General features: G+C 42.3%; 48 protein-coding genes and 2 pseudogenes (1 of these 50 running past the window's edge). 35 read left to right on the top strand and 15 right to left on the bottom strand.

The features are described from left to right. A protein-coding gene (locus BN3283_RS02085) for an outer membrane protein assembly factor BamD (RefSeq protein ID WP_052634406.1) crosses the window boundary here: on the bottom strand, nt 1–524 show its 5' portion. The gene continues 352 nt to the left of window position 1, outside the view; the window shows 524 of its 876 coding nt (coding positions 1–524); its start codon is at nt 522–524; its stop codon lies off the left edge, out of view. Nucleotides 525–719: 195 nt separating this feature from the next. Here BN3283_RS02085 and BN3283_RS02080 point away from each other — a divergent pair, with 195 nt between their 5' ends. Beyond that, nucleotides 720–1,970 (top strand): aminotransferase class I/II-fold pyridoxal phosphate-dependent enzyme, encoded by a 1,251-nt coding sequence (locus tag BN3283_RS02080; protein WP_041502273.1) that lies wholly within the window; start codon nt 720–722, stop codon nt 1,968–1,970. Between the two features lie 35 nt (nt 1,971–2,005). Here BN3283_RS02080 and BN3283_RS02075 read toward each other — a convergent pair whose 3' ends face one another. The 3 genes from BN3283_RS02075 to BN3283_RS02065 all read right to left on the bottom strand — a co-directional run bounded on the left by BN3283_RS02075 (nt 2,006) and on the right by BN3283_RS02065 (nt 7,815). Further along, nucleotides 2,006–3,400, bottom strand: a complete 1,395-nt coding sequence (locus BN3283_RS02075) for a DUF5723 family protein (RefSeq protein WP_059025479.1) — start codon at nt 3,398–3,400, stop codon at nt 2,006–2,008. An 18-nt stretch (nt 3,401–3,418) separates the two neighbouring features. Next, on the bottom strand, nt 3,419–4,999 hold the full coding sequence (locus tag BN3283_RS02070; RefSeq protein WP_147625516.1) for a hypothetical protein: 1,581 nt from the start codon (nt 4,997–4,999) through the stop codon (nt 3,419–3,421). An 86-nt stretch (nt 5,000–5,085) separates the two neighbouring features. Further along, nucleotides 5,086–7,815, bottom strand: a complete 2,730-nt coding sequence (locus BN3283_RS02065) for a hypothetical protein (protein WP_070807439.1) — start codon at nt 7,813–7,815, stop codon at nt 5,086–5,088. Nucleotides 7,816–7,906: 91 nt separating this feature from the next. Between BN3283_RS02065 and hydE the strand changes: the two genes are divergently transcribed. Continuing rightward, nucleotides 7,907–8,959 carry a [FeFe] hydrogenase H-cluster radical SAM maturase HydE gene (gene hydE, locus BN3283_RS02060; RefSeq protein WP_082667047.1) on the top strand — a complete coding sequence of 351 codons (1,053 nt, stop codon included), beginning with the start codon at nt 7,907–7,909 and terminating at the stop codon, nt 8,957–8,959. Between the two features lie 8 nt (nt 8,960–8,967). Here hydE and BN3283_RS02055 read toward each other — a convergent pair whose 3' ends face one another. The 4 genes from BN3283_RS02055 to recF form a co-directional block, all read right to left on the bottom strand. After that, complete coding sequence (locus BN3283_RS02055; protein WP_041502277.1) at nt 8,968–9,627, bottom strand: LysE family translocator; 660 nt, start codon at nt 9,625–9,627, stop codon at nt 8,968–8,970. 13 nt (nt 9,628–9,640) lie between these two features. Then, complete coding sequence (locus BN3283_RS02050) at nt 9,641–11,437, bottom strand: bifunctional lysophospholipid acyltransferase family protein/GNAT family N-acetyltransferase (RefSeq protein ID WP_041502278.1); 1,797 nt, start codon at nt 11,435–11,437, stop codon at nt 9,641–9,643. Nucleotides 11,438–11,459: 22 nt separating this feature from the next. Next, nucleotides 11,460–11,750: a DciA family protein gene (locus tag BN3283_RS02045; protein WP_236684935.1), complete on the bottom strand. Its 291-nt coding sequence runs from the start codon at nt 11,748–11,750 to the stop codon at nt 11,460–11,462. A gap of 98 nt (nt 11,751–11,848) precedes the next feature. Further along, nucleotides 11,849–12,955 carry a DNA replication/repair protein RecF gene (recF, locus tag BN3283_RS02040; RefSeq protein ID WP_059025476.1) on the bottom strand — a complete coding sequence of 369 codons (1,107 nt, stop codon included), beginning with the start codon at nt 12,953–12,955 and terminating at the stop codon, nt 11,849–11,851. A gap of 191 nt (nt 12,956–13,146) precedes the next feature. Here recF and BN3283_RS02035 point away from each other — a divergent pair, with 191 nt between their 5' ends. Beyond that, nucleotides 13,147–13,833 carry a tetratricopeptide repeat protein gene (locus BN3283_RS02035; protein WP_041502281.1) on the top strand — a complete coding sequence of 229 codons (687 nt, stop codon included), beginning with the start codon at nt 13,147–13,149 and terminating at the stop codon, nt 13,831–13,833. 70 nt (nt 13,834–13,903) lie between these two features. On the opposite strand, the gene pyk is transcribed toward BN3283_RS02035, so the two are convergent. Both pyk and aroQ read right to left on the bottom strand, forming a co-directional pair. Then, nucleotides 13,904–15,304 (bottom strand): pyruvate kinase, encoded by a 1,401-nt coding sequence (gene pyk, locus BN3283_RS02030; protein WP_059025475.1) that lies wholly within the window; start codon nt 15,302–15,304, stop codon nt 13,904–13,906. A gap of 113 nt (nt 15,305–15,417) precedes the next feature. Continuing rightward, entirely contained in the window at nt 15,418–15,831 is a 414-nt protein-coding gene (gene aroQ / locus BN3283_RS02025; RefSeq protein WP_041502283.1) for a type II 3-dehydroquinate dehydratase, read from the bottom strand. A 262-nt stretch (nt 15,832–16,093) separates the two neighbouring features. Here aroQ and xerD point away from each other — a divergent pair, with 262 nt between their 5' ends. Together xerD and BN3283_RS02015 are read left to right on the top strand one after the other, a co-directional pair. Then, nucleotides 16,094–17,008: a site-specific tyrosine recombinase XerD gene (gene xerD / locus BN3283_RS02020; RefSeq protein WP_041504847.1), complete on the top strand. Its 915-nt coding sequence runs from the start codon at nt 16,094–16,096 to the stop codon at nt 17,006–17,008. Between the two features lie 61 nt (nt 17,009–17,069). Then, complete coding sequence (locus tag BN3283_RS02015; protein WP_059025474.1) at nt 17,070–17,633, top strand: hypothetical protein; 564 nt, start codon at nt 17,070–17,072, stop codon at nt 17,631–17,633. Here the strand turns inward: BN3283_RS02015 and miaA are convergent, their stop codons facing one another. Further along, nucleotides 17,634–18,551, bottom strand: a complete 918-nt coding sequence (gene miaA, locus BN3283_RS02010) for a tRNA (adenosine(37)-N6)-dimethylallyltransferase MiaA (protein WP_041502285.1) — start codon at nt 18,549–18,551, stop codon at nt 17,634–17,636. 167 nt (nt 18,552–18,718) lie between these two features. Between miaA and BN3283_RS02005 the strand changes: the two genes are divergently transcribed. After that, the gene (locus BN3283_RS02005; protein ID WP_041502286.1) at nt 18,719–19,240 is read left to right on the top strand and encodes a GNAT family N-acetyltransferase; all 522 of its coding nucleotides are present in this window, start codon (nt 18,719–18,721) and stop codon (nt 19,238–19,240) included. A 107-nt stretch (nt 19,241–19,347) separates the two neighbouring features. Beyond that, on the top strand, nt 19,348–21,321 hold the full coding sequence (locus tag BN3283_RS02000; RefSeq protein ID WP_235375030.1) for a hypothetical protein: 1,974 nt from the start codon (nt 19,348–19,350) through the stop codon (nt 21,319–21,321). Between the two features lie 32 nt (nt 21,322–21,353). Here BN3283_RS02000 and BN3283_RS01995 read toward each other — a convergent pair whose 3' ends face one another. From BN3283_RS01995 to ligA, 3 genes and pseudogenes are all read right to left on the bottom strand, one after another. Then, nucleotides 21,354–23,855, bottom strand: a complete 2,502-nt coding sequence (locus tag BN3283_RS01995) for an ATP-dependent Clp protease ATP-binding subunit (protein ID WP_041502288.1) — start codon at nt 23,853–23,855, stop codon at nt 21,354–21,356. A 78-nt stretch (nt 23,856–23,933) separates the two neighbouring features. Then, nucleotides 23,934–24,680, bottom strand: a pseudogene (locus BN3283_RS14800) (helix-hairpin-helix domain-containing protein); the annotation flags it as partial. A 54-nt stretch (nt 24,681–24,734) separates the two neighbouring features. After that, nucleotides 24,735–26,456: pseudogene (gene ligA, locus BN3283_RS01990) on the bottom strand (NAD-dependent DNA ligase LigA); the annotation flags it as partial. Between the two features lie 206 nt (nt 26,457–26,662). Here ligA and BN3283_RS01985 point away from each other — a divergent pair. The 12 genes from BN3283_RS01985 (at nt 26,663) to nuoE (ending at nt 39,008) form a co-directional block, all read left to right on the top strand. After that, nucleotides 26,663–29,662, top strand: coding sequence for a hypothetical protein (locus BN3283_RS01985; protein ID WP_059025472.1), 3,000 nt, complete (start codon nt 26,663–26,665; stop codon nt 29,660–29,662). 80 nt (nt 29,663–29,742) lie between these two features. Next, the gene (locus BN3283_RS01980) at nt 29,743–30,087 is read left to right on the top strand and encodes a DRTGG domain-containing protein (RefSeq protein WP_041502290.1); all 345 of its coding nucleotides are present in this window, start codon (nt 29,743–29,745) and stop codon (nt 30,085–30,087) included. Between the two features lie 9 nt (nt 30,088–30,096). Then, the gene (locus BN3283_RS01975; protein WP_041502291.1) at nt 30,097–30,513 is read left to right on the top strand and encodes an ATP-binding protein; all 417 of its coding nucleotides are present in this window, start codon (nt 30,097–30,099) and stop codon (nt 30,511–30,513) included. 21 nt (nt 30,514–30,534) lie between these two features. Then, a complete protein-coding gene (locus BN3283_RS01970; protein ID WP_059025471.1) occupies nt 30,535–31,878 on the top strand; it encodes a [Fe-Fe] hydrogenase large subunit C-terminal domain-containing protein in 1,344 nt (447 codons plus the stop codon). Between the two features lie 18 nt (nt 31,879–31,896). Then, entirely contained in the window at nt 31,897–32,232 is a 336-nt protein-coding gene (locus tag BN3283_RS01965) for a DRTGG domain-containing protein (protein ID WP_041502293.1), read from the top strand. 5 nt (nt 32,233–32,237) lie between these two features. Continuing rightward, nucleotides 32,238–32,951 carry a PHP domain-containing protein gene (locus tag BN3283_RS01960; protein WP_059025470.1) on the top strand — a complete coding sequence of 238 codons (714 nt, stop codon included), beginning with the start codon at nt 32,238–32,240 and terminating at the stop codon, nt 32,949–32,951. 280 nt (nt 32,952–33,231) lie between these two features. Then, the gene (locus tag BN3283_RS01955) at nt 33,232–33,624 is read left to right on the top strand and encodes a response regulator (RefSeq protein ID WP_059025469.1); all 393 of its coding nucleotides are present in this window, start codon (nt 33,232–33,234) and stop codon (nt 33,622–33,624) included. Nucleotides 33,625–33,863: 239 nt separating this feature from the next. Then, nucleotides 33,864–34,421 carry an ATP-binding protein gene (locus BN3283_RS01950; protein ID WP_059025520.1) on the top strand — a complete coding sequence of 186 codons (558 nt, stop codon included), beginning with the start codon at nt 33,864–33,866 and terminating at the stop codon, nt 34,419–34,421. A 9-nt stretch (nt 34,422–34,430) separates the two neighbouring features. Further along, nucleotides 34,431–34,820, top strand: a complete 390-nt coding sequence (locus BN3283_RS01945; RefSeq protein ID WP_041502296.1) for a (2Fe-2S) ferredoxin domain-containing protein — start codon at nt 34,431–34,433, stop codon at nt 34,818–34,820. A gap of 74 nt (nt 34,821–34,894) precedes the next feature. Next, nucleotides 34,895–36,685: an NADH-quinone oxidoreductase subunit NuoF gene (locus BN3283_RS01940; protein WP_041504810.1), complete on the top strand. Its 1,791-nt coding sequence runs from the start codon at nt 34,895–34,897 to the stop codon at nt 36,683–36,685. Nucleotides 36,686–36,747: 62 nt separating this feature from the next. Beyond that, nucleotides 36,748–38,520, top strand: a complete 1,773-nt coding sequence (locus BN3283_RS01935; protein WP_041502298.1) for an NADH-dependent [FeFe] hydrogenase, group A6 — start codon at nt 36,748–36,750, stop codon at nt 38,518–38,520. 11 nt (nt 38,521–38,531) lie between these two features. Continuing rightward, entirely contained in the window at nt 38,532–39,008 is a 477-nt protein-coding gene (gene nuoE, locus BN3283_RS01930; protein WP_059025468.1) for an NADH-quinone oxidoreductase subunit NuoE, read from the top strand. 34 nt (nt 39,009–39,042) lie between these two features. Here the strand turns inward: nuoE and BN3283_RS01925 are convergent, their stop codons facing one another. Then, nucleotides 39,043–40,170 carry a hybrid sensor histidine kinase/response regulator gene (locus tag BN3283_RS01925; protein WP_059025467.1) on the bottom strand — a complete coding sequence of 376 codons (1,128 nt, stop codon included), beginning with the start codon at nt 40,168–40,170 and terminating at the stop codon, nt 39,043–39,045. A gap of 256 nt (nt 40,171–40,426) precedes the next feature. Here BN3283_RS01925 and BN3283_RS01920 point away from each other — a divergent pair, with 256 nt between their 5' ends. The 16 genes from BN3283_RS01920 to BN3283_RS01845 are packed head-to-tail and all read left to right on the top strand — an operon-like array spanning nt 40,427 to nt 57,534. Continuing rightward, the gene (locus tag BN3283_RS01920) at nt 40,427–40,792 is read left to right on the top strand and encodes a response regulator (protein ID WP_041502301.1); all 366 of its coding nucleotides are present in this window, start codon (nt 40,427–40,429) and stop codon (nt 40,790–40,792) included. A gap of 4 nt (nt 40,793–40,796) precedes the next feature. After that, entirely contained in the window at nt 40,797–41,948 is a 1,152-nt protein-coding gene (locus tag BN3283_RS01915) for a sugar transferase (protein WP_059025466.1), read from the top strand. 16 nt (nt 41,949–41,964) lie between these two features. After that, on the top strand, nt 41,965–42,699 hold the full coding sequence (locus BN3283_RS01910) for a TolC family protein (RefSeq protein ID WP_059025465.1): 735 nt from the start codon (nt 41,965–41,967) through the stop codon (nt 42,697–42,699). Between the two features lie 7 nt (nt 42,700–42,706). Then, nucleotides 42,707–44,887 carry a GumC family protein gene (locus BN3283_RS01905; RefSeq protein WP_059025464.1) on the top strand — a complete coding sequence of 727 codons (2,181 nt, stop codon included), beginning with the start codon at nt 42,707–42,709 and terminating at the stop codon, nt 44,885–44,887. A gap of 1 nt (nt 44,888) precedes the next feature. Then, nucleotides 44,889–46,361, top strand: coding sequence for an O-antigen ligase family protein (locus BN3283_RS01900; protein WP_059025463.1), 1,473 nt, complete (start codon nt 44,889–44,891; stop codon nt 46,359–46,361). Then, on the top strand, nt 46,345–47,241 hold the full coding sequence (locus BN3283_RS14415; protein ID WP_059025462.1) for a glycosyltransferase family 2 protein: 897 nt from the start codon (nt 46,345–46,347) through the stop codon (nt 47,239–47,241). The genes BN3283_RS01900 and BN3283_RS14415 overlap by 17 nt, the downstream gene beginning before the upstream one ends. Before the next feature lie 3 nt (nt 47,242–47,244). After that, nucleotides 47,245–48,408 (top strand): glycosyltransferase family 2 protein, encoded by a 1,164-nt coding sequence (locus BN3283_RS14410; protein WP_059025461.1) that lies wholly within the window; start codon nt 47,245–47,247, stop codon nt 48,406–48,408. Between the two features lie 34 nt (nt 48,409–48,442). Further along, entirely contained in the window at nt 48,443–49,561 is a 1,119-nt protein-coding gene (locus BN3283_RS01885) for a glycosyltransferase family 4 protein (protein ID WP_059025460.1), read from the top strand. Next, the gene (locus BN3283_RS01880) at nt 49,558–50,385 is read left to right on the top strand and encodes a hypothetical protein (protein ID WP_059025459.1); all 828 of its coding nucleotides are present in this window, start codon (nt 49,558–49,560) and stop codon (nt 50,383–50,385) included. The genes BN3283_RS01885 and BN3283_RS01880 overlap by 4 nt, the downstream gene beginning before the upstream one ends. Nucleotides 50,386–50,390: 5 nt before the next feature. Beyond that, on the top strand, nt 50,391–51,092 hold the full coding sequence (locus BN3283_RS01875; protein ID WP_041502308.1) for an OmpA family protein: 702 nt from the start codon (nt 50,391–50,393) through the stop codon (nt 51,090–51,092). Nucleotides 51,093–51,103: 11 nt separating this feature from the next. Further along, nucleotides 51,104–51,730, top strand: a complete 627-nt coding sequence (locus tag BN3283_RS01870) for an acyltransferase (RefSeq protein WP_059025458.1) — start codon at nt 51,104–51,106, stop codon at nt 51,728–51,730. A 22-nt stretch (nt 51,731–51,752) separates the two neighbouring features. Next, nucleotides 51,753–53,234 (top strand): oligosaccharide flippase family protein, encoded by a 1,482-nt coding sequence (locus BN3283_RS01865; RefSeq protein ID WP_059025457.1) that lies wholly within the window; start codon nt 51,753–51,755, stop codon nt 53,232–53,234. Then, a complete protein-coding gene (locus tag BN3283_RS01860; protein ID WP_082667042.1) occupies nt 53,227–54,453 on the top strand; it encodes a Coenzyme F420 hydrogenase/dehydrogenase, beta subunit C-terminal domain in 1,227 nt (408 codons plus the stop codon). The genes BN3283_RS01865 and BN3283_RS01860 overlap by 8 nt, the downstream gene beginning before the upstream one ends. After that, nucleotides 54,450–55,547: a polysaccharide pyruvyl transferase family protein gene (locus BN3283_RS01855; RefSeq protein WP_059025455.1), complete on the top strand. Its 1,098-nt coding sequence runs from the start codon at nt 54,450–54,452 to the stop codon at nt 55,545–55,547. The genes BN3283_RS01860 and BN3283_RS01855 overlap by 4 nt, the downstream gene beginning before the upstream one ends. Nucleotides 55,548–55,556: 9 nt before the next feature. Further along, entirely contained in the window at nt 55,557–56,483 is a 927-nt protein-coding gene (locus BN3283_RS01850) for a glycosyltransferase (protein ID WP_059025454.1), read from the top strand. Nucleotides 56,484–56,487: 4 nt separating this feature from the next. Further along, nucleotides 56,488–57,534: a glycosyltransferase family 2 protein gene (locus BN3283_RS01845; RefSeq protein ID WP_059025453.1), complete on the top strand. Its 1,047-nt coding sequence runs from the start codon at nt 56,488–56,490 to the stop codon at nt 57,532–57,534. The last annotated feature ends 137 nt before the right edge of the window (nt 57,535–57,671 follow it).

Below are 57,671 nucleotides of genomic sequence, written 5' to 3'. Positions count from 1 at the left end.
AAATAATAGTTTTCCGCTCCCAAATAAGCTTTGTAAGAGAGTTTATCTCTCATGTCATCCATGTATTTATTTATTAACTCCTTACGCGTAGAATTAGGATAACGACTCAGGTACAGTTGGAAATTACTCATGGCCTTTTCCGTTGTCGTCTGATCCAAACGCACTCTCGGCGAAGCCAAATAATTACAATATCCCATCATATACAGACACTCTTCCATGTAGGAACTTTCCGGAAACATCGCCACAAACTGCTTAAACAGTTCGGCCGCATTTTCGTAATCTTTCTGGTTATAGGTACAAAAAGCCCGGTAATATGCTATGGTTTGGGCTCTTGCGGTTCCCGCGAAGACAGTCCGAATACCGTCAAACAAATTCAAAGCCCTTGTATAATCTCCTTTATTATAATATTCCACCGCCTTTTTATACATAAGAGAATAATCCCCACTCTTCAAAAGTTTTTGGTACTCCCCACAGGAACTCATTAGTACGATAACAAGCAGAAAACCTAAAAAATTCTTCATCATAAGCGCTGTTTTTGCATCACGCAAAGATAATCTATAAATATCAATATGCAATAAGTTCATCCACATTTCTTTTTGAAAAAACAGAGTAAAAGACAAAAACAACTTTTCAAAAAGAAATCCTCCATTATAAGAATTTTTAGTTACCTTTGCTTCGTATTTGTATCAAAAATTTAAGAATTTCAAAATATTATCGACGTGGACATTTTTGAAAGAGTAAAAAATCAGAAAGGAAATATTGGACAATATGCCAAGCAAGCTCATGGCTATTTTTCATTTCCGAAATTAGAAGGAGAAATCGGTCCCAGGATGAAATTCCGCGGGAAAGAAATGTTAAACTGGAGTTTAAATAATTATATCGGTCTCGCTAACGATCCTGAAGTAAGAAAAGCGGATGCCGAAGCTGCGGCAAAATACGGCATGGCTTATCCTATGGGAGCCCGCATGATGAGTGGACAAACTTCCCGTCATGAATATTTGGAATCCCAATTAGCCGACTTCGTAGGCAAACCGGATGCATTTTTATTGAATTTCGGGTATCAGGGTATGGTCTCTATTATTGACGCTATGACTTGCCGTCATGACTGTATCGTTTACGATGCCGAAGACCATGCCTGCATTATGGACGGCCTGCGTTTATCTCCGGCAAAACGTTATGTATACCAACATAACGATATGGAGAGTCTGCGTAAACAACTCGAACGGGCTACCAAATGGGTAGAAGGAACCGGAGGGGGTATTCTCGTCATAACGGAAGGTCTTTTCGGAATGGCCGGAGACTTGGGAAAATTAGACGAGATCGTGGCCATGAAAAAAGATTTCAATTTCCGGCTGTTGGTCGATGACGCACACGGTTTCGGGACGATGGGACCGAACGGTGCGGGAACCGGAGATCATTTCGGGGTAATGGACCAAATAGACCTCTACTTTGCGACCTTCGCCAAAGCGATGGCAGGCATCGGGGCTTTTATTGCCTGTGAAGAAGATATATGCATGTACCTGAGATACAATATGCGTTCCCAAACGTTTGCCAAATCCTTACCCATGCCCATGGTGGAAGGAGCCATCAAAAGGCTGGAGTTGCTGAGAAGCAAGCCGGAATTAAGAGAAAAATTGTGGACGATCGTCCGGGCTTTACAGAGCGGATTGAAAGCAGACGGTTTAAACATCGGCAAAACGAACTCTCCGGTTACTCCCGTTTACCTATCCGGTAGTGTTGCCGAAGGAACTCAAGTAGCCATGGATTTAAGAGAAAATTACAATCTTTTCTGTTCTATCGTGGTTTATCCGGTGATTCCCAAAGGACAATTGCTACTTCGCCTGATTCCAACTGCCATGCATACGATGGAGGATGTGGAATATACGGTACAAGCCTTTAAAGCCGTGGCCAAAAAATTAGCCAACGGAGAATACAATAAAGAGACGGTGGTCGATGCCAACGCTCTATAAAAAAAGCCCGCCAAACAGGCGGGCTTTTTTTTACTTCATCTTCTCTGGTAATGTCCGAAAAGCAGATTAAAGCCGAATCGCGCACTCGCCGTCCGAGTACTCGTATAATTGGCCGCCAAGACATTATCCGTCACCACGAAAAACTGGAACGGACCGAATTTAGCCGTTAATGCCGCTCCCACATTAGCAAAATCTCCATTTATCATAGAATAAGATACCGAAGCGCCGATATTCCGAATCGGGCGTAAATTAGCGGACAAGGTTATCGCGGGAAAGAAACGTCCATCCATGACCGAGGCTTTTAAGAGACCACCGAAATTAACCCACTCTTTCAACTGATAAGTTGCACCCGCGTATATTTTCGCGTTCAGCATCGTAGTATAGGCCGCCTGCTTATCCGTTAACCGGAAACGATTTTCCAATGAATCGGTCATCTCCTCAAAGGCATCGCCGAAATCCTTATAATTCGGATCATCCTTATTAAGACTATTGGAAAGATCGGCCCCTGTCCAATCAAAACTTGTGTTTTGTTTGAAATTATAAGTATTCTCTTCCCAACGGATAAAACCTAAATCCAACACACTCGCATACAGGGTCAGCTTGTCCAGCAATTTATACTGAGCACCCAAATCCACGCCAAATCCCAGATTACCTGTTCCGATAAGAAATTTGGCATCGACGGCATCCTCATCAAACTCAATATTATCCCACTCCACGTACTCCCCGTCTTTCGTGTACTTTATCGGAGCCGAGACGCGAATATTCTGACGGGAAGAGAGTCGGATCGTATCTCCGTCCGGCGAAGAGTAAACCCCCATCTTCGAATCGGTCATATCGGCATTGGCAATCCCGAATAAAACCTTAAAACGTCCTCCGACGGTCAACCGGTCATTTACTCTCTTGGATAATCCGAAACCTATTTCATTGTATGCCGTTACTTTTAACCCCAAACCACCCCAGTCAAACGTCTGACCAAGATAATTCGCATTACCTTCCTTGAAGAAGGTGATAATATCTTTATTAAAACTAAAGACAATATCATTCTTTTGGGTGATATCGAAAGTTGCATACCAGGAATTAATTCGAAAACCGATGGCTAAAATAGGTACTTCCGTGTTCAAAACGAGGGAATTCTTCTCCCGCAAAGCCTTATGCAAACGGTTCACATCGTAGATTACGGAATCCGCCTTGTCTCCCGTTCCCCATCTTAACAGGTCGTCAACCTTAAAGGCATTGCTGAAATTCAAAGAAATACCGCTTAGTCCGGGTATTCCCACGTAAGTTTTATACTCCGGTTGATAAGCCGGGTTCAATTTCACCCGTTGAGGAGAATTGGATAAAAAATAAAGCGTATTGTTCCCGTCCTGAGCCATCACGAAACAAGGAAAGAGGACAAGAAAAAAAGATATAATAGTAATTATTTTTTTCATTTTGGATACATTTTAATCTTACTTGATACCGAGTTTGACCTTCACTAACACTTTCAATTCAAGTTTGGCGTCCGCTTTCACTTCTACCGGAATTTGTCCGTCACCGGCTGTCATCATGCTGGCGATCAATATCAGATGTTTCGTTCGTTCCAAATTATCTATATTGGTCTCGGACAGCTCCACGATATGTTCCCCCTCCTTTACGGCAATGACATTACCGTCGGCATCGATCTCCGGCACATCGATCAATTCATCCGCATTGATCCGGTCTACCTCCTGAAAATTCTCATCCACCATCAAGAACTCCTTTACCCCGATTTTCAAAGGAGTACCGTTCTTGGCCCTTAAAATCAAGGCCATCTTTTTAATCTGGTCCGGATTATCCAAATCTATATCTTTAATGGTATCCCGGAAAGTAAGATTCTCGGCGCTAAAGTAAAGCGGTATCTCCACTTTCACATCGGCCGATAGTTCCGCGTTTTCCTCAATGACACACGCTGTTTGCACCCCTCCTTCATTAATTATTATATTACCGCTATACGCAACGGAATCTTTAGGCGGTAGGGAAAGTAATTCGTCCACATTGGAATTATCCTTCGTATACCCCTTTTCGTTTACCGTTTCGCCCGTCTCATTAAACGTATCGAAGAGAAGCGGTCCTCCCGTGAAGTGTCTTGTTTCTCCTTCTTTATAAGCTATAAAAGCAGGATCCAGTTTAATCGGGATATCAATTCCCCGGCTCTTCAAAATCAATTTCAACGAGGGATCCGCAAAATAAAAATCACCCGTTATATCATTCCAAAAATCGATATTCATTTCAAAACATCCCGGATCAATAGGGATCATCGGAGGATTTATCTGCCCGATAACCTTATGGAACACGACGTCAGATAATAAAAATTCCAACTTCAAGGACTCCCCGGCCGCTATTTCCACCTCTTGATCTTTCGGAATAAAAAAGTCGATCCGATAACGAATCCGGTCGCTCTCCTCACTCATATCGAACTCCAACTCCCGATCTTCGAAAAAGATACCCGCTTGATTCGCGTTTACAACGCGTTCCATCCTAAAAGGATTACCTGCCTCATCTTGCACGTCGGGCAGGGTCAACGTTACGACATAACTAAAGGAACAAGCCGGAAGCTCCCCGGAAAACCTTACCTTGGCCGAAAGAAAGGAGAGTTTTCCGATTTCTCCGAAATCAAAATGAGCCTCACCCCCCTGACCGGGGATATGAATGTCCCCGGGTAAATTCCCGGTAATTGGAGTTAAAGATAAAATAAGATTTGTGTTCAACGAAATTTGTTGTTCCGGCATATCCCAGAAATCTTTCGCTTCCAAACGCACGATCTCTTTTTCTTCGTAATTAATGATAATCCGGTTATCACGTTCGATCATCGACTCTTCCGGATCATAAGGATTCAATAAATCCCACATGGTATAATTCCCATGTCCTACCGGCAGTATAAAATCAGGCTCCCATTCGATAGCTTCGGTCATTTTGTCCGAGTTAAAAAGCTCCGAATCGCCACAAGAAATAATACACATACCCAATAATGCGATTATCAGGTAGTGTTTCCACACACACACTTTTGTCATAAATTACAGTTATTATTATACTTAATACTTCTTAGAAAACAAATATAAGTATAAAATCAAAAGAAATATCAAAGATGTTAAAAATATTATCTTATAAACCGGTATTTTAATAAACTATCGTTCTCGCTTCCTACATAGAGGTAAAAACCTACCTTTCCGGTATTTTGAAATACGATAGAAAAAGCAGACGTCCCGGTAATCGGAAAACCGTTCGACTGACTCCCTTTGTCCAACAAATACAATTCTGAATGAGATCCATCCAATGTTCCCACACGCGTATCACGGGCTGAAAAACGATACACGTAAGGAAAGCCCAACCGTCCCTCTTTCACTCCTGTTTCCCATAACACCTTACCGTTCCGGTCATACACGTATACATGCTCTCCGTTCGAAAATATGAAATCATCATTTCCGTCTCCATCCGTATCGGCTACATTAAACAGATAGCCGGCCGTAATTTTATCCGGTTTCAACGACCGGGATGCTCCATTAAAATCAACAAACTGCAATTCGCCTCCGGCACTTCCAAAAACCAAAGATTCATTCTGCTCCTTTCCCGTCAAGTAAATCACCGTTCCCGGGAGCAGATCGTATAAAGTTTGCACCTTTACCCGTTCCCGTCCTCTTCGATCCAAAATATAGATTCGATATCGATCGGCAAACACGATATAATCTTTATCCGCAACTCTGAAATAGTATACTTTAGAAACCGGATCATTATCACTTTGAGGCTGACTCCACCCCTCAACGAGATCTCCGGATAACTCATACAAATATATTTTCCGGTCTGCACAGGGAGCGAACACCCGATAATTTCGGTCGTTATCGTAATCATAAACCGTTATACCGGAAGGGCATGAACTCTTAAATGCCAGAGGATAACGAGGTAAATAATTTCCATTCCGATCGATCAGGTAAAGCTTTTCCGAGGTAGAGAAAAGATATTGCAATTTCCCGTTTTTATAAAAATCAACTTGATACACCTCACTATTAATCTTTCCGTCTATCGGCAGTTTCCATAGAATCCTTCCCATATCGTTAATCAAATAGACGGTACGGGAGTCATCTTGTACAAACAATTCCCTCTCCCCATTATTATGATTAACGACAACCACAGGTTTCATCGTGAGTTTAGCGTCTAATTTCGTTTGCCAAACGACTTGTGCCGGCGGCTGCTCGACTTTTTCCGTATTCAGGAAAACGCTTTGATACAACATCTCGTCTTCACTGATCCACTGTAAACCGAACGAAGAAAACACATCTAAACGTTCTTTATTTTGAGTCAGAAAATCCTTCAAGCCATCATTCGCCATATCCCGATAGAAAGGATACATACCTCCCGTTTCCGCCAGATACATCCAGTTGTATTTGGCAGACATCTTCACCCGGGTCTTCTTGTACCAATCCATATCCTGAACATTCAGACGTCGCATATAGTTCTCTGCAAAACGTCGTATGACCGATTCGGAAGAAGCCAATATCAAATAATTATCCTGAATCATGGCAAAGCGAGAAGGTACACCATCCCATATATATCCCCACAATACCCCGGCAAAATCCGTCACGGGCATTTTATAATACGCAACTTTTTTCTCCTGATCCAAAGCGGTCGTTCTCTCGAGAGAAGCTTCATTTATATTAACCTTAACGGCATAGTTCCCAAGCATATTTTTCAATAAAGCCCGTCCCAAACTGCCGGACTTCAAATATACCATCACGAAGCCTTCTTCTTCCTTGTTTTCCGGATCATAGGAAAATACGCCTTTGGCAAACTCTCCCTGTAGCAATTCCCTCCAACTCGCCTCCACTTCCTCTCCGAACAGCCGGGTGAACTCCGATTTTCTTTTCCTCGCGTGTTCAATAATACCTGCCTTGTGACGAAACGTTTCCAATGCCGTCAGATAAGCTCTCGTATCGCTTAAGTTCAAGACCGTAACGGCATTCACGCCGGAAGGAATAACTCCTTCGATACGGGAAGCCATCGGTTGTTGCCCCTTAAAAACATTCAGGAACGTGGCTTTCATTCCGCCATAATACATGAAACCATTAAAACCGATCCCGTCAGATTGAATTTCTCCGTCCAAAGCTCCCCATTTGAACCATTTGGTTGGATCCAAACGAGGAGAAACAACATTCCGGCTCATGTACAGGGGCCATACATCCGAAAAACAAGAAGTATTTAAAAAAATATTCATCCCTGCCGTTTCCGAAAAATAACGGGTTATATTTTTATATACAGGTATACTCTCCGGATCGTTTTTTTTATCCTCACCAATCTGTTTCAACGCGTCTTCCAAATATAATTCGGAATCCGACAATAAAACCATGCCGCCCACCACGGTAAAATAAACTTCCGTCTCCTTATCTCTTAAAGAGTAAATCTTAAATTTATCGTATGAACGTTCTTTAAGCCCCGATTTCGCGTAGTAATCCGCCAAAAAACGAATCACCTCGCTTCGCGAAGCCGCCGGAACCCGATTCAAAATATACAAAAAACGGACACTTTTCTTTCCTTCCCGCCTTAACGCCAAAACCCACGACGTGTTTTCCGTCAATTTCAATTTTTGCAAGGTATCGATGCTCCTGTAAAATATACTTTTCTGATAGTTAGCCCATTCAGTCGCAAACGCTTCTTTCAATCGAGGCGATAAGCTCACATCGGCGCGAACATTCAACACCACGGCCGAATTATTGGGAATAAATGCCTCTTTCGGAACATCCGAACCTTGTTCCCGTTCATTTACCCTCCACAGGATCCAAACGATACATCCCATCAATAAAACTCCCAAAAGGATCAGTACGATTTTCTTGGCCATATCCGAAAAACTTTACGAGAACAAATTTAGCAAAATATTTTATATCCCGGCTTTTTCTTACCTTTGCGATATCGAACAAAAACAAAGCACGGTGGAAAAATACGCTATTTCTGATTTGGTATACAGACTCTCCTGCTCGGGCAAGGAAGAAGAAAATCTTTACGATGAAGCCGAAAAAATAAGAACAACATATATCGGGAACGGGGTTTATTTGCGCGGCCTGATAGAGATATCCAACATCTGCATCAAAGACTGCTTTTATTGCGGGATCAGAAAATCGAACACCGGAACAGCCCGTTATACACTTACCGATCAGGAGATATTGGAAGCCGCAGATTTCGCGTATACTCACCGATTCGGGTCCATCGTGCTACAGGGCGGAGAACGCAATGATTCCTCGTTCGTCCGACGCGTTGAACATTTGCTGAAAGAGATTAAACAGAGAAGTAACAACGAATTGGGTATTACGCTATCATTGGGAGAACAGAGTCGGGAAACCTATCAGCGCTGGTTCGACGCCGGAGCTCATCGCTATCTACTCCGATTCGAGACCTCGAATCCAAACCTTTATTCCAAAATTCATCCGAATAACGCACTGCACTCACACGCCGCAAGACTAAAATGCATCGAATATTTACAGCAATGCGGTTACCAAACAGGTACGGGAGTCATGATCGGACTACCTTTTCAGACCTTGGAAGATCTCGCGAACGATTTGCTTCTTCTCCAGTCCATGGATATCGATATGGTAGGCATGGGACCTTACCTGGAACACCGGGAAACACCCCTTTATGCTCATCGCCACGGATTGTTGTCCTTACCGGAACGTTTAAGGCTGTCCTTACATATGATTGCCTTATTGCGCATTCTCATGCCCGATATTAATATAGCGGCGACCACGGCTTTACAGGCCATCGCACCGGAAGGCAGGGAAAAAGCCATGCAAATCGGAGCGAACGTGGTCATGCCCAATATTACCCCGACGTCCAACCGAACACTTTACAAATTATACGAGAATAAACCCGGTACCCATGAAGGAGCCGATGAGTCCATGAGAAATCTCGAAGCCAGTATACGTCGAAGCGGTTGCCAGGTCATGTACGGTGCATGGGGGGATTCACGTCATTTTTACAAACGGAAATAAGCAAGCGATCACATCGGCAACATCGATTTAAAAGGCTGAAAAGCAGCCAGAATAACCAAAGCTCCCAAAATGGCAATAATTAAACCCGAAACCCGATTGATGGTCACCAGTACCCGTAAACGGAATTTCTTTCTGAAAATATTCACTAAGGTCGAAAGCGTATACCACCAAACACCGCCTCCCAACAACACCCCGACCACAACCAACAATTCACCTAAAACAGAGGCAGACTCCCCGAACACCGACATTCCGGCAAATACAGCCATAAACACGACAATGGTGATCGGATTGGAAACCGTCAGAAAAAAAAGAGAAATATAATCTCCCAATAAGCCTTTCTTACTCACCCGTCCGTTACGCTTTTGCTTGATCTGACGGATCGGGTTATCGAAATAAATCTTCAACCCGATAACGATTAAAAATATTCCCCCGATAATCTGCAATAACAATTCATGAGTTTGTACCGTACTAATCACATATCCTAATCCGAAAGCAGCTACCGAAGCATAAAAAAAGTCTGCCGAAGCGGCTCCCATTCCAGCTATAAAACCGGACAAAGCCCCTTTATGCAGCGTTTTCTGAATAATCAACACCCCCATCGGTCCCAAGGGGATCGACACCATCAACCCTACTAACATACCTTTAAAAAGATAGATTATATCGTACATGCCTTCTTTTATTTCAAATATCTACATTATCTGACGAGAAACGCGTCAGAATAGTTTCATCGTTAATTTCCTTCGATAAAGATTCGATCGTTTTCATTGGAACGTCAAAAATATCTAAAATTAACAAACCGTCCAAACACATATTAAATTTCGGATCAATATTGAATCCTATAATTTTCGCATTCAACGAGATATATTTTTTCAGTAACACAGGTAATTTGTCACTCGAAGGCTCTATATCTCCGATCATCTTGTCCAACACGCCAATATCCTTGTGAGCCACATCAAGCATAACCTGAATTCCGGGTTCATTCGTACCCACCAAGTATTTGGAACGCGGCAGCACGTAACGCGCCAAATCGTAATTATAATGATTAGCCATGATAAATTTCATGATCAGCTCTTTAGATACTTCCGTGTATTTCCCGCTAATAGTTACCGGACCTATCAGATAACGATATTCCGGATTTTTCAACAAAAAGTAAAGGATGCCTTTCCATAACATAAATAGAGGAAGAGGCTTACGTTGATATGCTTCCGTGATAAACGAGCGTCCCAACTCGATAGACTCGTACAGAACAGGCAACATCTCTTTTCTCATTTTAAACAAAGAGTTGATATAGAAACCTTTCATCCCGTAACGATCGACGATCTCTTTCCCCTTACCGACCCGGTACGCACCCACGATTTTTTCTTCCTCTTTATCCCAAATAAACAGGTGATAGTAATACAAATCATACTCGTCCAAATCAATACTACGATTTGTCCCTTCACCTACAGCCCGGAACGTCACTTCCCTCAAACGACCGATCTCATTCAAAACATTAGGAATCTTTACCGACGGGGAACAATAAATGTCATAGTTCTTCATCGTAAACAAAAGATAATCCTCTGCAATGTCGGCTATCTCTTTTTTCAATACATTATTTTCAATTTCCGCCGCGATCGGTTCTGCTTTTGGCATAGCTTTTTGCGATTTTATAAAAAATTTCTTTACCTCCAACGAAGATCCTAATAAATAGGTCTTTGCTCTCAGAAACTTACCGTATTGTACTATATCGTGAAACGAATTCTGACTTTCTACCGATATAGGATTCCCGATACGCAATTTCACTACCCGATTTTTTTTATTCAATAATTCAGAGGGCAATTTCACGTTACGCAGCATCGGATGGATCAACCCCAGCAGGTAAAATAACAAGCTATTGGAACCTTTGAAATAGATCGGCACAACGGGAACCTTTGCCATTTTAATCAGCTTTAACGCGGGCAAATTCCATTCCGGATCCTCCACGTGATTGGAATCCGGTTGATAAGAAGAAACATCCCCGGCAGGGAAAACTCCTAAAGGCTTGCCCGACAGTACATGGCGCATAGCCTCTTTCAGTCCTCCCGATTTAACATTCATACGTTGCTCTTCCCGAGGTTCCATTCCCAAAAAATATTCCTGTATCGGGACGATCTTTTTTAACAAAAAATTGGCCAATACTTTATAATCGGGACGAATTTTACTCAATATTTTTACCAAGATTATCCCGTCCAATCCGCCGAAAGGATGGTTTGACACCGTTATAAAAGGACCCGCCTCCGGAATCTTCTGCAAATCCTCATCGCTGATCTCAACCGTGACTCCCAATGTATCAATTAAACTATCAAGAAAAACTTCAGGATTATCATCGTATACTTTCGAACAGAGTTTATTTAATTTGTTCAATCGCAAAATATACATGACCAATCTTGCCATCAAACTATTACCGAAAGGATTAAATCCGCGCATAGGCAATAAATCTCCCGAATTAATTAATTTCATTTATACTTCTTTTAACTCCTTTTCAGGACACAATCAACTCTTTTACAACACCTTCACCTACCCGGTCATTCAAAGCTTTTAACAGCCCTTCTTTAACCAACAGGATTTCATTCTTTACGACAGACGAGGAGAAGCTAACAAAAAGCTTGCCATCGACCATCCGCAAATTTTTTGTTTTCGAGGCTATCATTCCCCCTACCACCTCCGGCCAAAGTTGACATACTTCTCTCTCTTTGAAACGTTGAGTTAATCCCATCTGTTTCAAATAAAGTCTCATCAACTCATCCATCTTCAATGTTTTGCCTTGCTTCACGACGTATTTTTAATTATAAGCCAAAGGGATTACACGGATGCAAATACCCAAGACTTTCTAACTTGCAAAAATACCATTTTATTCGATAAAACAAAGAATCACACACCCACCTCTTTTATAACACCCTCATCTACTACAAAAATCTTAAAAGACGAGGCGTGCTGTTTTATGATTTCATCTATATGCAACCGGTTCGTATCCGTAATAAACACTTGTCCAAACGTTTTTTCCGAAACAATTCCCACGATTCGACTTACCCTTAAGGTATCCAATTTATCAAATATATCATCTAACAAGAGTAAAGGCTTTATTCCGTTTCGTGCCGATAAATAAACGAACTGAGCAAATTTCAAAGCCACCAAAAAACTCTTTTTTTGTCCCTGCGATCCCATTTTCTTTACGGGATATCCTCCCAATTCAAGTCCCAGATCATCCCGGTGTATTCCGACCGTCGTATACGTCAATATTCTATCCCGCTCAAAACTCTCTTTCAGGGAAGCAAGCAGATCGTCATGTTTGATCGTTGTCGCGTACGTTAACGAAACTTGCTCTTTTCCTGAAGCAAGCAGATCGTAGTAATGTTGAAAAACAGTACTCATTTCGTAAACGAAGTCGCGGCGTTTTTTTAAAATAAACATTCCGCTTTCGGCCAACTGCTCATCCCAAACCGCCAGCATATCCATATCCATTCCCCGCCCGGCATATTCTTTCAGCATCGTATTTCTTTGCACTAAAATCCGGTTATAACGAATCAAACGCGCTAAATACTCTTTGTCTTGCTGGCTAATCACCCCATCGATAAAACGGCGTCTCTCCTCACTTCCCCCATCTATTAAAACCGTATCCGCGGGAGAAACCATTACCAACGGCAACAACCCGATATGATCGGACAGACGATCGTACGCTTTCTTGTTTTTCTTAAACACTTTTTTTTGACCCCGTTTCACCCCACAATACGCCTCTATCCTCTCGCCTTGCCGTTCATAATTGCCTTGCAATACGAAAAAAGGCTCTCCATGACGAATATTTTGTACATCCGGTAAGTTGAAATAACTTTTACACATGGATAATTGATAAATAGCGTCCAGCACATTCGTTTTCCCGGCCCCGTTGTTTCCTACAAAACAATTAAAACCGGAACAGCATTCGATCTGAGCCTCCGATATATTTTTATAATTAACAATATCCAAATTTTTTATTTCCATCTTGATATTTTATAGATTAGAGCCTCACACCCCCTCCCTACTTTTCCCCAAAAGTAAGGAAAAGTAAAATAGATTTTATCGAATGCAGAATTTTTTGCACAAAATTTCACGGAGGCTCTCGGCATATGAAAAAAAAAACTATTTTTGCAGGTCGATGAATGATGTGTAATATATAACAAAAACATATAACGATGTCAAAAGAGAAACAAAAACACGGAGATGGCTTCGAACAAATTGAAGAAGTTACGATATCAACGGAACAATTCATTGAGAAGAATCAGAATTTATTAATCAAAATCATCATTGCGATTATCGTTGTAATCGGTGTTGTATTGGGATACCATAAGTTCTACAAGCAACCTCTCGCCAAAGAGGCAATGAATCAAATGTTCATGGCTGAAAATTTCTTTGCAAAGGATTCATTCAACTTAGCTCTTAACGGAGAGGGGGATGTTCTTGGTTTTCTCGATATTATTGAAAAATACGGTTCCACGCCCAGTGGTAATTTAGCGAACTATTATGCCGGACTATGCTACCTCTATAACGGAGATTACAATAATGCCATCAAATATTTGGAAAAATTCTCATCCGATGATCTTGTATTCAATTCGTTAGCAAAATCAAATATCGGGGATGCTTACATGCAGTTAGGCGATTACAAGAAAGCGGCCGATTACTATAAAAAAGCGGCCAACGAAGATACGAACGAATTGACTGCTCCCATCATTTTGATGAAGGCAGGACTCGCTTTTGAAAAAGCAAACGATTACAAGTCGGCTTTAACCATGTACGAGAGAATTGAAAAAGAATTCACCTCTTCCATGGAGTTCCGCGATATCGAAAAATACATCACGCGAACCAAGGAGAAGATAAAATAATATCTTTTGATTCGATATAAAAAAATCCCCGGAAATTCCGGGGATTTTTTTTATTACAAACCCTAAATTATCAATGTATCTCTCCGATTTTACATACTTCAATAAAAGAAGCCCCCTTGCCATGCCCGAAACTTCCGCCCACGACAACGACATAATCGTCCGCACGAATCCCTCTCTTCATCAACATAGCCGGTAAATCATTCATGAATTCATCACGAGACATCGGTTTTTCGGTAAAATAAGGATAGATGCCGAAGGAGAGCGAAAGCTCCCGCATCACTTGATCGTTATAACAACGGGCAAACACGGGCAAATCCCCCCGGAAAGCCGCAAGATAGTGCGCAGTACGCCCCGACAAGGTATCCACGACAATAGCTTTCACGGGCAAAATAGTGGCAGTCTTAACCGCGGCACGAGCCAACGCCGCCGTGATCTCATTATTAATCCGAACCAGACTCCGGCTTGCATCCGGAGCCACCGAACATTCGTTCTCCTCCGCCACGTTCCGCATTACGGTAACAGCCTCTACCGGATAAGCCCCGTAAGCGGTCTCCCCACTCAACATGATCGCATCCGTTCCCATATAAATGGCATTCGCGATATCGCTAATTTCAGCCCGGGTAGGTCTCGGATGCTCTATCATCGTATGGAGCATCTGCGTGGCTATTATCACGGGTTTCTTACTTTCAATACATTTATTGACAATATAACGCTGAATACGAGGTATCTTCTCCGCCTCTATTTCAATTCCCAGATCCCCCCGGGCAACCATCACTCCATAAGCATAATCCAAAATCTCGTCGATATTATCAACTCCTTCTTGATTTTCAATTTTAGCGATGATCTTTATCTTACTCTGTCGGGCATCCAATAGCTGTTGCACCGCAATCACGTCCTCCTTATTACGTACAAAGGAATGAGCAATAAAATCCACATTATTATCTATCGCAAAATTGATAAACAACTTGTCCTTATCGCTTAAGGATTGCAATTTCAAATTAGCCCCGGGAACATTCACACTTTTCCGATCTTTTATCACGGCCTCGTTGGTCGCCATTACCTCCAAATAATGTGCATACTTTTCCACAACGACCAATTCTACATCCCCGTCGTCGATCAAGATACGATCTCCTGTCTTAATATCATCCGCAAAATAAGGATAAGAGACGTGGATTAATTTTCCTTCCATCTTTAAATCCATATCTCCGGTAAGAAAGAGACACTCTCCCTTCTCCACGTGAAACGGATTCTCTATTAACGTAGTTCTCACTTCCGGCCCCTTGGTATCGACTAAAATAGCGATATCCCCGGAAACGGTACGCACGTTGTCTATCACTTTTTTAGCCTGCTCTATATTCTGATGTGCCGTATTCAAACGAACCACGTTCATTCCCGCACGATACAGATTTTGTAAAAAATCCACATCGCATCTCTTATCCGATATGGTTGCTACAATCTTTGTTTTTTTCATATAAACCGATTACTAAACGACATTAATTCTTATCGAAACTTCTCTTTATTTTCAGTTTCTCCTGTAAAATATCTACGAAAAGAAACAAAAAAAGATTGGAAAAATTTTCTTTTTTAAAGAAACGCCCGCAAGGCCAGCTCGTAGGATTTCAATCCGAACCCGGTTATCACCCCTCGACAAACCGCAGTCAAATAAGACTTATGTCTGAATTCTTCCCGTTTGGCCGTATTGGAAATATGCACCTCGATTACAGGCGTCTCGATCGCGGCAATCGCATCCGCTATGGCAATAGAAGTATGTGTATAGGCCCCGGCATTCAATATAATCCCGTCATAAGAAAAACCTGCTTCATGCAATTTATCGATCAATTCCCCCTCTATATTGGATTGAAAATAACCGATCGCCACGTCCGGATACTCTCTCCTTAATGCTTCCATATAAGCGTCAAAAGAGGTCTCCCCGTAAATCGATTTTTCTCTGACACCCAAAAGATTCAGATTGGGACCATTTATAATTAATAGTTTCATACTTTTCGTTTTTATTCTTCTGCAAAATTAACAAAAAACGATCGTAAACAGGTCATTTATCTCTCAGAATATTAATTTTTTATTATGACATTTATCTGAACCTTTTCTTTGTTAAACTTACCAAATGGTGTCGGTCGCATATAAAAATCACTTATCTTTAGCCATCGAATTTCCCATGTTTATCCCTCTGTATTACCTTCATTGAATTGAAGGTAGGGATATATAGGGTATATAAACTGATAATACTTAATTCACAAACATGATGACCTGGAATGAAGCGATAGATAATTTTAAAACGTACTTAACTTTAGAAAAATCTCTTTCAAGCAATTCAGTAGAAGCTTACCTGAACGATATAAAAAAGTTAGCCGCATTCAGTTTACAATCAGAACCGCAACTTCAACCCGAAGAGATCACATATGCTATCCTTAACAACCATTTATCCCGATTAAAAGATTCCGGTATCACAGCCAGAAGTCAAGCCAGAAGTATTTCCAGCATAAAATCCTTTTTTAAATTTATGGTTTACGATGAAGTGATTACCGTTAACCCCGCAGCCTCTTTAGATACTCCGAAAATAGGGAAAGCATTACCGTCGGTATTGAGCGTAGAGGAGATCGAGGCCATGATTGATGCGGTAAACCTGAAGAAGCCGGAAGGACAACGCAATAAAGCTATCATAGAGACGCTGTACTCTTGCGGACTACGCGTATCGGAACTGGTAAACCTGAAACTTTCCAATATCAATTTCAGAGTGGGCTACATTAAAATTGAAGGAAAAGGCAATAAAGAACGCTTAGTGCCTTTAAACAATAAAGCGAAAGACGAAATACGAATATACACGAAAACGCACAGGGCCGCCATTCCTAAAGCCAAAGGGTATGAAGACGTCCTTTTCCTAAATAAAAAAGGAAAAGCTCTTTCGAGAGTAATGGTATTCAATATCATAAAGGAATTAGCCTTAAAAGCAGGTATCAATAAAACCGTCTCTCCGCATACCCTCCGACACTCGTTTGCCTCACATCTTGTAAACGGAGGAGCCGACATACGGGCCGTTCAGGATATGCTGGGACACGAATCTATTCTTACCACGGAAATTTATACCCACCTGGACAATACTTTTTTAAGGGATACCATCATAAATTTCCATCCGAGGGCAAAAAATTCCCGCAAATGATCACTATCTTTGCCTATTCTTCATTTTTACATAAAAGAAGAAGTTTTAATTCAACAAGACCATGAAAAACAAACAAGATATTCTCAAGAAATTAGGGAGTAGTGATATCGACTTAGTATCGGAAGCGATAGAACAGATCAAAACGGAAGGAGATCTGTCCATCGTTCCGGAACTATTGGATATTTTACTGCAATGCAAAGAGCCTGTCATTATCACCCATATCACTTCTCTCCTCTCCGATATTAAAGATTCGGGATTCAAAACCATCCTGATGGAAAAACTGATTCAGGCTGCAAATAATTCCGAAAAACCGAATCTACTACGCATATGCTGGGAATCGGCCATTGACTTTTCTGAATACATGGATATATTTCTGGATATTCTTTTGAAAGATGACTTTATTTCAGCCCTGGAAGCATCAACCGTCATCGAAAATCTATCGGACAACCTATCCGAAGTAAAAATAAAAGAAGCTATCGAACGGATAAAAGCATTACCGGCAGACGACGACAAAGCTTTTCTGTTAGAGGGAGTACTTCTCCATTTGGAAGAGATGCTTGATTCCTCGAAAGAGGACAATGACGAAGAGGAACATCATCATTGCGGATGCGACGGACATGATTGATCACGTCTCCTTAAGCCAGGATTTTACCTGATCTACTTTTTCATCCAACGGCATATCTCCGTTCAACCACTTGATATCAAAGCCGTCTCGTTCCATTTTCCGAAACCAGGTCATTTGTCTCTTGGCAAATTGGTGAATGGCTATATTCAACTTTTCGACCATTTCATCGTATTTCAAACATCCTGTCAAATACAGAGTTATATATTTGTATTCCAAACCATAATAGATCAAATCCTCCGGATTAATTCCTCCATCTAACAATCCTTTCACCTCCTCTACCATCCCGCTTTTCAAACGAGCCTGTAACCGTTCGGTTATTCGTTGTCTCCGTTTCTCCCGATCAAACAAAATTCCTACAATCAAAGATCGTATTTCAGGGAATGCCCCCTCTTCCGGTTCATGCGTAAGGTAATATTCGGCAATCTCGATCCCCCGAATCGCCCGTTTTACCGTATCCGTATCCGTCGTGTTATGCAATGTTTTATAAGAAGCTAATATTTCCGCCAATTCTGCCAACGACTTAGAAGCTAAGCGAGCCCTTAATTCCGTATTTTCGGGCACCGGAGTCATCCGATAAGCTTTCAATATGGACTCCACATACAATCCGCTCCCTCCACATAATACAGGAAACACTTCCCTTCTTTTGCAATCTTCCCATACTTTCAAAAAATCCTGCTGGTATTCAAAAAGGTTATACCGGTAACCCGCATCTGCTATATCCATTAAATGATAGGGTACGGGGTGTCCCTCGTATTCGTATTCGGACAAATCCTTACCCGTACCGATATCCATACCCCGGTATATCTGCCGCGAATCGGCCGAAATAATCTCTCCGTTCAACTCTGCGGCCAGCCTGACGGCTAACGCGGTCTTTCCCGTTGCGGTTGCCCCGATGACACTCAGTAAATTATAATCCATAGTTCCTACAGCATTCCAAAATCTATTCAATGGGTTTTCAAATTTAATTTATTTTTTTGAATCCCTTAGATTAATTTCAAAATTAACATAGAGGAAAGGAGGAAAATAGTATATTTGGATGCTGATAGAAAAGATAGATTAAAATAAATTTATAAAATCATCAACTTATGATCAATGACGAAACAATTCGACTAAGGCCATTGGAACCAGAAGATTTGGAATGCCTTTATAAATGGGAGAACGATATGGACCTGTGGGAAGTAAGCGACACGTTAACCCCTTTTTCTCTATTTACGCTAAAAAAATACATCGAAAGTTCTCATCTGGACATTTACACGACCAAGCAACTCCGTCTCATGGTCGAACTTATAGATCCGGCAACCCCAGTGGGATTAATCGACCTATACGATTTTGATCCTTATCATCAACGGGCGGGAATCGGAGTAATGATTCACAACAGCGAATACCGGAAAAAAGGTTACGCGACATCGGCCATCCGTTTAATGCTCGATTACTGCTTTGAAACATTAGGCCTCAATCAGGTGTACAGCAGTGTTCCCAGCGGCAACGTTGGTAGCCGGAAGCTTTTTGAAAAATTAGGTTTCGTGCAAACGGGGTATCGCAAAGACTGGCTTCGCAGAGGTAACGAATGGGAAGATGTCGTTTATTTCCAATTACTTAATCGATAACAATTAAAAAAACAGGAAGCTGTTCGGACTCGACAGCTTCCTATTTTTATTTTTACACGTCATATCTTTACACCATGAACAAAAAAATCCTTAAGCATTCATTATTTATGGTATGTTTATTCGTCGGTTTAACAACTCGTGCTTCCATACCGGAAGAAACCATTCAGACAACCGTCACGGCCATACAAGCAAAGGGAGGTACGGATAAACAACTCGTAGAAGCAGGAGTAAGACAAGTAGCTCGCCTATGGCAATCAGATGACGGAAATACTAACGATTTCCAATCTTTTTGTATCAAAAATTACCTTACGGATCCCGTAACGAAACAACGGGTTTTTGAAAAGATCAGTAATTATTTTGAAGCTTTGTGGGGACATTTCAATGAAATAACGCTACAATTACAATTGAATCTTCATCAAGATAACGGACCTTTAGACGAAATAGATCCCCTGTTCGGTGCTTACAGTCCCGGCTCTCACTTGATCAATGATTTTTACGCGAATAAAATCGGGTTTATCATTGCGTTGAATTTTCCGGAAGTTCCTTTAAAAGTGAAAGAGACAATCGGGACAGATCGACAGGCTTGGGCCTACGCTCGTTTAGGAGATATTTTCACCTCCAGGGTGCCTTCCGAATTAATCCAAGCCCAAGTAAAATCGGAGAGCGATGCAGACGTTTACATATCCGATTATAACATATACATGGGACACGTGTCGAACGCCAAAGGGAAAAAACTATTTCCGGATGATAAGATTCTACTCTCACACTGGAACCTTCGGGATGAAATTAAAGCAAACTATAACAAAGGAAAAGAGGGATTGGATAAACAACGTACCGTATACGAAGTCATGAAGAGAATCATTACGCAAGAGATTCCGACACAAGTCATCAACTCCGGAGCGTACGATTGGAATCCTTATTCCAATACCATCTCTTCAAAGGGGGAGCCAGTCTCCGTAATCCCCGAGGCCACGGAACGCTACCGGCGTATGCTAAATAATTTCCATGCCGTAAAAGCCATAGATCCCTACACGGGCAAAAATTTCATAGAACGAAAATTCTCCGGGGAGATGGAGATCTCTCTTAACGATGTTAAAACTCTGTTCACCCAGTTTCTAACCGCACCGGAATTAAAGGCCGTAGGAAAAATCATATCCAAACGCCTCGGACGCAAATTAGAGGCTTATGACATCTGGTACGACGGATTTAAGGCAAGAAGCAGCCTGGATGAGACCAAATTAGACGCCCAAACCCGACAACTTTACCCGGATGCCGCGGCATTTAAGACCGGACTACCCGATATCCTCGTCCAATTGGGATTCACTCCCGAAAGGGCTAACTATATTTGCGATAAAATAGCTGTCGATGCAGCGAGAGGTTCCGGTCATGCCTGGGGAGCAGCCATGAAAGGACAACGATCACACCTCCGCACCCGTATTCCGGCAAAAGGAATGGACTACAAAGGATATAACATTGCCGTCCACGAATTCGGACACAACGTGGAACAAACGATCTCCATGTACGATGTAGACAACTTCATGATGAGCGGTGTTCCCAATACCGCCTTCACAGAAGCCCTTGCCTTCATTTTTCAAAAACGGGATCTTCAATTATTAGGAATCGAAGACAATAACCCGGAAAAAGAAGAGATGGACGTTTTGGACAAATTCTGGAGCTTGTACGAGATCATGGGAGTTTCGATGTTGGATATCGCAACCTGGGAATGGATGTACGCTCATCCGGACGCTACGGCATCCGAATTGAGAGATGCCGTTATCTCTCTATCAAAAGAGATATGGAACACTTATTACGCTCCGGTATTCGGAAAGAAAGACGAAACGATTTTAGCCATCTATTCTCATATGATCAGCTACCCCCTCTACTTATCGGCATACGCTTTCGGACAAATCATAGAATTCCAGTTAGAGGATTACCTGAACGGAAAAACCTTTTCCCAGGAAGTAGACCGTATTTTCAGACTCGGGCGCCTCACACCCAACGAATGGATGTTACAAGCTACCGGTCACGATTTAAGTGTAGAGCCCATGGTAAAAGCCGTACAGAAAATACTAAAAAAATAAACATTAAACCGTCCAATGAAAAAGAGGCTTTTTCAAGCCTCTTTTTCATTTATAATAATTTTATCATTTTCCTTATCGTAATCCACCTGAAGTTCGCTCCCTTCCGGAATTCCTTTAATAATGACTTCCGCCAACTCATCTTCCAAATACTTTTGTATCGCCCGTTTCAACGGACGTGCCCCGTATTGCGGATCAAAACCTTTCTCAGTAATAAAATCTTTCGCTTCATTAGAAATGGAAATCTTCAAACCGAGATCGCCTACCCGCTTGAACAAGCCTTTCAGTTCGATATCTATTATTTTATAGATATCTTCTTTCGACAAGGAGTTAAACATGATTATATCATCGATACGATTTAAAAATTCCGGAGAGAAAGCATTCTTCAACGCCTTTTGCACTACCCCCCTCGCGTAATCGCTATCCCCGGTCCGATCCTGCGATCCGAAACCGATGCCGCGACCAAAATCTTTCAATTGGCGACTACCTATATTGGAGGTCATAATTACGATCGTATTCTTAAAATCGACCTTACGTCCCAAACTATCGGTCAACTGCCCGTCATCCAACAATTGCAATAGGATATTGAACACGTCAGGATGAGCTTTTTCAATCTCATCCAACAACACGACAGAATAAGGCTTGCGACGTACTTTCTCCGTTAACTGTCCGCCTTCCTCGTAGCCGACATAACCCGGAGGAGCCCCGACAAGACGAGATACGGCAAATTTCTCCATGTACTCACTCATATCGATACGAATCAACGCGTCTTCCGAGTCAAACAGATAGCGGGCAAGTACTTTAGCCAACTGCGTTTTACCCACTCCGGTTGGACCTAAAAAGATAAACGAACCTATCGGACGATTCGGATCTTTCAATCCGGCCCGATTCCGATGAATCGCTTTCACGATCTTCTCAATAGCCTCCCGTTGCCCCACAACACTCTCGCATAATTCGTCATGCATCTGCAGTAATTTCATGCCCTCCGTCTTGGCTATCCGCTTCACGGGTACCCCCGTCATCATAGCCACAACCTCGGCCACATCCTCTTCCGTTACCGTAATCCGGTTTTCATCCAATTCCTGCTGCCATTTATTTTTTTCATCCTCCAACAACTTCAACAGCTGTCTCTCTTTATCCCGGAAAGCAGCGGCAACTTCGAAATTCTGTTGTTTTACCGCCTCTTTTTTCTTCTCCTTCACCTCTTCAATCGAGGTCTCCAATTCTTCTATAATCGGCGGAACATTAATATTGGCAATATGTACCCTCGAGCCAGCCTCGTCCATAGCATCTATCGCTTTATCCGGCAATGCCCGATCGGATATGTAACGGGTCGTCAATTTCACGCAAGCCTTTATCGCTTCATCCGTGTAACGAACATTATGATGATCCTCGTAACGGGATTTTATATTATTCAAAATCTCCACGGTTTCATCAAATGAAGTCGCCTCGACCAATACCTTCTGGAAACGACGTTCCAAAGCCCCGTCTTTCTCGATATTCTGTCGGTATTCATCTAACGTCGTAGCTCCTATACATTGGATCTCTCCTCTGGCTAACGCCGGTTTCAACATATTGGCTGCATCCAAATTTCCTCCAGAACCTCCGGCCCCCACTATGGTATGAATCTCATCAATAAACAGAATAATATTTCTATTTTTGGCTAACTCCGCCAATATGGCTTTCATCCGTTCCTCGAACTGTCCGCGGTATTTCGTACCGGCGACAATCGAAGCGATGTCCAAGGCGATCACTCTCTTGTCAAACAATACCCGGGAGACCTTCCGTTGTACGATCCGAATAGCCAAACCTTCCGCGATAGCCGATTTTCCGACCCCCGGATCTCCGATTAACACGGGGTTATTTTTCTTCCGGCGACTCAATATCTGGGCCAAACGTTCGATCTCCCGATCACGTCCCACGATCGGGTCCAACGTTCCCTCTTCCGCCGCCTTGGTAATATCGATTCCGAAATTATCCAGCACAGGAGTATCCGATTTCACGGATGCCGTCCCTCCTTGACGATAGGGATTATACATGGAAGAATCATCTTCGGAATCTTCCGAATCATCCCCCTCTTCGTTATAATCTGATTGCATACGCATTTTCTCTTTTAAGACAGCTTCCTTAAAAATGTCATAATCAATATCCATGCTCTTGAACAATTTGGTCACAAATCCCGCTTGATTCCTTAAAATGGCCAATACCACATGCTCGGATTCCAACTCTTCGTCACCCAAATCCCACGCCTCTTCCACAACCCGCTTCAATACGCTATTAGCCGCAAGTGTAAAATCAATATCGGTTACATTTTCCGATTTATAACGTTTTCCCCCGAGCCGTTGTTCTATCTTATCCTTCACCTCGTAAAAATCCAACCCCAAAGATATTAATATATCAATCGCCCGACCACTTCTCAACCTCAACAAACCTAAAAACAAGTGCTCCGGGTAAATCTTCGAGTTGCCCAATCGTCTTGCTTCTTCTCCTGCAGAGGTCATTATCTGTTTCAATCGTCTTGTTTCTTCTCTTCCCATAATTCTTGTCGTTTCCCGACTTTTTTTAATCTAACGTAAAGATAATACTTTTATACCAGAAATATCATGCATCTCTCATTATTCACTTTTTATTATCTTATTAAACTCTTCTTCAGACAAAATGGTTACATTTAATTTCTCCGCTTTTTTCAATTTGCTTCCGGCATTCTCTCCGGCCAAGAGATAAGTGGTCTTCGAAGATACTGAATCACTTACTTTTCCACCCGCCTTTAAGATCAAAGCCTTGAAATGTTCCCTTGGTAAAGAAAGAGTACCCGTGATCACAAAAGTCATTCCGGCAAAGACATCGCTTTCGCCCTCTTCCTCACGCATCTCTCCCCGTATGCCCCGTTGAAGGAAACGGGCCATCATCTCCCTATTTCCCGGTTTTTCGAAATAACGTTGCACGCTCCGGGCCATCTGTTCCCCGATATCCTCGACCTCTATCAACTGCTCGTAAGAGGCATCCATGATCGCCTGCAATGATTTAAAATGACGAGCCAAATTCCGGGAAGCACTTTCACCTATATAACGAATCCCCAATGCATTAATAAAATCAGGCAAATCCGCCTCTTTCGATTTCTCAATCCCGGCAATCAAATTATCCACCGATTTCTCCTGCAAGCGATAAACCCTTAAAGTATTCAATTTACGAATGAATTTTTCTTTCCCCCGCAGGAACAAATATATCCGTAAAGCCTCCTCCCCACTTATTCCCTCTACCGCCGCAATCTCCTTCTCCGAAGCTACCGCCAAACGATAGAGATAATCAAATTCGACAGCCAGCCAGTCTGCCTTGTGACGATCGACACCCGGAATTCCCAAGGCATAAATAACCTGATTCAAAGGAATCATGTCCACCTCTCCCGCCTCTTTCAATCGCTCTAACATTTCGTTAAAAGGCAAACGAAAATAATCCACGATCTTATTTACATTCTTTCTCCGATCGCCGGTAAACTGCAATTTCTCAATCGCCAGTAACTCTTCGCCGGATGCTTCGCTATATGCCTTTAAGCTACCGAAATGCTCCGCCAAAGCCTCCGCATTTTTTACCGATATGTTTTTTATTCCTATTTCAAATGCATAAATAACCTTGGATAAAGGAATACTATTCATCACATAGCTTTCAGGATAAATGATTTTTTCCATTCCGATCAACTCTTGCCGGTGAGCCGGCAACTCATAGATGTCCGAAACGTCCCTAATCCATCCCTTACTCAATAGCAGATCGATGGTCTCTCCCCCCATTCCCTCGATATCCATCGCTTTACGACTCACAAAATGCTCAATTTTTCCAGCTATTTGAGGAGGACAATGATCTTCGTTCGGACAGTAGTGATTGGCTTCCCCCTCGTGTCTTATTAACTCCGTACCGCATTCCGGACAATGAGTAATAAATTGAATAACAGGAGCATCCGCCTCTCGTTTGGCCTTATCCACCCCCACTATTTTAGGTATGATCTCTCCTCCTTTTTCCACGTAAACCCAATCATGAAGGTGCAGATCCAGTTCCCGTATAATATCCTCGTTATGCAAAGAAGCCCTCTTTACCGTCGTTCCGGCAATATGTACCGGGGCCAAATTGGCTACCGGCGTAATGGAACCGGTACGCCCCACCTGGTATACTACATCTATTAACCGGGTTTCTACACGCTCCGCCTTGTATTTGAAAGCAATGGCCCAACGAGGAGACTTTGCCGTATATCCCAGTTGCAACTGCTGACGAATACTATTTACTTTTATCACGATTCCGTCTATAGGTACCGGTAAGGTTTTACGCCCCTCGTCCCATCTCCTGATAAAACTCAAAATCTCGTCCACATCCCGACAAATCTCTATATTCGCGGGAATTTTAAATCCCCATTCTTTGGCTTTCTGCAAATTACCATAATGCGTCGGAGCGGGCGTATCGTCCCCGGGTATATAGTACAGATAACAATCCAATTGACGTTTCGCCACGATGGAAGAATTTTGTAATTTCAGAGTTCCGGCAGCCGCATTTCGCGGGTTGGCAAATAAGGCCTCCCCCGCCTCCGCCCGCTCTTCGTTCAAACGGTTGAAAACAGTAAACGGCATCAATATCTCCCCCCGTATCTCAAACTCTTCCGGGTAATCATCTCCCTGCAAACGTAACGGAATCGTACGAATCGTACGCACATTCGCCGTTACATCATCTCCTTTCTCTCCGTCCCCGCGTGTAACGGCAACCTTCAAATTCCCGTCTTCATAGCGCAAGCTGATGGAAGTACCATCGTATTTCAACTCACACACGTACTCCACCTCTTCATTTCCAAGTCCTTTACGAACTCTCTCGTCAAAATCCCGTATCTCTTGTTCACTATAGGTATTGGCAAGAGACATCATACCGTATCTATGCGATACCTGCACAAACTCATTCGTGGAATCGTTTCCCACGCGTTGGGTCGGAGAATTCGGATCGTACCATTCCGGATGCTTATCTTCCAAAGCCTCCAATTCGTGCATATATTTATCGAATTCCATGTCTGAAATCCGAGGAGCATTTTTTACATAATAGAGATAATTATAATACTCCAACAGTTTCCTCAACTCTGCTATTCTTTCTTTTTCTATATTCTCCATAATTCCTCCGTTACCATCCATTCTACGAAACAACCAACCTTGATTCTCATTTTATCAATTTATCCTCCCCCAATGCCCCGAACCCTACAAACCTATTGTACGTAAGTTCGTTCACAAAGATAATTTATATAGATGTAGAAAATATTAAAATAAAAATATATTTTAGCGCATCTGTATCGTTTACAAACCGGTTGAAATTTACAAACATGAGATATCATCTTGATTTTAAGCCCCTATTTATTCGTATCGCAGTACTTCTGCTTTCCACTTTACCCCTGTCGACGGTCAAAGCCCAATTTGTCGATTTAGGGCAAGATCCCTGTTTCACCCGCTGGCGTCAAATTAAAACGGATGAGTTTCAAATTATATATCCCGATTTTTTCGAAGAACAAGCTCAATATATAGCCAATATATATGCCAAACTATACGCACACGGTAACTCGTTAGGTATAAAAGCCAAAAAAATATCCATGATCGTACGGGCCAACGGAGGTATATCAAACGGAAACGCGGGATGGGCTCCCAAAAAGAGCGAACTGTACACAACTCCCCCGCAAAGTTCCGACGACAACTGGTTGGAACATCTTTGCGTACATGAATTTCGTCACGTCATACAATACGATAAGGTAAATCAAGGTTTCAGCAAAGTACTCTATTATATTTTCGGGGAACAAATGACAATGGCCATCATCGGGCTTTACATCCCGATGTGGTACCTCGAAGGAGACGCTACCGATTTCGAGACCTCCATCGGAACGAACGGAAGAGGACGCTCCCCGGAATTTTTAAATGAAATGAAAGCACAGATCGTAGAAAAGGGACTTTACTCTTATGATAAAGCCGTATTGGGTTCATTGCGGGATTTCGTTCCGGATCGTTACACTATGGGATACTTTATGGCCGGAAACAGTCGGGTACATTACGGAAACGCCATCTGGCAAGATGCTCTCGCGAGAGTCGGGAAACGTCCGTATGGAATTACCCCGTTTGCCAGAAGTTTGAAAATAACGCTAAAACAGAAGAGGGACTCTCTATGGGCTCTTCCCCGTTTCCGTTCTTTCTTCGTCGACCCGGACAGTGTAAAGCAGGCAAATACCTATTGCGATGCCAAACGTACCCTTTACCGGGATAATTTCAGCGAATTGCAACAGCTATGGAAGCGAGAAGCCGATAGCACACAGAATCACTTCGATACGCTTGCCACCCGGAATCCGGTTTATGCCAATTATCACTATCCTACCCCCGCGGGACAAGGGGAAATCATCGCCTACAAACAAGGGTTGAATCAAGCAGGAGCTTTCGTTCGACTGAAGTCAGGAGAAGAATCGATTCTCATACGTCCGGGAGTACTGTATGATTACAAATTCGCCTACAATCAACATAAATTGGTATGGTCGGAATATAAACCCGATCTTCGCTGGCAACACGGAGGAAAAATGGTCTTAGCCAGTTTCGACATGCAAAAACGGAAATACACGAGACATCCGGCATCTTTCAACCGGTTCGCACCTTTTGCCGTCGGCAAAAACTGGGGATTCGTGGAAGTAAATAAGGAAAACCAGGCTTCGATTGTTATCACGGACCATACATTTAAAAAAGAGCTTTTCCGTCTGAAAGGCAAAGAACATGAACTTTTCGTTCATCCCTCCTTCGACGGCAAGAAGTATATCTTAACGGTTGTCGTTTCCCCTTCCGGAAAGAGGTTAGAACGGATTGACCTGAAAAACGGAAAGAGAGAATCCGTCACACCGGAAACGAATTACGAGTTAGACAACCCGATCGACCTGAAAGGAGAGACCCTCTACCGGGCAGCATTTAACGGTAATAACTCCTTCTACCGACAAAAAGATTCTTTACACTTTGGAGGAAACATCTTAAACGGTCGTTTCGGAATCCGTTACCCCGCCCTTTCCCCACAAAAAGACACGCTTTACTTTTCGTTTTATACGGCAGACGGATACAAGCCCGGAAAAATAGCTTTACAACAGCTCGAGGAGACGGATATCCGCTCCAAATGTTTTCCATTAGCCGAAGAGTTAACCCGTCTGGAAAACTGGAAATTCAAATTCACTCAAGACTCCGTTTACAAAAGCAAAGAATACAACAAAGCTCTCCATTTGTTCAATTTTCATAGCTGGGGACCTATTTTCCCGGATAAAGACGACATGGATATCGATTTCGGCATTGCTGTAAGTTCCCAGAATAAATTAAGCACACTATTTCTTACGGCAGGCTACGTGCGAGGAAGGGACTATCCCCACGGCAACTGGCAAATCAAAGCTACTTATAAAGGGTTTTGGCCCGTTTTTCAGGTTGAATTCAAAAGCGGAAGACAAGACGATTATATGACGAACATAGATTACAACGCCACGAACCTGATCACCCACAAACAAGACACCGTTCTCATATACAATACCAACCGATACACACAACTAAATACGGTCATACAATTTCCATTTACGTTGAATATCAAAAACGTTCTCAGGACACTAACCCCTTACGTGAAATACGAATTAAAAACCCTTCATCAAAACAAAATAAAAGAATTCGGATCCGTATACGACTTCAAAAAAAATCTCTGGCAAATCGCCCATCCCAACGATTATCAATTTAAGAACCCAGATAGGACATTGCAAATCATGCAATACGGTATCATATTCTACAATCAGACCCGAATGAATGCACGCGATATAAATCCGCGATGGGGGCAACGGTTAGAAGCCGGTTTCGCTCACACTCCTTTTGAAAATTTAGATTACGGAAATACCTGGTGGGGAGAAGGCAGGTTCTATTTTCCGGGATTTGTTCCGCATCACTCATTTTACGCTTATTTAGGGCATCAGGAGAAATCAAACACAAATAATTACTTCAGCAACGAAATCCTCTCTCCAAGGGGCATGACACTCAGAGGCCATCGATTATCCACTCTTCATTCCGGTTACAAAATGCCCGTTTGTTATCCGGATGCGCATGTAGGCCCGGTCTTATACATGAAACGCCTGACCGCAGGAGTATTCTTCGACGCGGGAAAAGAAAAAAACAGGTTACGTTCTAAATTTTTCTATTCCTACGGAATCGAAGCGACTGTAGATTCCCATTTCTTCCGTCTGCCATTCCCGGTTAATTTAGGTTTCAGAACGGGTTACGAGACCAAAAAACAATCCATGTTTTTCGACTTTCTGTTTTCCGTGGCATTGACCATTTGAATAATTTCCCCCAAGCTCTGATTCGGGTGCTTGTTTTTCTAAAATATTCTCACTATTTTAGGAACGTATAAAAAAAGCCCATGACCCTAAAAGAGATTGCTATTTTATTGCAAGCCGAGGTGATATATGAAAATCATCACCTCGATAAAATGATTAAGCATGCTTTCGCTGCTGATCTCATGAGTGATGTTCTGCGTCTGGATACCAGTGAAATGATCCTTATTACGGGATTGGCGAATCTTCAGGTCATACGGACGGCAGAGATGTCAGATATCTGTTTTATCCTTTTTGTCCGGGGCAAGCAGGTTACTCCAGAAATGGTCGAATTAGCCAAGGAGAGTAACATCGCTTTGCTCCAATGCAAACAGAGTATGTTTAAAGTATGCGGCGAATTATATGTTGCCGGTTTAGAACCTATCTATTAATCCGAAAAAATGGAGTTTAATTATAATATCGAAGGAGGAAATTTTTCCAAAGCAGGGCAAGCTTCGAGTGAAGTAAAAAAGATTCTCAAACAACTAAACATAGATGCGATGCTGATCAAACGCATTGTTGTCGCACTGTACGAAGCAGAAGTGAATGTAGTGGCTCATGCCTACGAGGGAGTGATGAAAGTAGCCGTTAATCCTGAATACATCGAGGTAATCATCAGTGACAAAGGACCGGGTATCCCCGATATATCCTTAGCCATGCAAGAAGGCTATTCGACAGCTTCCCCGAAAGTGCGAGAGATGGGATTCGGAGCAGGAATGGGTTTGCCTAACATGAAAAAAAACTGCGATAAACTGGAGATTGAATCTAACGTAAACGAAGGAACAAAAGTAACAATGACCACGTATTTCTCAAACTAAAACAGAACTTCCGAATTGAATATGGAACCTTTCTACCATGCCTTAAAAGTTGCGTCACAAGCGTGTATCGGCTGTACTCACTGCATGAGTCTGTGCCCGACGCAAGCGATACGCATCAGGCATGGGAAAGCAAGTATACACGAAGCAGCTTGCGTAGATTGTGGCATGTGTCTGAAATCCTGTCCTCAACACGCGATTATCGTGGAACAGGATGATTTCAGTCAAATTTTCAACTTTAAACACCGGGTCATACTACTTCCCACCGTCTTATTCGGACAATTTTCAGAAGATATCACTGAAGAACAGATTTTCTCGGAATTACATGACATGGGTTTTACTTATGTCCTTGAAGTGGCACAAACGTCCGGGATTCTGACGGAGGCGACCCGGGATTACATGAAAAACAACAGCCACCAGAGACCGTTCATATCCAGTTTCTGTCCGGCCGTCGTCCGGTTGATCCAGGTCAGGTTTCCTTCGCTAATAGGACATATCGTCCGTTTAAAACAAGCCATGGATTTGGCGGCGATCTATGCCCGCCAGAAACTAATCGATCAAGGTATTCCTAACGAGGAGATCGGAATTTTTTACGTTACCCCCTGTGCCGCAAAAATAGCTGCCGTAAAATCTCCCGTGGGGGAAGAGGGATCCGCCGTAAACGGAGTTATCAATATCGACTTTATATACAATAAGATACAATTAGGCATTACTCAACACAAAAATCAACCGCTTGTTCCCGTTCCGGAACAAACGTATTTATCACCGGAAGCCATCGCCTGGACGCTCACGGAAGGTGAAGCCTCCCGTTTCGACGGACGTTGCCTCGCTATCGACGAGATTCACAACGTCATCGATATTCTCGAGAAATTAGAGAACGACGAAATCACGGACATCGATTTTCTTGAATTACGGGCTTGCGACCACTCTTGCGCGGGAGGGGCTCTCGTCATAAACAATCGTTTCTTAACGATAGAACGTCTACGTAAACGAATGAGATCAAGCGAGATGCAAAACCGGACCGCTCCTGACGATGTACAGCAATACGGATCTTTTTTATACAAACTCATGTCTCTCACGGGTAAAATCCCCCCCCGTTCCATAGAAAAGCTGGACGAAAATAGGCTTGTCGCCATGGAGAAAATGGAAAAGATCAACCGAATCATGGAGTTTATTCCTAAAATAGATTGTGGAGCTTGCGGAGCTCCTTCCTGCCAAACCCTCGCCCGCGATGTCGTTCAGGGAAAGGCCAAATTGAACCAATGCGTGTTTATGCAAAAGATTCTTTGTAAAGAAGATTTAATGACCCCGGAAGAATCCCTCGACATTTCAGAAAAAACCTGGGGAAAGAAAAGATTTGAATCATAATTAATCGTATATATAATCATGACCGTACAAGAACTTATATCAAAATTAAACCTTACTCTTTGCAGTGGAGCTTCCGGTACAAAACGCGAAATCAAAGGAGGCTATACATCCGATCTGTTAAGCGACGTCATGGGCAACGCCCGGGAAGGAGACATATGGGTTACCCTTCAAACTCATAAAAACATTATGGCTATCGCCTCTTTAAAAGAGATTGCCGCCATTATTCTCGTGAAAGGACGTACCCCCGAGAAAGATACTGCCGCAGAAAGCGACGCCGAGGGAATCCCGATCCTGTCCACATCTTTGGAAACCTTTGAAATCACGGGAGAACTTTACAAAACCATTAAAGGCTGAAACCCATGTTATTCCGGGCCGATTTACATATACACACCGTACTATCCCCTTGCGGGGATCTGGATATGAGTCCCCGGAATATTATTGCCATGGCCAAGCAAAAAAAATTGGACATCATCGGTATTACCGATCACAATTCTACCAGACAGGCCATCATCATCCAGGAAAAGGCCCAAAAGGAGGGAATATTCGTTCTCGCCGGAGTTGAAATCTCAACCCGGGAAGAGGCACACTGTTTAGCTTTTTTCCCAAACCGGGAACGACTGGACGAATTTCAACTCTTTTTGGACCGGCATCTCCCCTCTATTCAAAACAACCCGGAAAAATTCGGTTATCAGGTGGTCGTCGATTGGGACGACCAAATTTTATACGAAGAAAAACGTTTGCTCATTTCCGCCCTTGATCTGCCGATCGAAAATATCGAACATGAAGTACATCGGTTAGAAGGTATCTTTATTCCCGCTCACATCGATAAAAGCTGTTTCAGTATCCTTTCTCAATTGGGATTCGTTCCTCCCGACCTACGGGTAGAAGCCTTAGAACTCAGTCCTTACACGACGAAAGAGGCTTTCTTAAAAGGTAACAATTACCTTCAAAATTATGCTTTCATTCGTTCTTCCGATGCCCATTATGTTAATGATATCGGTAAGGTATACACGGAACTATCCCTTTCATCTCCTTCATTTGAATCTATTAATCAGGCTATTAGATCACTTTAAATCCTCCTTGAATGTTTTTTTAGAAAAATTATAAAACAAGGAATAGAATAAAAGGAAATAATATATTTTATATATAATTCCCACAGAATCAATCCAATCTATCTATCAATAAACGAACGTTTTATGATGGCGTAAATATACAGATTTTCTTCGAAAAATATGCTATATTGGCCTATTTTAAAAAATTATGAATCAATAGTAAAGCGCATTAGAGCCTGTTTTGTCCCTTTCTAAATACTCAAAATCATAAAACGTTCATTTTTTTAAATCGAGTAGAAGAATGAAAGGAAAGGAAAATGATTATATTAATCCATCCAAAACAATACTTATTGCCGAAGACAACGAGAGTAATTTTCTTCTTTTAGATACCATTCTAAAAAAAGAATATTCTATTATTCGCGCCCGGGATGGGATAGAAGCAATCCAAAAATTCAAATCTCATTTTCCGGATCTTATTTTAATGGACATTAAAATGCCTCAAATGGACGGTTTGGAAGCCACCCGGGAAATACGAGAAACGAATTCAGATATTCCGATTATAGCCGTAAGCGCTTTCGCCTTTCCCCAAGACAAACAAGCAGCAGAGGCTGCAGGATGTTCTGACTACATCGTAAAACCGATCAACTGCGCTCTATTGAAGCGTCTCCTCCGGTATTACCTTTCTCCCGATTAAATTGTCCTTTTCCACACGTCCCATCCTTACTTCGATTCGCGTAGCACCCCAAAAACCAAGGGTTTCAAAACTTTATTAGAAACAATCTATATAACAAAGGTTGACGTTTTGTCAGTTGTTTATTACGATATTTCTACTATATTTGAGACGAATTATTTTCAATTGAAAGTTTATTTTGAAAATAACCGTAAATTTATAAGTGGAAGGTGCGATTTCCCTCACATTTAGAAGTGACGAAGATGCAAGATTTATCAGCTCATATTATGGACATTGCCCAAAATTCGGTGCGGGCAGAGGCCACAAAAATAGAAATTGATATTGAAGAGAATATCATAAAAGACCTCTTTAGCATCACCATAAGAGACAATGGATGTGGTATGGACGCAGAAACGCTGGATCGGGTAACGGATCCCTTTTTCACGAGCAGGACCGTCCGAAAAGTAGGATTAGGAATTCCCCTGTTAAAACAAAATGCCGAACAAACCGGAGGTTCGTTGACCATTAGTTCTCGCGAAGGAGAGGGAACAACCATTCAGGCCATTTTCTCACACTCCCATCTGGATCGCCCTCCCGTCGGCAATATAGCCAACACGGTCGTTCTGCTTGTAGCATCGAATCCGGATATTCGTTTTGTCTATCGTCATGTCACGGAAAAAGGAAAATATCTTTTCGACTCGAAAGAGGTAAAAGATTTCCTGGAAGGCGTTCCCGTTAACGACCCGGAGATCGTACTCGCTTTACAACAAATGATAGAAGAGAACTTAAAAGAGATAACTTATATAACAAATCAACCTTAATCATTAACTATGGAGAAGATAAAATCATTAGCAGATCTTAAACGTATTAAAGAAAACGTTCAGGCTAAAATCGATCTTCGCGAGAAAAGCGAACAGGCAGATAACCTGATCCAGATAAAGATAGCCATGGCTACCTGCGGTATTGCAGCCGGAAGTAAGGAAACCATGAATTATTTTATCGAAAATTTAGAAAAAAACGGGATTGCGGCTGTTGTGACACAAACCGGTTGTATGGGATACTGTTATGCAGAACCGACTATCGAAATCACGAAACCCGGTAAAGATCCGATCGTTTTTGGTCACGTAACCCCGGAAAAAGCAGAAGAAATCATTCAAAAATATTTAAAGAACGACGAACTCGTGGAGGGGATCATTCCCGTCAATTACAACACGATTTAATCGTTGCAACCCGCTTATCACCTGTGGAGTTGTGTTGAAAACAAAAAAATTAACCCTAACAAAACCTTATACCTATGAGTTATAAAATGCATGTTCTCGTATGCGGTGGGACCGGATGTAGAGCATCCGCCAGTCAACACATTATCGGGAAACTGGAAGAGTGCCTGAAAGATAAAAACCTTGAAGACGAAGTTCAGGTCATTGCAACAGGCTGTTTCGGTTTCTGCGAAAAAGGCCCTATCGTAAAAATCATGCCGGACAATACTTTTTACGTTCAGGTAAAGCCGGAAGATGCCGAGGAAATTGTGAACGAACATATTATTAAAGGACGTAAAGTAGAACGTTTACTCTATAAAGATCCGGAGAAAAAAAGCGCCGTAAGTGACTCCAAACACATGGGATTCTATAAAAAACAACTCCGTATCGCCTTACGTAACTGCGGCTTTATCAATCCTGAAAACATCGAAGAATATATCGCTCGCGACGGGTATGCAGCCTTAGCAAAATGCCTCACGGAGATGACTCCGCAAGAGGTAATCAACGAGATGAAACTCTCCGGCTTACGGGGAAGAGGCGGCGGTGGTTTCCCTACCGGTATGAAATGGGAATTTGCCAGTAAATACCAGGCAGATCAAAAATACGTGGTATGTAATGCGGACGAAGGAGATCCGGGTGCATTCATGGATCGATCCATTATGGAGGGTGACCCTCACTCTATCGTGGAGGCCATGGCCATTTGCGGTTACAGTATCGGAGCCACAAAAGGTTTGGTTTATATCCGCGCCGAATATCCTTTGGCTATCAACAGGTTAAAGACAGCCATCCGACAAGCGGAAGAGTATGGACTTTTAGGGGAGCACATTTTAGGAACCGATTTCCATTTTTCCATCGAATTACGATACGGAGCGGGAGCTTTCGTTTGCGGAGAAGAGACGGCCTTGATTCACTCCATGGAAGGACAACGAGGAGAACCTACGATGAAACCGCCTTTCCCGGCAGAGGCGGGTTATCTGAAACGTCCCACGAACGTAAATAACGTGGAAACATTGGCCAACGTTCCGGTCATAATCACGAAAGGCGCCAATTGGTTCAATCAGATCGGGACTGAACGTTCCAAAGGGACAAAAGTATTTGCCCTGGCCGGCAAGATCAATAACGTAGGTTTGATTGAAGTGCCCATGGGAACAACTTTACGGGAAGTCATCTACGAAATCGGGGGTGGTATCAAAAACGGAAAGAAATTCAAAGCCGTTCAGACCGGTGGTCCTTCCGGCGGTTGCCTGACAGAAAAACATTTGGACGTACCGATTGATTTCGATAACCTGCTGGCCTCCGGCTCCATGATGGGTTCTGGAGGAATGATCGTTATGGATGAAGACGATTGTATGGTCGCCGTTGCTAAATTCTATTTAGATTTCACCGTAGAGGAGTCTTGCGGAAAATGTACTCCGTGTCGGGTAGGAAACAAACGACTTTACGAGCTACTGGATAAGATCACCAAAGGACAAGGGACCATGGAAGATCTCGATACATTGAAAAATCTTAGCCGGGTAATTAAGGATACGGCTCTTTGCGGTCTGGGACAGACCTCTCCGAATCCGGTTCTTTCGACCATCGACAATTTCTACGATGAATACATCGCACATATCAAGGACAAAAAATGTCCGGCCGGTAAATGTAAAGACTTGCTGACTTACCACATCGATCCCGAATTATGTATCGGATGCGGACTATGCGCGCGGAATTGCCCGGTAGATGCGATTGTCGGCGAAAGAAAAGAGGTACACTTTATCAACACCGCCAAATGTATCAAATGCGGTGCATGTATGGAGAAATGCAAATTCAAAGCCGTAAGCACGAGATAAGACTTTTCACCTAAAATCAGGAGAAAAGCGGAAAGCTAAAATTTCACGATTAAGATTTTAACATGGAAAATAATATAACATTAAAAATAGATAACCGGGAGGTAAGCGTCCCCAAAGGCACTACTATTCTGGAAGCCGCACGAGGAATGGGAATCGATATTCCAACCCTCTGCTACATGAACCTGAAAGACCTGTGTATTCAAAACATTCCGGCTTCTTGCCGTATATGCGTTGTAGAAGTGGAAGGCAGAAAAAACCTGGCTCCCTCTTGCGCCACCAAATGCGAAAACGGCATGAACGTACGCACGAATACGATCCGCGTTCTGAACGCCCGTCGCGTTGTCCTCGAGTTGATGCTATCCGATCACCCCTCCGACTGTTTGGTGTGTCCGAAATCGGGAAAATGTGAATTACAGACGATAGCCATCAAATTAGGTATTCGCGAAATCCCTTTTGCAGGAGCTCAAACGACCTATAAAGTAGACGAATCTCCTTCTATCCGCCGGGATATGAGTAAATGTATCTATTGCCGTCGGTGCGAAACCATGTGTAACGAAGTACAAACAGTCGGCGCACTCGGAGCGGCAAACCGGGGCTTCGGTTCCGTTGTCATGCCTGCCTTCGACCAGGATCTGAAAGATTCCGAATGTACTTTTTGTGGACAATGCGTAGCTGTATGTCCCGTGGGGGCTCTGACAGAAATAGATCACACGAATCGTTTGATCCGGGATCTGTCTAATCCCGAAAAAACCGTGATCGTACAAACAGCTCCAGCCGTGCGTGCCGCATTGGGAGAAGAATTCGGATTGCCGGCCGGCACATCCGTCACCGGAAAAATGGTCGCAGCCTTACGCCAATTAGGCTTTGCCAAGGTGTTCGATACCGATTTTGCCGCCGACTTGACCATCATGGAGGAAGGAACCGAACTATTAGGCCGCCTTGGAGCCTTTTTGAATGGCGATAAGAACGTCAAACTACCGATCATCACCTCTTGTTGCCCGGGATGGGTCAATTTCTTCGAAAACCAGTTCCCCGATCTCTTGGACATGCCTTCCAGCGCCCGATCTCCGCAACAAATGTTCGGAGCCGTGGCCAAAAGCTACTGGGCCGAAAAGATGGGCATAAAGAGAGAAGATCTGATCGTCGTATCCGTCATGCCCTGTTTAGCCAAAAAATTCGAATGTGAAAGAGACGAGTTCAAAACGGACGGAGACCCGGATGTAAACTACTCTATCTCTACCAGAGAATTAGCCGCCCTCATCAAACAAACCAATATCGACTTCATGCAACTCGAAGAGGAAGAGTTCGACGCACCTCTCGGAGAATCAACCGGAGCTGCCGTTATTTTCGGGGCATCGGGAGGCGTTATGGAAGCCGCTTTACGCACCGCTTATGAAATACACACGGGCAAAACCCTTGACAATGTTAATTTCGACGACGTTAGAGGTATCAGCAACTTGAAAGAAGCTACCATTGACGTTGACGGATTCAAACTGAAGGTGGCCGTTGCCCACGGTCTCGGAAATGCCCGCAAACTGATGAACGAAATACGGGCGGGAAAATCCCCGTACCACGCCATCGAAATCATGGCTTGCCCCGGCGGTTGTATCGGTGGAGGAGGCCAGCCGCTTCACCACGGAGACTCTTCTCTATTGAAGGCCCGTACAAAGGCACTTTATCAGGAAGACGAAACAAAACATTTACGTAAATCTCACGAGAATCCTTATATTGTCTCTCTTTATGAAGAATACTTAGGGAAACCGATGAGCGAAAAGGCACATCACCTTTTACATACATGTTACTTCAACAGAAGTAAAGAAATTACTGAACAATAAAAGAACGGAATATGACAAAGATAACTTTAGCCAAATGTAAGGTGGACGAACTCGTTCAACTATGCGAAAGACATGGTAACCAACCCGGAGAATTGATCAACATCCTGCACGAAGCACAAGAGCTTCACGGGTACTTGCCCCGGGAAGTACAGGAGATCATCGCCCGGCAATTGAATATTCCGGTATCCAAAGTATACGGAGTGGTAACGTTCTATTCCTTTTTCACGATGACTCCCAAAGGAGAACATCCGATTTCTGTATGCATGGGAACAGCCTGTTACGTGAGAGGAGCCGAAAAGGTATTGGACGAATTCAAACGGATTCTAAAAATTGAAGTTGGCGAGACTACACCGGATGGAAAATTTTCCCTTTCCAGCTTACGCTGTGTAGGAGCCTGCGGACTTGCTCCCGTCGTTCTGATCGGAGAAAAAGTTTACGGAAGAGTTACTCCGGCAGAAGTCGAAAAGATTTTGAAAGAGTTCAACTAAAATAAAAAAGAGTGCTTCAATGAAGCACTCTTTTTTATTCGTTCTTTAAAGGCAAGGAGAAACTGAAACTCGATCCCTGACCGTACTCGGATTCAAACCAAAGACGTCCTTTGTTCTTCGTCACGAAATCTTTACACAACAGAAGTCCCAACCCCGACCCTTCTTCGCTATTCGTTCCGAAAGTGGTGAAATGAGTCGCCGCATTTAATAATTTAGGCTGATCCTCTTCTTTTATACCGCATCCGTTATCCGACACGGTTATGATAACCTCCTCCCCTTCCACGTTCAGACTTACCCTGATCTCGGTATCTTTATTACTAAACTTTATAGCATTGGATATTAAATTGCGCACGACAGATTTAATCATCTCTATATCCACACAAACATTTATTGCCTCCCGATCGTTAAGAAGTTTTAAGCGAATACCTTTACTTTCGGCTATAGGGCTGAATACTTCCACCACCCCCTGTGCCAACCCGACGATGTCCACCTCCTGAGGTAATAACGACAATTTTCCCAATTGACTTTTGGTCCACTTCAACAGGTTATCCAATAACGAGAAAACCTCTTCTGCCGTCTTATTCGTCATCTCTAACATTTCAAACACATCAGAAGGCAAAGAATTAGGCTCAATGGTCATCATGATCATATTACACAACATTTTCATTGAAGCCATAGGAGAACGCAAATCATGAGCGATCACGGAATAAAGTTTATCGCGTCCTTCTATCGTTTTACGTAATTCCTCCGTTTGTCTCAAAATAATTCGCCGGGACTCTACCAACAACAATTGATGTTGTACGCGTATCAGCAACTCCTCCCTTCGGAAAGGTTTGGAGATAAAATCACTTGCTCCCAATTGAAATCCCTTGACCACGCTGGCAGAATCGTTCAATGCCGTGAGAAAAATAATCGGGATCTCCGCGTATTCCGGCTCGACCTTCAAACGCCCCGCAACCTCAAAACCGTCCATGTCAGGCATCATCACATCCAACAACAACAAATCAGGCCGCTCTTTTTTTACTACTTCCAAGGCTTCCGCACCATTCATCGCAAAGACGATATTAAATCCTTCCCGCCCTAACAGAGCTTTAAGCAGTAACACATTTGACTGCACGTCATCCACAATGAGTATTTTATATTCCGAAGGGTTCAGGTTCATATCGTATCACATTTAATTTTAGCCCGATTAAGCTTTTACAAAAGTACAAACTAATCACATATATTCAAATCTGCATTCCACTATTCTTTCCGACAAATTTAACTTTCTTAACCTACTCATGGACCATTATTTATAAAAAGAATAATCACTTCCTCATTTTTCACATAAAAAAGGAGAAAGGAACAATATATTTATACGAAAAAATAGCTATCTTGTATTAATATCGTATATTTGTAAGTTACTAAAATGCATGCCTATGGACAAAACTATTCTGATCGTTGATGACAAACCGGAAATTGCGAAGGTGATCATGTATCAGTTATCAAAAGATTATAACGTACACTCTGTTAATAACCCTATACAAGCTTTTAACTGGATGCACGAAGGAAATATTCCCGATTTGATTATTTCTGACGTATATATGCCCGAAATGGACGGTCATACTTTTTTGAAAAAACTAAAAAGCAGCGAGATGTTCAGTTTCATTCCCGTCATTATTTTATCAAGTATGGAGAGTACGAATGACCGTATCGGATTGTTAGAGGACGGAGCTTCCGATTTTGTTTTGAAACCATTTAACCCGCAAGAGCTAAAAATTAGAGTAAGGAATTTATTAAGATAGGGCTATGTTTGCTTACTATATTGGTATTAACCCCCAATGGAGCGAGTACATTCAATCGAAATTGAATGTAACATTGACTGTTTTAGAAAATCCGATCCGGCTCTTTCTATACCTGTCAAAACAAAAAGATGCGAACGAAGAACCGTCTTATATCTTCATAGAATCGAAAAAAGAACGGGACTTCTTGTGGTTAAACCACATTCAAAACGGTTATTTAAAAAATACTTATCTGATCGTCGTAACCGACAAAATAGATAAAAAGGATATTCCATCCTATCTTAAAGCCGGTGCACATGAGATCATAAGCATACATGCCAGTAAGGAGAACCTGCAGGATATACTGATGCTATTACCTCAATTGAAACAATACTCTACCGATAAAAAAAGAGATAGCAAACGTTTTCAACTTCCGTTATGGAAACGGATATTCGACATTGTATTTTCCCTTTTGGCCTTACTTTTTTTATCCCCGCTCCTACTTCTTACGATGCTGGCTATTCGTTTGGAGAGCAAAGGATCCATCGTGTATAAGTCCAAACGGGTCGGAAGTAATTACGATATTTTCAATTTTTTGAAATTCCGTTCCATGTATATAGATGCAGACAAAAGATTGAAGGAATTTGAAGCCCTGAATCAATACAGGGAAGAAAGTTCTTTACAGAAATCCGATATAAAAAGTGAAATAAACGAGTCTCAGGATATTTCCGAAAACGAACCTATTTTCGTGGCCGATGATTTTATTACGACGGAACGCGATCTTTTACAAAATCGGCATAAAAAACAAAAAAATGCATTTGTAAAATACGAAAACGACCCGCGCATTACCAAAGTGGGACATATCATTCGAAAATACAGTATCGACGAACTTCCCCAACTGATAAACATTCTGAAAGGTGACATGTCTATTGTAGGAAATCGTCCGCTTCCCCTTTACGAAGCAGAACTCCTCACTTCCGATGATTACATCGAGCGATTTATGGCCCCTGCCGGCTTGACGGGGTTATGGCAAGTCGAAAAAAGAGGTGATCAGGGCGCTCTCTCCGCAGAAGAACGAAAACAATTAGACATCAAATATGCCCGCAACTTCTCGTTTCGGATGGATATCCGGATCATATTCAAAACATTCACGGCATTCGTACAGAAAGAAAACGTATAACCTTTTAGTAAACCATATGAAAAAATATATTCTTAGTATCATTCTGATTATAAGCTTAGGAATATCTTATGCAGAAGCACAAAATACCACGGTTCTGACATTTATGCCGAACGACTATTTAAACTTCCATCTTCCTCCTTTGGACACGTTATTCAGAAATGTCGAAAAGAATCCCAGAATAACCCAAACAGAGACATTGGTCGAGACCGAAAAAAACAAATTAAAAACGGAAAAAAGAAAATGGCTTTCCTTTTTCAATATAAGAACCGGATACACCTACGGTGTGCTCGGGAACTACACCTCTTTTTCTGATGAAAATACACCTCTGATGACAACTTATAGCGGCAATGCCCAGAGCAGTTGGTCAGTAGGAGCCTCTTTGGCTATTCCTCTGAATATAATATTCAACATACGTACGGACGTAAAGACTCAAAAAGCAAGGGTTTTTTCATCAGAACTGAATAGGGATATTGCCCTCGATGAGTTAAAAGGTCAGATCATCGAGCTCTACTCCAGCATCCTTTCGGGATTAAACATCATAAAATCAAAAATAGAAGTTCTTAATTTTGCCAAAGCTCAGTATGAAATCGACGAAAAAGACTTCAGGCTCGGGAAAACCACGTCAAGCGTTTTGGCTAAAAGTAAGGCGACACAAAACGAAGCTTATGAAGCCTATGAATCCTTTCGGGCCCAATTAAACACGCAAATCCTCAAGCTGGAAATTATTTCTCACACGAAACTCATCAAATAATTACCTCATGGACTACATACTATACATCGTAAAATTCATATACAAACTTAGGTTCTGGCTGACCATCGTCCCCTTATTGGTGGCCTTCATCGTTTTTCTGCAAACGGCCAATATGGCTCGTAACTATACGGTGAACAGCACCATATACACGGGAGTTATTTCCGGATTTAATATCTTATCGGAAAACCAGAATCAAACCAGTGCGGCGATTTCGAACAGTATCATGGACAATCTGTTCAACATTATTCATTCCGATCATACATTGAAAGAAGTATCGCTAAGATTGTACGCCCGCAGCATGATCAACGGTAATCCGCAGCAAGACAACATGTTTATCAAAGCAGTCAATTACCGCAAGATACACAACCATGCCCCCCAATACATACGGGACCTGATTGTTAAAGATAATCCGAACGATTCGATCAACGAGGCGAGAACTCTCGAGAATCTGCATCGATTCGAGAAAGCCGATCCAAAAAACTACGTGTACGGTATCTACAACTGGAACCTGGAATATTATAACCGGTCTTCCCTGAAAAATATCGCGGCCAGAAGAGACGGGAAAAGCGACATGTTGGAACTCTCCTACTCCGCAACCGACCCCGGCTTGACCTATCAAACTCTAAAAATCTTATGCGATGAATTTATCAAACAATACCAGGATTTACGTTTCGGGGAGACGAATGATGTTATAAAATATTTCGAGGGAGAGTTGGCCAGATACAGCAGACTTTTAAAACAGGCGGAAGACTCGCTGACGGATTACAGCATCGCAAAACGGGTTATCAATTACGACGAGGAGACCAAACAGGTATCCATATTGAATTCCGATTACGATATCAAATACTGGGAATTTCAATTAGCCCACGAGAGTACGCAAAAACTGATTCAGGAGTTGGAGAGAAGATTGAAAGATCAAGCCGAAGTTTTTCGAAACAATTCCCAGTTCATCAGTACCCTGAATAAGATTTCGACCCTATATACACAAATCAGTCAAAAAGAGTTATTCAGCAATGATTCTCTCGCATCGCAAAAAACAGCTCCCATAAAAAAGGACCTTCAAAAAACCGAGGATGAATTTTACGATTTATTGAAGCATTACGGAGAACATAAATACACTAAAGAAGGTATTGCCAATGAAGAAATCCTCCAGCAATGGTTGGGACAAGTCATCCTGTTGGAAAAAACCAAAGCGGAATTGGAGGTTATGAAAGAACGGAAAAAAGACCTTGATAACAAATACGTCTACTTTTCGCCTATCGGCTCCACACTGAAAAGAAAAGAGCGCAACATCAACATCATCGAGGCCCAATACATGGCCATCCTGAATGCATTGAACGCGGCCAGATTAAGGCAAAAAAGCCTGCAAATGACCTCAGCGACCTTAAAGATCATCAATCCTCCCGAATTTCCTCTTTATCCGGAGGAGTCCAAGAGAAAAAAGATCGTAGCCATCGCTTTTGCCATCACTTTTATTTTTATTCTGGGCTTCTTTATATTGGTTGAATTTTTAGACAGAACGTTGCATAACAGCTTCAGGACCAAACGAATCACGGGAGGGAATGTATTGGGAGCTTATACTCGATACTTTAGTCTCCAACACCGGAAATACAATACCATATACCAAACGTTAGAAACAAAAGCGTTAAGTAATTCCATCCTAACTTATTTAAAACCGGATAGCAATAACATTATTAATATCCTGAGTACGGCACACGCGGACGGGAAGAGTTTCGTATCCAATCAATTATTCGAATATTGGAACTCGTTAGGAATGGACGTCAAGCAACTTTCCTGGCATAGCGATTTCGATCTGGATAATGAAGAATTATTAAACTCTTTACTCAGGTCAGGCATCCATAACAAACCGGAGAAAATGACCATTATTCTTGTAGAGTATCCGCCGTTGGAAGAATCTTCCATCACGCAAAAACTCTTGCAGGACGTCAGTCTCAATCTATTGGTCGTTAACTCCAGACGTACATGGAAGAACACGGATCAAGCTTTATACGTCCGGCTAAAAGAGCTATCCGGCAACATTCCTCTGTTCTTTGTCTTGAATCACACGAAACGCGACACGGCAGAAGAGTTCACCGGCTTATTACCGCCCTACACTTTCTGGAGAAAGTTATTGTACAGATTGTCACAACTCGGTTTAACGGCTATCGATGAACGTAAAAAACAGTAATATGTCTCTTTGGAACAGATTTATCAATTTCATGTCCTCCCAGGGGTATTTATATATCGGATTACTGTTAGGTATCATCATCATATATAAATTGATTCTCCTGAAAGGGATCATGATGGCCACTCTGTTCGCGTGTTTACCGATTCTTTTACTCGCTTTGGGATGGTTTATAAAGAATCCGTCCCATAGCTTCATTGCCCTGTATGTATTAAATTACGTCATCATGGGCATCAACCGTTATGTACCTCTAAAAAGCGGATTAATCATGACCTCACTCACGTTGGCGTTAATGGTTCTTCTGCTTTTAAGAAACAATTACCAAGCCTTGGGGTTTTCCAAGGCAAAGAACAGTCTGACTTTGTTATGGAGCATCTGGTTAATATACTGTCTTTTCGAAGTATTTAACCCGAATGCCATGTTTGAGCCATGGTCCATCGCTTTCACGACCTATGCTTTGTACCCTTTCGTTATGGCCATTTGTATCCCTTCCCTTTTTCCTAAATACCACCATTTGAAACTCATGCTGATGCTTCTGGCGTTTCTTACTTTACTGGCTTCAGCAAAGGGTTACTGGCAACGTAATCGGGGATTCGACCGAGCTGAATTATACTGGTTATACGTAGGAGGAGGTGCATCTACTCACCTGATATACACCGGCGTACGTTATTTCTCCTTTTTCCCGGATGCAGCCAACTTTGGTACAGGAATGGGGTTTGCCATGATCGTTTTCGGAATCTCCGCGGCATACGTGAAAAACAAGTGGTTAAAAATCTATTTTGCCGTCGCAGCCTTGGCCGGAGGTTACGGTATGCTGATCGCCGGAACAAGAAGCGCCATGGCCGTTCCTTTTGCCGGAATCACGTGCTTTGCCGTTCTAAGTAAGAATTATAAAGGAGCCCTGACTGGTATATTGATACTGATAGCCGCCTATTGCTTTTTTAACTTTACCAATATAGGAAATGACAACGGTTTAATCCGGCGCATGAGAACCGCCTTCAATTTCAACGATGCATCCTTTCAGGTCCGGAAAAAAAATCAGGAACAATTGAAAACCTATATGGCCTCGCACCCTTTCGGAGTCGGTCTCGGCCTGGGTGGAGGAAAAGCCAAACGATTCAAACCCAAAGCTTTTGTTTCACAAATTCCCACCGACTCTTGGTTAGTGATGACTTGGGTAGAAACCGGAATCATCGGGTTAATTCTATACATGGGTATTATCCTCACAATACTTGCCAGAAGTGCTTATATCATCATGTTCAAACTTAAAAACAAAGAGTTAAAAGGGATATGCTCCGCTCTTTTGAGCGGTATATTCGGCATGGTTGTCTCTTCTTACGGCAACGAGGTCCTAAGCTATCCTAACGGCATGATCGTATTTACCGCCATGGCATTTATATACATGTCAAAATATTACGACGAAGAACTCGAACTATCTGGAAACAAACAACTTGCACCTCATGAACAACCGGCCTGACCTATCAGTTATAACCGTAAATTATAACGGGATAAGAGATACTTGTGAGCTTGTCGAGTCCATTCACCGGTATGTTTCCGTTCCACACGAAATCATTGTAGTGGATAACGGTTCCAAGATGAATGAAGCGAATTTATTACGGGAAAAGTATCCCTGGCTTATCACCATCCGCAGTCAGCATAATTTAGGTTTCGCGGGGGGTAATAATTTAGGCATTCGACAGGCCAAAGGAAAATATATATTTTTACTTAACAACGATACTTACGTCACGGAAGACTCTTTCGGTTTTTTGCTCGAAGCCATCGAGAAAAAGAAGGAGATCGCTGCCGTATCTCCTAAAATTAAATTCGCATTTCCACCACAAAATATTCAGTTTGCAGGATATACCCCCTTGTCCCGTATCAGTTTACGCAACCACCTGATCGGTTTCGGACAACCGGATGAGGCTATCTACGACCAAGCGGTCCCCACCCCCTTCTTACATGGAGCCGCACTTTTATTTAAAAGGGAAATTCTCGAGCAAGTAGGATATCTTCCGGATATCTATTTCCTCTATTACGAAGAATTGGATTGGTGTACCCGGATCACCCGTCACGGCTATGAATTATGGTATGAACCCCGTTGTACGGTTTTTCATAAAGAGAGTCAAAGTACCGGACAGAACAGTCCGTTACGCGCATTCTATTTGACCCGAAACCGACTTTTGTACGCGTGGAGAAATCGAAAAGGACGAGATCGGCTTTTAGCTATTCTCTACCAACTATGTATTGCCGCCCCCAAAAACATCATGGTCTATCTATCGCACGGGCAGCTCAAACTCATCCGCGCGACTGGCAAAGGGATAGCGGCGTTTTTTACATTAAAACATAAATCGGCATAGCTTATGGAGCACATATTACCTATTATGGACTATATCATTTGGTGTATACTGGCAATATCTACGGGCTATCTTCTCGTATTCAGTATTGCCGCACTCCCCAAACGTACTTTTCACTATCCGGCAAGCCGGAAACAACATCGCATAGTCGTGCTATTTCCCGCATACCAGGAAGATGCCGTCATTATAACGGCCGTTCACTCTTTCCTCCAGCAAGACTATCCCCGGAACTTGTACGATGTCGTGGTCATCTCCGACCATATGAAAGAAGAGACGAACAATGAACTGGCTCTGCTACCCGTTCTCCTATTTAAGGCCACTTACGAGAACAGCTCAAAAGCCAAAGCCCTGAACTTAGCCATGGACAAACTTCAAAACGATTACCAAATAGCGGTCATCCTCGATGCGGACAATCGTGTCGATCCTTTGTTCCTGCAACATATAAACAACGCGTACGCCGCCGGTTCCAAAGCCCTGCAAGCTCACAGAAAAGCCAAGAACCTAAACACGGATGTGGCTGTACTGGATGCCGTCAGCGAAGAAATTAATAATTCCATTTTCAGAAAAGGACATGTAAATCTGGGACTTTCTTCCGCCCTTATCGGTTCCGGTATGGCTTTCGATTACGACTGGTTTAAAGAAAATATAAAAAAGATTTTTACCGCCGGAGAGGATAAGGAATTAGAAATTTTACTTTTAAAACAACGCTACTTTATCGATTATTTAGAAGAAGTTTACGTCTATGACGAAAAGACTCAAGGGAACAAGGGATTTTATAACCAACGCCGCCGATGGCTTGCCGCACAATACGGTCAATGGCACCGAATCATCCGTGATCTGCCGGGAGCCCTGTTTTCATTTAATATAGACTACTGTGACAAATTATTTCAATGGATGATGCCTCCCCGTTTGTTACTGTTGGGAAGCATCGGATTTTTTGCTTGTCTCTCCCTGTTCATTCATTGGGAGTACTCCTTGAAATGGTGGGGACTGTTTATCATTACTGGGATAACCCTTTGTTTGGCGATACCGGATTATCTTGTCGATGATCGCTTTAAAAAAGCCATCCGTAAAATCCCCTTGCTATTCATCATGATGTTCCTCAATCTATTTCGCATGAAAGGGGTAAACAAAAAATTCATCCATACGGCACACGGAGAAGTAAAATAGATAATTCACGAGAATAAAATTAAAACAAAGGGGTATGAAAATCGCGATAGAAGCTCAACGCATATTCAGAACAAATAAACATGGAATGGACTTTGTAGCCTTGGAAACTATCCGGGAGTTACAAGAACTTGATAAGGAAAACGAATACTTCATCCTTGTCGCACCGGGAGAAGATCGTTGCCTATCCCATAGCTCCAACATGCATATCGTGGAAATCAAATGCCCCACCTATCCCCTCTGGGAACAAATAGCACTACCCCATGCGCTAAAAAAGATAAAGCCCGACCTGTTGCATTGTACCAGCAATACAGCACCAATCCGTTGTTCGGTTCCGCTCGTTTTAACCTTACATGACATTATTTTTCTGGAAAAAAGACAACACAACAATCGTTCCATCTATCAAAACATGGGATGGTATTACCGCCGTTTTGTCGTCCCTCGCGTTTTACCTTCCTGCCTAAAAATCATTACCGTCTCGAATTTCGAACGTAAGCGCATTCAAGAGGCCTTGCATCTTGAACCGGAACAAATAACGACTGTTCATAACGGTTATAGCAAACATTTTCATCCCATCGATCAACCGGAAGAAGTCACGAAAAAATACTTCGATACGGATAAATACATTCTCTTTTTAGGAAACACAGACCCGAAGAAAAACACCAATCGTACCCTAAAGGCTTACGGGATATACGCTAAACGCTCCAAACATCCTATTCCTTTGGTCATCGCCGATTTAAAAGAACCCATTATCGATGCGATTCTGAAAGAAGAAAAAATGGAATACCTAAAACCGTTACTACGCTACCCCGGTTATATCCCCAACACGGATCTACCGGCCATCTACAGCGGAGCATTCGCTTTTCTATACACGTCATTACGAGAAAGCTTCGGAATACCTATCCTGGAAGCAATGGCTTGCGGAACTCCGGTCATTACCTCTTCCATAACCGCTATGCCTGAAATTGCAGGAAAAAATGCTATCTTAGTAGATCCGTTTGAAGAAAACGAGATTGCCGATAAACTACTTGTCTTGGAAGAGGACAATATATTTTATGACAAACAAGTTACTTACGGGCTGGAACGGGTAAAATCATTCTCATGGGAAAATACAGCCCGAAAACTATTGGAAATTTATAAATCATTACCTTTATGAACAGCTATACATTCATACTTATATCTTTGGTCCTGTTTCTATTCCCTTATCTCGGTAAAATTTGGTTCAATAGGAATACGCTCACCTCTACCGTCGTCTCATTGGGATTATTTTGTACCTTCTGCGGTATTATCTGGGCCCTGTTTAATTTCGATGTAAATGATATCGAAGCAGCCCTCCCACAACTGTTGAACCGTATTAAAACGACTTTTTACAGTTCTGTCGCAGGAATGTTGACCTCTATCGTTCTGAAAGTATTTCCGGCATTCTATGGTATCCGTACAACGAAAAACATTGACCGGTCCTCTCCTTCCAAAGAGGATCGCATAGTGGAATTACTATCTAACATAGAACAAAAAATAGGTACGGCAACCTCCTCCGAAACGATCGACAATCTATTCAATAAATTGAACACGACGCTTATCGAATCTCATAAACAACAAATTGAACGAACCGATGAGCTGAGTCATATCAACCAAAAATTATCCGACTCTCTAAATGCGATCGGGACGACTATCGAAAAATGGGGAGAGAACACGAATAAAACACACCATACGGATTATGAAAATATTAATAAACAACAATCCGTATTGGACTCTGAAATCATTAATTTGAACGCCTCCTGCAAGAAACTGGATCTGATGATCAACAATACCAAAGAACTTCTGCAAGAACAGATGAATAACGTGGAAGAAAGATTCGTAACCAAATTAGATTCCATGCAGGAGTTCTCACAAACATTATTGGCTATTGTTAGAAAACTGACACAGGATCACAATGCCATCCTCAAGCAACAGCATTCCGAACAAGAACCCCCAAAATAATCGTTATGAGCATTTTTAACGGACAAAACGAAGATAATCATTGGTTTTCCATCGCAGATTTAATGTCGGTTCTAATGCTGATATATATCTTTATCTCTGTTATCTATATCATTAAAATCACTCACGAAAAAAACAGGATTGAAAAAATTGCCGTCTCTTACAATCAACTTCAATACGAATTATACAAAGACCTGGAAAGCGAGTTTAAAGATGATTTGAAAAAATGGAATGCCGTTTTAGATCAATCGACTCTATCCGTCCGCTTCGAAGAACCTATCATATTCTTCAACCGGGGAAGCGCAACCCTCAAAGAGGAATTCAAGGTGATACTTAATGATTTTTTTCCTCGTTACCTGAAAATATTGACATCTGATAAATACCGTGACGATGTCGAAGAAATCAGGATAGAAGGTCATACTTCGAGCGAATGGGCAGAAAATCTGTCCAAAGATGAAATTTATCTGAAAAACATGGAATTATCCCAGGATAGGACACGAAACGTATTGGCCTACTTATTGGAACACCAGCAAAACAACGAACAATTAGCCCTGATTCTCCCAAAAATCACAACGAACGGCTTATCGTCCAGTAAACTGATCATGAAAAACGGCCTGGAAGACAAAGAAGCTTCCCGAAGAGTCGAATTCCGGGTAAGAACCAACGCGGAAAAGCAGATTACAAGAATATTAACCATCCCGTCCAACTAAAAATTACCGTTATGAACATAACCCAATTAAAAGAACGAATAAAACAAAATCCCCGATTAAAGCAGTTCATTCTGACATGGATGGTTCATCCGGTAAAGACCCGGCCGCGGCATTGGCTACGTCTTTTACAACCTTTCTATTTAAAACGGAAAAAAGGGGCCATCATCTACCGTAATGTACGAAAGGATCTGGTACCTTTCAACCCGTTCACTTTAGGCAAAAGGTCCGTTATAGAAAGCTTTTCCACTTTAAACAATATGGTAGGGGAAATCCGTATCGGCAACCATAGCCGCATCGGATTAGGCAACACGATTATCGGTCCCGTTTTCATAGGAGACAAGGTTAATCTCGCCCAAAACGTCACCGTTTCCGGCCTGAACCACAATTACCTCGATCCGGACCTGCCGATTATCGACCAAGGGGTATCGACCGCTCCTATTCATATAGAAGATGATGTCTGGATCGGAGCGAACGCCGTTATTCTGGCCGGAGTCACGATCGGCAAACATGCTATCGTCGCGGCGGGAACCATCGTAAACCGTTCCGTCCCCCCTTATTCCGTGTGCGCGGGTAATCCGGGAAGAATTATAAAACAATATGATTTCGTAAAAAAAGAGTGGGTAAAATACAATAAATAATCGACCTTTCAACAACCTAATCATGTCAACCTATTCAAACATAGCTAAAACAACGGGAATCATCGGTGCTGTAAAAATAATCATGATGTTTTTCGGAATCATACGTGCCAAAATCATCGCCATGGTTCTCGGTTCTGCCGGTTTTGGTTATTACGGGTTATACAATAGTGTGACGGATTTGGTCTCTACCGTATCCAGTTTGGGACTGAACCAAAGCGGAGTTCGTCAGATCGCCAAATCGAATGTACAAAATGACAGCCAACAAGTCTCCAAGACTTATACCGTACTGCACCTGTCGATTCTGATCACCTCTTTTTTAGGGGCACTATTTATCTGTATCTTTTCCAGAACCATCAGTTTTAAATTATTCAACACGACAGATTATTATTGGGGAGTATGCATTGTCTCTTCAGTCGTATTATTCAATGGTGTTTCCAACGGACAAATAGCCGTTTTAAACGGACTGAAACAAATCAGGAGTATGGCTATCTGCCAAATAATAGGGGCCGTTTTCGGTTCATTATCGACCATCATGCTTATCTTGATTTGGGGAGATGCGGCTATTCCGGCAAGCATAGCCCTGGTCGCTTTAACCATGCTCCTCAGTACCGGTTACTACTTAAAAAAATTGCATTTGAAACCGACCCGCCTCTCTTTTGCCGAGGCGAGAACGGAACTGAAAGGTCTGTTAGGTATCGGTATCAGTCTGTCCGTGGCTGCAGCCGTGGCGAACTTGATGACCTACTTTTCCAGAATTTATCTGAAAGATGCCATGGGAATAGAAGTGGTCGGTTTATACCAATCCTGTTGGACGTTGTCCAACATGTACGTGGGAATGATCCTGTCGGCAATGGGAGTTGACTTTATGCCCCGGATTATGACTTACATTCAAAATAATGCAAAAGTCTCCGATTGTATCAACGAACAGATCGAATTGGGCGTACTGATAGCCGGTATCGGAATCTTAGCAAGCTTCGTTTTTGCACCTGTCATACTCAACCTATTTTATTCCAAAGAATTCGAAACAGGAACGTCTATCATCCGCTGGCAATTGATCGGGGTACTCTTCCGGGTTTTCGGTTTTTCCTTCGGCTACGTTATTACGGCCAAAGGGAAAGGATTGCTATACGTAATCATCCAATCGCTTTTTTTCATATCGGAATACCTATTACTGATTGGATGTATCAAATGGTTCGGACTGGATGGATTGGGAATAAATTATTTCATAGCCTACCTGCTCTATATCTTCGTCGGGGGGATTACCTGCGCCAAATTAGTCGGTTACCGTCCTTCTGCCTTTTTATTACGAATCACGGGCATCCTGTTTATTTTTATTTGTATCGTAGCCCTTTTAAACTATCTCATAACAGATCCATGGATTTTCTATGGAATCAGCTCGTTAGTGCTCGCCATCGATCTTTATTGGACACATAAAACATTAACAACCCGGATGGGAATAAATCTTGTACAACTCGTCCGGTCTAAATTGAAGAAAAATGCCTGATCTACCTTCTCATAAAAACTGTAGCGGCTGTCTCGCTTGTATAGATTGTTGCCCGGTGCAAGCCCTTTCAATGAAACGGGAGAACGGCTTTTTTCACATCGCCGTTCATCACGCCACCTGCATAAATTGCAAATTATGCGAGAAGGTTTGTCCGAATCTGACTTTCAAGACTTCGAACAAGGAGACTGATGCGAAAGTATACGCCGTCTGGTCCCTGAATCAAAACATCAGATTTCAGAGTGCCAGCGGAGGAGCTTTTGCTGAATTAGCCCGCTATTTTCTTGTAACCGGAGGTCACGTGGCAGGAGCTGTCTTGGAAAACAACCGGGTCTTTCATAAATTCATTCATCACGTCGATGATTTATCTCAATTACAAAATTCCAAATACATCCAAAGTGATACCATAAACATATACAAAGAGACTCGTAAGCTCTTATTCCGAAACGAGAAAGTACTTTTTTCCGGAACTCCTTGTCAAATCGCCGGACTCTTTCAATTCCTGAAAAAAGACAATATTGAAAATTTACTTACAGCCGAGATCGTATGCAACGGAGTAGAATCAGAACTCGTCTTGCAAGATCATTTAGGCCATTTCCAAGCCGATCACATCATTAGTTTTCGAGACAAAACACAGGGTATGAAATCTTACGGGACAACCACCCTTTCCATACACGGCGCTCCCCGCAAAATACGGCAACAAGAAGATATTTTCGCCCGTTTCTTTTTCGGGGGATTGACCTTGCGCCCCAGTTGCTATAACTGTCCGTTTTCAATCCTACCGAGAACAGCGGATATTACATTGGGTGATTATTGGGGAAGTGACGAATGGCCGGAAGAAACAGAGAAGGGGATATCCCTTGTTATCACCAATAACGCCAAGGGAACATCAGCTTTTGAAGAATTGCAAGAATCCGGAAATATCGAATCCAATCCCGTAAACTGGGAAAAATGTTTACCTTACAACCCTCGTATATTCACCGGAAAAAATTATTTACAATACCATCCGGCAAGGATGTTTTCAAAGCTTATCCGTCTACTTCTCCCGGCCAAGCTGCAACGGAAGATTTTTTCCCATCCGGTACCGTTTGCCTTTGACAAGTTCAGCCTGAAAATCATTACCTTCATCGCTAATTATTTTTCATCCCGAACGGGTAAAAAGTGTCAGGAAACTGTCGCCCGGATGAACCGATTCACAAACGAAAAAAAGGAAGTCATATGAAAATAGGAATATTAACTTTTCATAGAGCGCATAACTACGGAGCTGTCCTGCAAGCTTTCGCTTTGCAGGAATATTTGCGTAAAACCGGACACGACGTGAAAATTATCGATTACAACCCGCCTTTTCTTGAAGCCAATTACAAAATCTTCGCCTTCAAAAAATTTTTGACGACGAAGGTTCATGTCTACTATTTGCTCAAAGGAGCGGCCATCGAGTTATTGACTCTTCCGGCCAGGACAAAGCGTTACAAAGCTTTTGCCTCTTTTATTCGTTCTAAGTTAGCCCTCTCTACTCCAACCGTTTACCATAAAGAAGAGATTCCGAAAGATTTCGATGCCTACATTTTCGGTAGCGATCAGATCTGGAATCCGAAAATAACCAAAGGATTCGACGATGTTTATTTCGGTTTGTTCTCTTCTCGTCCGGAGGCACGAAAAATCGCTTATGCGGCCAGCATGGAGACATCAACCCTGAACGACGAAGAGAAAGAATACCTCGGCAAGTCCTTATTTCAAATGCACGCGATCGGTGTACGAGAGTCAAAATTAAACGCCCTGTTACAACCTCTCGTTGAGCAAAAGATTCAAACCGTAGCGGATCCGACCATCCTATGTACAAGAGAAACATTCGACAATATTGCCGTAAAACCGGATTTTCAAGGCAAATACGTACTCGTATACCAGGTAAGGATTATGCCGGAGACTCTCTCTTTTGCCCAAAAATTAGCAGACCGAATAGGGGGAAAGGTCATACAATTGGTATCTACTCCCGTTTTAACGAATCGTCCGGGAGTATACAACTGTGCCTCTCCGGAAGAATTTATCGGCTGGTTTAAACATGCCGATTTCGTGGTAACGACCTCTTTTCACGGAACCGTATTTTCCCTCCTGTATCAAAGAAATTTTTATGCCTTGGAGATCCACTCCATAAGCACGCGTATCCGCTCGTTACTTCAAGATGTGGAACTCTCGGAACGTTACGTAAAATCGACAAGCCAACCGGACACCATGCCCATCGATTTTACCCGGGCAACACAGCGTTTAGCCCGGTTACAACAGGAATCAGCCTTATTTTTACAAAATGCATTAAAATAAAATGGCAACATGGAACAGCCTAAAGTCAGTATCATTATACCCATATACAACACGGAAGCTTACCTCAAAGCGACTGTCGATTCCATCCTCCGGCAAACACTATACGAGATTGAAATTCTTCTCATCAATGACGGTTCCACCGACAGAAGTTTACGGATCATGCAGGACTTAGCTGCATCCGATAATCGTATCATCCTATTTTCACAAGAAAACAAAGGATTATCCGTCACGCGTAACCAAGGCCTGGCTATGGCAAAAGGAGAATATATCTATTTTATGGACAGTGATGATCTATTAGAAGCAACGACCTTAGAGGAGTGTTATTCCAAATGCCAGACTCTTCGATTGGATTTTCTATTTTTCGATGCGGATACTTTTTCAGATGACGACCATATACGTTTAGACAATAAGTATTCTCGGACACAAGGTTTGGAAGATCGCATCTACAACGGGGTCGAAATGCTGAATTTGCAATTGGGTACCTTCCGGTTTCAATCGTCAGCCTGCCTGAGCTTTATCCGACGCTCATTTTTAGAACGTATAAAACTGACATTCCTACCCGGAATCATTCATGAAGACCAACTATTTACCGCCCAACTTTACATGTCGGCCGACCGGACGGGATTTATCGCGAAACCATTTTTCAAAAGGAGGATAAGGGCAAATTCCATCATGACCCGAAGATTCTCATATCAAAATATGAAATGCTACTTTATTGTTTCTTCAAAATTATTGGAGTTCAGTAAAGACAAAAACAACGAGATAAAAAAAACCGTCCGCCGGTTTATCTCTATCATGTTAAACGCAACCGTCTATAGAGGGAGGGAAATGACGGTAAAAGAGAAATTCCGTACCCTTGGCAGATTCCTTTTTTCCTATCCCCGCCTTGTTTCCGTTAAAAGCATGCTGAGACTGTTTATCACTAAAAAATCTTGATCCCATGACCTACAAAGTAACTTTAGCCATGCCTGTTTATAACGTGGCCCTCTATATAAAAGAAGCCCTGCTCTCAGCTCTTAATCAAGATTTCGATGGTTTGGAAATCCTTTTGTTAGATGATAAAGGAAACGACGGTAGTCTCGATATCGTCAGAGAAATACTCCGTACCCATCCCCAAAGGGAAAAGGTAAGGATCATAGACCAAGAAAGAAATCAAGGGCCTGGATCAGCCCGCAACCGGGCCATAGAAGAAGCCCGGGGAGAATACATCCTGTTTATGGATAGTGACGACCAACTCTCTTCCGATTGTGTCGAAACACTATACCAGAAGGCTATGGAATATCCTCAGGCGGATATCATAGCCGGGAATACAGCCTATGTCATGCCTTCCGGAGAAAAGCGTTATCCCTTTCACAAACGTCAATTCTCCGTATTGGTCTCCCCCGAAGAGGTAATGAATTTCTATGTTAATCCCGATACATTAATGGGGCTCGCCACGTGGAACAAACTATTCAAGATCAGTTTTTTGAATGAATTTCACATTCGCAATAAAGAACATCGAATACTCGAAGACCGTTATTTCTTTATTCAAGAGTGCATGAATGCCCGGTTTGTGGTCGCTTTGGAAAAAATCACTTATTACTATCTAATCCGGGAAGGATCCACTTCCAACTCGGATGCAGAACGTTACTCCATCACCCGTTCTCTCCTGCTGCAACGCGCAGAATTAATAACGGACTGTACTCATTACGTTATGAACCACCCCGATCCTTTGGCCCGCGAATACGGGACAATAATCGTACTGGAACATATCCGGCAACTCCTACCGCTTGCAGCCAATTGCCGATATGTCACCTACCGGGAAAAAAGAAAAATAATAGAGTCCTTGCACGATTCCCAGTTATTCCAATTAGCCCATACGTCCGGTTTGATAAAAAAACGACTGAACAATAAACGATACCGGATACTATTTTTTAGTTTTAAATTACCGGCTCTTTTTTATCCACTATGCTGGATATTTATTGAAAAAATACACCGAATAATTTGATTTAAAATAAGTTTACCCTATTAAAACATTTATTTACCGCCCAATTTATGTATATTTGTATAGTAGATATTTTGTTAAATTTATTCTACTTGGCATATATTTAGTCTTCAATAATACTCTAAATAAACAAGGTGATG

It is taken from the genome of Gabonibacter massiliensis (assembly GCA_001487125.1).
Lineage (GTDB): Bacteria > Bacteroidota > Bacteroidia > Bacteroidales > Marinifilaceae > Gabonibacter > Gabonibacter massiliensis.
This window is presented reverse-complemented; position numbering and strand designations above follow the sequence as displayed.

Excerpts from the sequence above, each read along its gene's own strand:
- BN3283_RS02065 (WP_070807439.1), bottom strand. The coding sequence starts at position 7,815 with ATGGCCAAGAAAATCGTACTGATCCTTTTGGGAGTTTTATTGATGGGA.
- BN3283_RS01920 (WP_041502301.1), top strand. The coding sequence starts at position 40,427 with ATGGACAAAACTATTCTGATCGTTGATGACAAACCGGAAATTGCGAAG.
- BN3283_RS01955 (WP_059025469.1), top strand. The coding sequence starts at position 33,232 with ATGAAAGGAAAGGAAAATGATTATATTAATCCATCCAAAACAATACTT.
- BN3283_RS01860 (WP_082667042.1), top strand. The coding sequence starts at position 53,227 with ATGCCTGATCTACCTTCTCATAAAAACTGTAGCGGCTGTCTCGCTTGT.
- BN3283_RS02075 (WP_059025479.1), bottom strand. The coding sequence starts at position 3,400 with ATGAAAAAAATAATTACTATTATATCTTTTTTTCTTGTCCTCTTTCCT.
- aroQ (WP_041502283.1), bottom strand. The coding sequence starts at position 15,831 with ATGAAACTATTAATTATAAATGGTCCCAATCTGAATCTTTTGGGTGTC.
- miaA (WP_041502285.1), bottom strand. The coding sequence starts at position 18,551 with ATGGATTATAATTTACTGAGTGTCATCGGGGCAACCGCAACGGGAAAG.
- BN3283_RS01855 (WP_059025455.1), top strand. The coding sequence starts at position 54,450 with ATGAAAATAGGAATATTAACTTTTCATAGAGCGCATAACTACGGAGCT.
- BN3283_RS01985 (WP_059025472.1), top strand. The coding sequence starts at position 26,663 with ATGAGATATCATCTTGATTTTAAGCCCCTATTTATTCGTATCGCAGTA.
- BN3283_RS01960 (WP_059025470.1), top strand. The coding sequence starts at position 32,238 with ATGTTATTCCGGGCCGATTTACATATACACACCGTACTATCCCCTTGC.
- BN3283_RS01965 (WP_041502293.1), top strand. The coding sequence starts at position 31,897 with ATGACCGTACAAGAACTTATATCAAAATTAAACCTTACTCTTTGCAGT.
- BN3283_RS02000 (WP_235375030.1), top strand. The coding sequence starts at position 19,348 with ATGGTATGTTTATTCGTCGGTTTAACAACTCGTGCTTCCATACCGGAA.
- BN3283_RS02070 (WP_147625516.1), bottom strand. The coding sequence starts at position 4,999 with ATGACAAAAGTGTGTGTGTGGAAACACTACCTGATAATCGCATTATTG.
- BN3283_RS14415 (WP_059025462.1), top strand. The coding sequence starts at position 46,345 with ATGAACAACCGGCCTGACCTATCAGTTATAACCGTAAATTATAACGGG.
- BN3283_RS01850 (WP_059025454.1), top strand. The coding sequence starts at position 55,557 with ATGGAACAGCCTAAAGTCAGTATCATTATACCCATATACAACACGGAA.
- BN3283_RS01910 (WP_059025465.1), top strand. The coding sequence starts at position 41,965 with ATGAAAAAATATATTCTTAGTATCATTCTGATTATAAGCTTAGGAATA.
- BN3283_RS01885 (WP_059025460.1), top strand. The coding sequence starts at position 48,443 with ATGAAAATCGCGATAGAAGCTCAACGCATATTCAGAACAAATAAACAT.
- BN3283_RS01995 (WP_041502288.1), bottom strand. The coding sequence starts at position 23,855 with ATGGGAAGAGAAGAAACAAGACGATTGAAACAGATAATGACCTCTGCA.
- BN3283_RS01940 (WP_041504810.1), top strand. The coding sequence starts at position 34,895 with ATGAGTTATAAAATGCATGTTCTCGTATGCGGTGGGACCGGATGTAGA.
- BN3283_RS01900 (WP_059025463.1), top strand. The coding sequence starts at position 44,889 with ATGTCTCTTTGGAACAGATTTATCAATTTCATGTCCTCCCAGGGGTAT.
- BN3283_RS01880 (WP_059025459.1), top strand. The coding sequence starts at position 49,558 with ATGAACAGCTATACATTCATACTTATATCTTTGGTCCTGTTTCTATTC.
- BN3283_RS01980 (WP_041502290.1), top strand. The coding sequence starts at position 29,743 with ATGACCCTAAAAGAGATTGCTATTTTATTGCAAGCCGAGGTGATATAT.
- xerD (WP_041504847.1), top strand. The coding sequence starts at position 16,094 with ATGACCTGGAATGAAGCGATAGATAATTTTAAAACGTACTTAACTTTA.
- BN3283_RS01905 (WP_059025464.1), top strand. The coding sequence starts at position 42,707 with ATGGACTACATACTATACATCGTAAAATTCATATACAAACTTAGGTTC.
- recF (WP_059025476.1), bottom strand. The coding sequence starts at position 12,955 with ATGGAAATAAAAAATTTGGATATTGTTAATTATAAAAATATATCGGAG.
- BN3283_RS02035 (WP_041502281.1), top strand. The coding sequence starts at position 13,147 with ATGTCAAAAGAGAAACAAAAACACGGAGATGGCTTCGAACAAATTGAA.
- BN3283_RS01945 (WP_041502296.1), top strand. The coding sequence starts at position 34,431 with ATGGAGAAGATAAAATCATTAGCAGATCTTAAACGTATTAAAGAAAAC.
- BN3283_RS02015 (WP_059025474.1), top strand. The coding sequence starts at position 17,070 with ATGAAAAACAAACAAGATATTCTCAAGAAATTAGGGAGTAGTGATATC.
- BN3283_RS01975 (WP_041502291.1), top strand. The coding sequence starts at position 30,097 with ATGGAGTTTAATTATAATATCGAAGGAGGAAATTTTTCCAAAGCAGGG.
- BN3283_RS01875 (WP_041502308.1), top strand. The coding sequence starts at position 50,391 with ATGAGCATTTTTAACGGACAAAACGAAGATAATCATTGGTTTTCCATC.
- BN3283_RS01970 (WP_059025471.1), top strand. The coding sequence starts at position 30,535 with ATGGAACCTTTCTACCATGCCTTAAAAGTTGCGTCACAAGCGTGTATC.
- pyk (WP_059025475.1), bottom strand. The coding sequence starts at position 15,304 with ATGAAAAAAACAAAGATTGTAGCAACCATATCGGATAAGAGATGCGAT.
- BN3283_RS01865 (WP_059025457.1), top strand. The coding sequence starts at position 51,753 with ATGTCAACCTATTCAAACATAGCTAAAACAACGGGAATCATCGGTGCT.
- BN3283_RS01935 (WP_041502298.1), top strand. The coding sequence starts at position 36,748 with ATGGAAAATAATATAACATTAAAAATAGATAACCGGGAGGTAAGCGTC.
- BN3283_RS01870 (WP_059025458.1), top strand. The coding sequence starts at position 51,104 with ATGAACATAACCCAATTAAAAGAACGAATAAAACAAAATCCCCGATTA.
- BN3283_RS01925 (WP_059025467.1), bottom strand. The coding sequence starts at position 40,170 with ATGAACCTGAACCCTTCGGAATATAAAATACTCATTGTGGATGACGTG.
- BN3283_RS14410 (WP_059025461.1), top strand. The coding sequence starts at position 47,245 with ATGGAGCACATATTACCTATTATGGACTATATCATTTGGTGTATACTG.
- BN3283_RS02005 (WP_041502286.1), top strand. The coding sequence starts at position 18,719 with ATGATCAATGACGAAACAATTCGACTAAGGCCATTGGAACCAGAAGAT.
- BN3283_RS01915 (WP_059025466.1), top strand. The coding sequence starts at position 40,797 with ATGTTTGCTTACTATATTGGTATTAACCCCCAATGGAGCGAGTACATT.
- BN3283_RS02050 (WP_041502278.1), bottom strand. The coding sequence starts at position 11,437 with ATGAAATTAATTAATTCGGGAGATTTATTGCCTATGCGCGGATTTAAT.
- BN3283_RS02055 (WP_041502277.1), bottom strand. The coding sequence starts at position 9,627 with ATGTACGATATAATCTATCTTTTTAAAGGTATGTTAGTAGGGTTGATG.
- BN3283_RS01950 (WP_059025520.1), top strand. The coding sequence starts at position 33,864 with ATGCAAGATTTATCAGCTCATATTATGGACATTGCCCAAAATTCGGTG.
- BN3283_RS01845 (WP_059025453.1), top strand. The coding sequence starts at position 56,488 with ATGACCTACAAAGTAACTTTAGCCATGCCTGTTTATAACGTGGCCCTC.
- nuoE (WP_059025468.1), top strand. The coding sequence starts at position 38,532 with ATGACAAAGATAACTTTAGCCAAATGTAAGGTGGACGAACTCGTTCAA.